52 protein-coding genes, 1 tRNA gene and 1 pseudogene (1 of these 54 running past the window's edge) are annotated in these 57,671 nt (G+C 51.5%); 30 read left to right on the top strand and 24 right to left on the bottom strand.

All coding sequences use genetic code 11. The features are described 5' to 3' along the window. On the bottom strand, positions 1–108 hold the start of the coding sequence (locus AAA857_RS04080) for a helix-hairpin-helix domain-containing protein (protein WP_338173394.1). It extends 366 nt beyond the left edge of the window; the window shows 108 of its 474 coding nt (coding positions 1–108); the start codon lies at positions 106–108; its stop codon lies off the left edge, out of view. Positions 109–213: 105 nt separating this feature from the next. Here AAA857_RS04080 and AAA857_RS04075 point away from each other — a divergent pair, with 105 nt between their 5' ends. Both AAA857_RS04075 and AAA857_RS04070 read left to right on the top strand, forming a co-directional pair. Then, positions 214–1,104 carry a hypothetical protein gene (locus AAA857_RS04075; protein WP_338173392.1) on the top strand — a complete coding sequence of 297 codons (891 nt, stop codon included), beginning with the start codon at positions 214–216 and terminating at the stop codon, positions 1,102–1,104. 56 nt (positions 1,105–1,160) lie between these two features. Next, on the top strand, positions 1,161–1,358 hold the full coding sequence (locus AAA857_RS04070; protein ID WP_338173390.1) for a hypothetical protein: 198 nt from the start codon (positions 1,161–1,163) through the stop codon (positions 1,356–1,358). Between the two features lie 5 nt (positions 1,359–1,363). Here the strand turns inward: AAA857_RS04070 and AAA857_RS04065 are convergent, their stop codons facing one another. Both AAA857_RS04065 and AAA857_RS04060 read right to left on the bottom strand, forming a co-directional pair. Then, positions 1,364–1,720, bottom strand: coding sequence for a hypothetical protein (locus AAA857_RS04065; protein ID WP_338173388.1), 357 nt, complete (start codon positions 1,718–1,720; stop codon positions 1,364–1,366). A gap of 98 nt (positions 1,721–1,818) precedes the next feature. Continuing rightward, the gene (locus AAA857_RS04060) at positions 1,819–3,111 is read right to left on the bottom strand and encodes a hypothetical protein (RefSeq protein ID WP_338173386.1); all 1,293 of its coding nucleotides are present in this window, start codon (positions 3,109–3,111) and stop codon (positions 1,819–1,821) included. 122 nt (positions 3,112–3,233) lie between these two features. Between AAA857_RS04060 and AAA857_RS04055 the strand changes: the two genes are divergently transcribed. From AAA857_RS04055 to AAA857_RS04045, 3 genes are read left to right on the top strand one after another with little or no spacing between them, the layout of a single operon-like run. Continuing rightward, positions 3,234–5,009: an RsmB/NOP family class I SAM-dependent RNA methyltransferase gene (locus tag AAA857_RS04055; protein WP_338173385.1), complete on the top strand. Its 1,776-nt coding sequence runs from the start codon at positions 3,234–3,236 to the stop codon at positions 5,007–5,009. A gap of 3 nt (positions 5,010–5,012) precedes the next feature. Beyond that, positions 5,013–6,185 (top strand): hypothetical protein, encoded by a 1,173-nt coding sequence (locus tag AAA857_RS04050; protein WP_338173383.1) that lies wholly within the window; start codon positions 5,013–5,015, stop codon positions 6,183–6,185. Next, positions 6,185–6,664, top strand: coding sequence for an Lrp/AsnC family transcriptional regulator (locus tag AAA857_RS04045; protein ID WP_338173380.1), 480 nt, complete (start codon positions 6,185–6,187; stop codon positions 6,662–6,664). The genes AAA857_RS04050 and AAA857_RS04045 overlap by 1 nt, the downstream gene beginning before the upstream one ends. On the opposite strand, the gene AAA857_RS04040 is transcribed toward AAA857_RS04045, so the two are convergent. Continuing rightward, a complete protein-coding gene (locus tag AAA857_RS04040; RefSeq protein WP_338173378.1) occupies positions 6,637–7,128 on the bottom strand; it encodes a hypothetical protein in 492 nt (163 codons plus the stop codon). The genes AAA857_RS04045 and AAA857_RS04040 overlap by 28 nt on opposite strands. Continuing rightward, entirely contained in the window at positions 7,128–7,448 is a 321-nt protein-coding gene (locus AAA857_RS04035) for a DUF167 domain-containing protein (RefSeq protein WP_338173376.1), read from the bottom strand. The genes AAA857_RS04040 and AAA857_RS04035 overlap by 1 nt, the downstream gene beginning before the upstream one ends. A gap of 213 nt (positions 7,449–7,661) precedes the next feature. On the opposite strand from AAA857_RS04035, the gene AAA857_RS04030 reads away from it, so the two are divergent. The 7 genes from AAA857_RS04030 (at position 7,662) to AAA857_RS04000 (ending at position 15,914) form a co-directional block, all read left to right on the top strand. Beyond that, positions 7,662–8,657, top strand: a complete 996-nt coding sequence (locus tag AAA857_RS04030) for a hypothetical protein (protein WP_338173374.1) — start codon at positions 7,662–7,664, stop codon at positions 8,655–8,657. Continuing rightward, positions 8,657–10,990, top strand: a complete 2,334-nt coding sequence (locus tag AAA857_RS04025) for a cbb3-type cytochrome c oxidase subunit I (RefSeq protein ID WP_338173372.1) — start codon at positions 8,657–8,659, stop codon at positions 10,988–10,990. Before AAA857_RS04030 ends, AAA857_RS04025 begins: the two co-directional genes overlap by 1 nt. Continuing rightward, entirely contained in the window at positions 10,987–12,333 is a 1,347-nt protein-coding gene (locus tag AAA857_RS04020) for a heme-copper oxidase subunit III (RefSeq protein ID WP_338173370.1), read from the top strand. Before AAA857_RS04025 ends, AAA857_RS04020 begins: the two co-directional genes overlap by 4 nt. Positions 12,334–12,342: 9 nt before the next feature. Beyond that, positions 12,343–12,717 carry a cytochrome C oxidase subunit IV family protein gene (locus tag AAA857_RS04015; RefSeq protein ID WP_338173367.1) on the top strand — a complete coding sequence of 125 codons (375 nt, stop codon included), beginning with the start codon at positions 12,343–12,345 and terminating at the stop codon, positions 12,715–12,717. A gap of 12 nt (positions 12,718–12,729) precedes the next feature. Then, entirely contained in the window at positions 12,730–14,289 is a 1,560-nt protein-coding gene (locus AAA857_RS04010; protein ID WP_338173365.1) for an SCO family protein, read from the top strand. 1 nt (position 14,290) lies between these two features. Beyond that, positions 14,291–14,376: transfer RNA gene (locus AAA857_RS04005), tRNA-Ser, on the top strand. A 77-nt stretch (positions 14,377–14,453) separates the two neighbouring features. Further along, entirely contained in the window at positions 14,454–15,914 is a 1,461-nt protein-coding gene (locus tag AAA857_RS04000; protein ID WP_338173363.1) for a hypothetical protein, read from the top strand. On the opposite strand, the gene AAA857_RS03995 is transcribed toward AAA857_RS04000, so the two are convergent. Then, positions 15,915–16,973, bottom strand: coding sequence for a diacylglycerol kinase family protein (locus tag AAA857_RS03995; RefSeq protein WP_338173361.1), 1,059 nt, complete (start codon positions 16,971–16,973; stop codon positions 15,915–15,917). A 198-nt stretch (positions 16,974–17,171) separates the two neighbouring features. Here AAA857_RS03995 and ribD point away from each other — a divergent pair, with 198 nt between their 5' ends. Continuing rightward, positions 17,172–18,209 carry a bifunctional diaminohydroxyphosphoribosylaminopyrimidine deaminase/5-amino-6-(5-phosphoribosylamino)uracil reductase RibD gene (gene ribD / locus AAA857_RS03990; RefSeq protein WP_338173359.1) on the top strand — a complete coding sequence of 346 codons (1,038 nt, stop codon included), beginning with the start codon at positions 17,172–17,174 and terminating at the stop codon, positions 18,207–18,209. On the opposite strand, the gene AAA857_RS03985 is transcribed toward ribD, so the two are convergent. Continuing rightward, entirely contained in the window at positions 18,195–19,013 is an 819-nt protein-coding gene (locus AAA857_RS03985; protein WP_338173357.1) for a hypothetical protein, read from the bottom strand. The two genes, ribD and AAA857_RS03985, sit on opposite strands and share 15 nt — an antisense overlap. 37 nt (positions 19,014–19,050) lie before the next feature. Then, complete coding sequence (locus tag AAA857_RS03980; RefSeq protein ID WP_338173356.1) at positions 19,051–19,473, bottom strand: hypothetical protein; 423 nt, start codon at positions 19,471–19,473, stop codon at positions 19,051–19,053. 142 nt (positions 19,474–19,615) lie between these two features. Between AAA857_RS03980 and AAA857_RS03975 the strand changes: the two genes are divergently transcribed. Continuing rightward, on the top strand, positions 19,616–20,080 hold the full coding sequence (locus AAA857_RS03975) for a CBS domain-containing protein (RefSeq protein WP_338173354.1): 465 nt from the start codon (positions 19,616–19,618) through the stop codon (positions 20,078–20,080). Here AAA857_RS03975 and AAA857_RS03970 read toward each other — a convergent pair whose 3' ends face one another. The 3 genes from AAA857_RS03970 to AAA857_RS03960 all read right to left on the bottom strand — a co-directional run bounded on the left by AAA857_RS03970 (position 20,081) and on the right by AAA857_RS03960 (position 24,201). After that, positions 20,081–21,202 carry a DUF373 family protein gene (locus tag AAA857_RS03970; protein WP_338173351.1) on the bottom strand — a complete coding sequence of 374 codons (1,122 nt, stop codon included), beginning with the start codon at positions 21,200–21,202 and terminating at the stop codon, positions 20,081–20,083. Positions 21,203–21,312: 110 nt separating this feature from the next. After that, the gene (locus AAA857_RS03965) at positions 21,313–22,908 is read right to left on the bottom strand and encodes a 1-acyl-sn-glycerol-3-phosphate acyltransferase (RefSeq protein WP_338173349.1); all 1,596 of its coding nucleotides are present in this window, start codon (positions 22,906–22,908) and stop codon (positions 21,313–21,315) included. A 51-nt stretch (positions 22,909–22,959) separates the two neighbouring features. Next, the gene (locus AAA857_RS03960) at positions 22,960–24,201 is read right to left on the bottom strand and encodes a hypothetical protein (protein WP_338173347.1); all 1,242 of its coding nucleotides are present in this window, start codon (positions 24,199–24,201) and stop codon (positions 22,960–22,962) included. Between the two features lie 78 nt (positions 24,202–24,279). Between AAA857_RS03960 and AAA857_RS03955 the strand changes: the two genes are divergently transcribed. Beyond that, complete coding sequence (locus tag AAA857_RS03955) at positions 24,280–25,017, top strand: hypothetical protein (protein ID WP_338173346.1); 738 nt, start codon at positions 24,280–24,282, stop codon at positions 25,015–25,017. A 73-nt stretch (positions 25,018–25,090) separates the two neighbouring features. After that, a complete protein-coding gene (locus AAA857_RS03950) occupies positions 25,091–25,708 on the top strand; it encodes a hypothetical protein (RefSeq protein ID WP_338173344.1) in 618 nt (205 codons plus the stop codon). Between the two features lies 1 nt (position 25,709). On the opposite strand, the gene AAA857_RS03945 is transcribed toward AAA857_RS03950, so the two are convergent. Next, positions 25,710–29,825 carry a hypothetical protein gene (locus tag AAA857_RS03945; RefSeq protein WP_338173343.1) on the bottom strand — a complete coding sequence of 1,372 codons (4,116 nt, stop codon included), beginning with the start codon at positions 29,823–29,825 and terminating at the stop codon, positions 25,710–25,712. 122 nt (positions 29,826–29,947) lie between these two features. Between AAA857_RS03945 and pyrE the strand changes: the two genes are divergently transcribed. The 8 genes from pyrE (at position 29,948) to AAA857_RS03905 (ending at position 35,549) form a co-directional block, all read left to right on the top strand. After that, positions 29,948–30,547 carry an orotate phosphoribosyltransferase gene (gene pyrE / locus AAA857_RS03940; protein ID WP_338173341.1) on the top strand — a complete coding sequence of 200 codons (600 nt, stop codon included), beginning with the start codon at positions 29,948–29,950 and terminating at the stop codon, positions 30,545–30,547. 9 nt (positions 30,548–30,556) lie between these two features. Further along, the gene (locus AAA857_RS03935; RefSeq protein WP_338173339.1) at positions 30,557–31,480 is read left to right on the top strand and encodes a hypothetical protein; all 924 of its coding nucleotides are present in this window, start codon (positions 30,557–30,559) and stop codon (positions 31,478–31,480) included. Positions 31,481–31,499: 19 nt separating this feature from the next. Beyond that, the gene (locus tag AAA857_RS03930) at positions 31,500–31,850 is read left to right on the top strand and encodes a hypothetical protein (RefSeq protein WP_338173337.1); all 351 of its coding nucleotides are present in this window, start codon (positions 31,500–31,502) and stop codon (positions 31,848–31,850) included. A gap of 127 nt (positions 31,851–31,977) precedes the next feature. Further along, positions 31,978–32,448: a 30S ribosomal protein S13 gene (locus AAA857_RS03925; RefSeq protein WP_338173335.1), complete on the top strand. Its 471-nt coding sequence runs from the start codon at positions 31,978–31,980 to the stop codon at positions 32,446–32,448. Positions 32,449–32,461: 13 nt separating this feature from the next. Beyond that, the gene (locus AAA857_RS03920) at positions 32,462–33,106 is read left to right on the top strand and encodes a 30S ribosomal protein S4 (protein ID WP_338173333.1); all 645 of its coding nucleotides are present in this window, start codon (positions 32,462–32,464) and stop codon (positions 33,104–33,106) included. Continuing rightward, on the top strand, positions 33,106–33,489 hold the full coding sequence (gene rpsK, locus AAA857_RS03915; RefSeq protein WP_338173331.1) for a 30S ribosomal protein S11: 384 nt from the start codon (positions 33,106–33,108) through the stop codon (positions 33,487–33,489). Before AAA857_RS03920 ends, rpsK begins: the two co-directional genes overlap by 1 nt. Before the next feature lie 18 nt (positions 33,490–33,507). Beyond that, complete coding sequence (locus tag AAA857_RS03910; protein WP_338173329.1) at positions 33,508–34,440, top strand: DNA-directed RNA polymerase subunit D; 933 nt, start codon at positions 33,508–33,510, stop codon at positions 34,438–34,440. 59 nt (positions 34,441–34,499) lie between these two features. Then, the gene (locus AAA857_RS03905) at positions 34,500–35,549 is read left to right on the top strand and encodes a hypothetical protein (protein WP_338173327.1); all 1,050 of its coding nucleotides are present in this window, start codon (positions 34,500–34,502) and stop codon (positions 35,547–35,549) included. Here the strand turns inward: AAA857_RS03905 and AAA857_RS03900 are convergent. Then, positions 35,512–36,546 carry a TPD domain-containing protein gene (locus tag AAA857_RS03900; protein WP_338173325.1) on the bottom strand — a complete coding sequence of 345 codons (1,035 nt, stop codon included), beginning with the start codon at positions 36,544–36,546 and terminating at the stop codon, positions 35,512–35,514. The genes AAA857_RS03905 and AAA857_RS03900 overlap by 38 nt on opposite strands. Before the next feature lie 74 nt (positions 36,547–36,620). On the opposite strand from AAA857_RS03900, the gene AAA857_RS03895 reads away from it, so the two are divergent. Then, entirely contained in the window at positions 36,621–39,317 is a 2,697-nt protein-coding gene (locus AAA857_RS03895) for a thrombospondin type 3 repeat-containing protein (RefSeq protein ID WP_338173323.1), read from the top strand. On the opposite strand, the gene leuS is transcribed toward AAA857_RS03895, so the two are convergent. From leuS to AAA857_RS03880, 3 genes are all read right to left on the bottom strand, one after another. Beyond that, on the bottom strand, positions 39,318–42,143 hold the full coding sequence (gene leuS / locus AAA857_RS03890; protein ID WP_338173321.1) for a leucine--tRNA ligase: 2,826 nt from the start codon (positions 42,141–42,143) through the stop codon (positions 39,318–39,320). 118 nt (positions 42,144–42,261) lie between these two features. Then, a complete protein-coding gene (locus AAA857_RS03885; protein ID WP_338173319.1) occupies positions 42,262–44,826 on the bottom strand; it encodes an ArsR family transcriptional regulator in 2,565 nt (854 codons plus the stop codon). Between the two features lie 55 nt (positions 44,827–44,881). Continuing rightward, a complete protein-coding gene (locus AAA857_RS03880; RefSeq protein ID WP_338173317.1) occupies positions 44,882–48,355 on the bottom strand; it encodes a hypothetical protein in 3,474 nt (1,157 codons plus the stop codon). A gap of 107 nt (positions 48,356–48,462) precedes the next feature. Here AAA857_RS03880 and AAA857_RS03875 point away from each other — a divergent pair, with 107 nt between their 5' ends. Next, positions 48,463–50,013 (top strand): AAA family ATPase, encoded by a 1,551-nt coding sequence (locus AAA857_RS03875; protein WP_338173315.1) that lies wholly within the window; start codon positions 48,463–48,465, stop codon positions 50,011–50,013. Here AAA857_RS03875 and trxA read toward each other — a convergent pair whose 3' ends face one another. After that, positions 50,014–50,343, bottom strand: coding sequence for a thioredoxin (gene trxA / locus AAA857_RS03870; RefSeq protein ID WP_338173313.1), 330 nt, complete (start codon positions 50,341–50,343; stop codon positions 50,014–50,016). A gap of 116 nt (positions 50,344–50,459) precedes the next feature. On the opposite strand from trxA, the gene rpe reads away from it, so the two are divergent. Together rpe and AAA857_RS03860 are read left to right on the top strand one after the other, a co-directional pair. Beyond that, positions 50,460–51,131 (top strand): ribulose-phosphate 3-epimerase, encoded by a 672-nt coding sequence (rpe, locus tag AAA857_RS03865; RefSeq protein WP_338173311.1) that lies wholly within the window; start codon positions 50,460–50,462, stop codon positions 51,129–51,131. Beyond that, positions 51,115–52,245 (top strand): glycosyltransferase, encoded by a 1,131-nt coding sequence (locus AAA857_RS03860; protein ID WP_338173309.1) that lies wholly within the window; start codon positions 51,115–51,117, stop codon positions 52,243–52,245. The genes rpe and AAA857_RS03860 overlap by 17 nt, the downstream gene beginning before the upstream one ends. Here the strand turns inward: AAA857_RS03860 and AAA857_RS03855 are convergent. The 7 genes and pseudogenes from AAA857_RS03855 to AAA857_RS03825 all read right to left on the bottom strand — a co-directional run bounded on the left by AAA857_RS03855 (position 52,196) and on the right by AAA857_RS03825 (position 56,116). Then, complete coding sequence (locus AAA857_RS03855; protein WP_338173307.1) at positions 52,196–53,653, bottom strand: oligosaccharide flippase family protein; 1,458 nt, start codon at positions 53,651–53,653, stop codon at positions 52,196–52,198. The two genes, AAA857_RS03860 and AAA857_RS03855, sit on opposite strands and share 50 nt — an antisense overlap. A gap of 56 nt (positions 53,654–53,709) precedes the next feature. Further along, positions 53,710–53,964, bottom strand: a complete 255-nt coding sequence (locus tag AAA857_RS03850; RefSeq protein WP_338173305.1) for a hypothetical protein — start codon at positions 53,962–53,964, stop codon at positions 53,710–53,712. Positions 53,965–54,023: 59 nt separating this feature from the next. Beyond that, positions 54,024–54,344 carry a glutaredoxin domain-containing protein gene (locus tag AAA857_RS03845; RefSeq protein WP_338173303.1) on the bottom strand — a complete coding sequence of 107 codons (321 nt, stop codon included), beginning with the start codon at positions 54,342–54,344 and terminating at the stop codon, positions 54,024–54,026. Positions 54,345–54,349: 5 nt separating this feature from the next. Beyond that, the gene (locus tag AAA857_RS03840) at positions 54,350–54,667 is read right to left on the bottom strand and encodes a BolA family protein (RefSeq protein WP_338173301.1); all 318 of its coding nucleotides are present in this window, start codon (positions 54,665–54,667) and stop codon (positions 54,350–54,352) included. Positions 54,668–54,769: 102 nt separating this feature from the next. Then, positions 54,770–55,195 carry a UDP-glucose/GDP-mannose dehydrogenase family protein gene (locus AAA857_RS03835; protein WP_338173298.1) on the bottom strand — a complete coding sequence of 142 codons (426 nt, stop codon included), beginning with the start codon at positions 55,193–55,195 and terminating at the stop codon, positions 54,770–54,772. A gap of 29 nt (positions 55,196–55,224) precedes the next feature. After that, on the bottom strand, positions 55,225–55,437 hold the full coding sequence (locus tag AAA857_RS03830) for a hypothetical protein (protein WP_338173296.1): 213 nt from the start codon (positions 55,435–55,437) through the stop codon (positions 55,225–55,227). Continuing rightward, a pseudogene (locus tag AAA857_RS03825) lies at positions 55,398–56,116 on the bottom strand (NAD(P)-binding domain-containing protein). The gene AAA857_RS03830 and the pseudogene AAA857_RS03825 overlap by 40 nt, the downstream one beginning before the upstream one ends. Positions 56,117–56,255: 139 nt before the next feature. Between AAA857_RS03825 and AAA857_RS03820 the strand changes: the two are divergent. Both AAA857_RS03820 and AAA857_RS03815 read left to right on the top strand, forming a co-directional pair. Further along, positions 56,256–57,116: an ABC transporter permease gene (locus AAA857_RS03820; RefSeq protein ID WP_338173294.1), complete on the top strand. Its 861-nt coding sequence runs from the start codon at positions 56,256–56,258 to the stop codon at positions 57,114–57,116. Further along, a partial coding sequence (locus AAA857_RS03815) for an ABC transporter ATP-binding protein (RefSeq protein WP_338173293.1) occupies positions 57,113–57,671 on the top strand: 559 nt, incomplete at its 3' end. The genes AAA857_RS03820 and AAA857_RS03815, both read left to right, overlap by 4 nt.

Here is a 57,671-nt window from a genome sequence, read left to right as displayed (position 1 = left end):
TTTGGCTATTGAATCAATTTTTGCTGATGCTAATTTCTTGGCTGTTGCTGCTCCGACTCCAGGGAGCGAAGTCAAATCTTTGGGGGATGAAGGGGCTTTGGCTGCCATTATACCACTGCTCTACTCTTCCTTGACGCCGGACTTCAACCTTCCTCCTGTTGCGGCTGAACCACAAAGCGGTTTCTTCATGGCAATGAACCTCTTGGTTTGGGCATGGCGGAGACAACATTAGATCCCGCCAAGAGCGTCCTCATCGCCCAAGTCAAGCAGGCTGAAGCAAGCCATCGAATGGACGTGAGTAGCGCACTGCTCCGCAGTAAACACTTCAACGCGCCCCACAAGGTCGTGTATCTTGGAAACATAGCCACGACCTTGCTTGCACAATTACCTCATCCAGAAACTCCGGAAATGATAGAATCTCCCGGGTTTAACGAACAACGATGGATACTTGCCACTCGAAGTGGAGACATCACGGTACGCATTGCTTCACGGAGTTATTGGGCCTTTGGTTTGTTCAATTCCGGCTATCTCAACGTCATCACACTTACCGGCCCGGTGCGTGAACGGGCAAGAATCGTGTTTGACACCATGAGTGCTCTGAGCCACAAGGCGTGGGAATTTTCACACCCCAGAAGTGCTCAGAAATGGCTCTCTCGTCATGGTGAAGGTCAAACCAACAAAGAAAACGAACGCCAATGGTTGGGTCACAGAAGCAGAGCAAAAGCGGATTTGCAAGAGCAAATCGATCGCCTCAAGCAGCGTTGTGATGTTGTCCTTGGTCAGATTGAAGGCAAGAGCTTGGATGCTCTTCGCACCCACATCGAACATGAATTCCACATGGCTAAAGAAGCCCTACACGATGAAAATGCGCCCGGATTAGAACGAGCTCTTGCTCGAGTTGAAGCCGAATTGATTGCGATGGACCCCCGCGCATCCCCGATAGCCATTGATGCTCCTGCCGAAATTCTAGGGTCCCCGGATGATATTTTGGATGTCGATGAACCATCTCCCATGGATAAAATGGGGCGCATTGTTCCGGTTGAGCCCTCTTTAGAAGAGGTCCCCTTTGTGGATTTGACCTCCCCTCAACATGAAGAGGAATGAGTGAGATCGCCGCGTCGCGTTGATAAGGGGGAGGTTTCTCGCCACAAACGGTCGCCATGGCAACGAAGAAAAAGAAGAACGACGGCAGCGGTATTCAACAAGCTGCTGGATTGATTCGTTATTTCGACGAAGAATCGGAAGACTCGTGGAAGATTTCTCCCGCCCAAGTCTATCTTGCCTGCATCGGTCTTGGTGGATTCTTTTACCTCGTCAATCAAGGTGTCGTCCAAGCCATTTGGGCCATCTTTTCTTGATTCGCTCAAAGGGGCTGAATCATAACCACACGCTGTTCTAATTCAGCCATGCGTTTTGCAACTTCCAAAGCAACGTGAAGGTTTTCTGTTACTCCGAGCGTTTGTTCGCCGTGCTCATCTGCAACAACCAAACGGTGTGTAAGTTGATTCAAGGTGGATTGATCGATTCGCTCAAAAATCCAATGTTCGTTTTCAATACGGACCAGTGCAGGAACCTCTACCAAGGGACCCATACCCTTACCGGTTCGTTGTGCACGAGTGGTCAGCGATTGCAAATCTCGTATGGGCTTCCATACCCGATGTCGCAACGGCATTCTCACTTTTTTGTTCGTTTCTACTCCTGATCGAAAGGCTCGTGCCATGAGGGTCCCATCCCTAAAGTCCGAAGACTTGTACCGAATCGCTTCTTGTTGCCCTAATAAGAAGCGCGATGGATGCAGCGGCCCGCGAGCGGTTTTACTCACGGGTTCTGATGAGACCAGCGGTTCATTCCAAGCGTCATAAAGAGAGCATTTGCAATAAGTAGTGCACCAAACAGAATCACCAACGTCGCATAGGAGGCAGCAAACATCAATCCCAGAACAACGGGCAGCCCCAGAAATGCTGTCCAGCCGAGAAGGGGTTTGTGAAACAGCTCAAAGGGATGTTCTTCTAAAATCCAAGGCAAATTAAGGGTGAGGATGCCTGCGGCAAAAACCAAAGGAATCAGCAGCCAAAATGAAACTGAGAACAAGGAGCCTACTGGAACGCACAGATACAGAGTAAAACGAAGCCACCACAATTCAGGTCGATGGGCCGAATCGTAGCCCATGGTCGGAAGAAGCATGCTCAATGCACCTGCTAACGCGACAAAGGATGTTAGCCGCAAACTGACCAAAATGACTTGCGTCCCGGTTCCAAACAAGGCCACGTGATGAACAGAACCAACGCACACGAGAAAAGACAACGCCACTACGCTTCCATATCCCCAAGTCATCGAAATACTCTGCCCGTCCCCTTGACCCAATCCCGACTCCATCCAAGCAGCAGGAGCATGAACACAACAAATGAGAAGGCTGTAAACGAGAATCATCAACGCAACGGTCTGATTTGAATCATGCATCGGCCGGGCCCACCACTGTTCACTCAAAACCCCGGTTTGTGCTATGACGTAACAGGCAATAGGGAGGAGAATAAGCAATTTGAGAACGGCTCTTCGGAAGAGCAGTGAAGTTGAATCATTGGTCGTAAGAAGGGAAGTAGATGCTACGATTTCTCCCGACATGATGAGGAGAAGACAAAAGCAAACAATCGATGCTAGGCTCCACCATGATGCTAACGCAACCGTGGGTGAACTCGGTAATGAAGCGGGCTCGAAATAGCGTGAGTCCGGAAATAAAAGAACCACGCAAATCAGTATCCACCATCCACTGTGGCGCATCAACCCTTGCTGAACCGCTTGACGATGTTCATCCCCAACACCCCTTAGGCTGGGCAAGTTTGGGCTCAAAAGGGAGAAGACCATGAGGGACAAAAGTGCTCCTTCTATCGCACCTTGTCCCGTAAACATCAGCGTCAATTGGTCTGCTCTCGTAGATGCTGGAGTCAAGATTGTTGCTACTTCAAGGTGGCTAAAGTCCAGAGAAAATATTGCATTTGCCCTGTAAAGGATCAATCCACCGACCATGGCGGGCGGAGCCCACTTGTAGACAAGTCCCAATACACCTCGTTCTTCGCACCAAGGCAGAAGGCTGGGGGCAAAACACCAGAGCATACACCCCCCGAACATGAGAGGCAAATACCAAGGTGCCACGTCTCCGAGCATGTGTTCCAACAGAAGCCGGCACTCTTTGTACGTGGCGGAAGGCCCAAAGAGAAGAGGCCGGAGGGATAAGCGTGCGTGGACCGACCGACAACGAGGAAGAAAGACGGGTGCAAGCTGCAACCTGCGCTTTGACTTCCATGGTCAAACATTTGGGGGTTGACCCTGAACCATGGATGGCCTCCGCTCTAGCACCTCTTCCTGAAACCCTCCGAATCTCAGTCCATCGTTCCGACCGTGAGTGGACGCTTGAACAAGTGAAGCAACTTGGGGGTAAACCTCTTTCATGGATGCCTAATGAATCAGGCTGGGTGATGCCTTTTGCTCGGGGAAGGGCCCCCGAGGGTGTCGCGCAACGGATGATGGCTCTGTTGCATGAAACCGGTCGCATCACCCGACAAGAAGCCGCCAGTATGCTTCCTGTTCGACTGCTGGACCTGACGCAGGAAACGCTCGCCTTGGACCTCTGTGCTGCACCAGGTTCCAAAGCAACGCAACTGGCTGAAGGGCTGCATCCGAATGGGGTTGTTGTAGCCAATGAGCCTGTATCTGGGCGACTTAACATGCTGGTTAGCAACCGGAGCCGATTGAGTTTGGCCAACATGGTCATCACGCAACATGATGGACGTCACCTCGGTCGAATTCCGCCTCCAGGGTTTGATGCAGTGGTGGCAGATGTCCCATGTACTGGAACTGCGACAACTCGAAAAAACCGTGACGTATGGTGGAATTGGACGCCGAGAGAAGGGCGCCGAATGTTCAAGATGCAACTTGAAATCGCCATGCGTGGAGCTGCTTTGCTCGCCCCTGGTGGAAGTTTGGTCTACTCTACGTGCAGTATCGACCCGATTGAAAATGAAGCGGTGGTTGCCGAAATTCTCCGAAGATGCCCATATTTGGAACTGGTCCCGATTGACGATGAACTCCTACCGGGCCTCATCCTCCATCCCGGAATGAATCAATGGCCTTGTTTTGACGAAGAAGGCAAGCCAACAGAAGCGGGGGGAGGCCGTGACGGCCTACCGTTCCTTGACGCCACCCACCTTTGCCCAGACGACCGCATTGAACAACTTGAAGAAAGCGAGGTTGCTTTTGAGCAGCATTTGAAAGAGGTGTTGCCCGGTTGCAGAAGGTTGTGGCACATGGATAACGACACGGGAGGTTTCTTCCTCGCCTTGTTACGGCATCGCCCAGAAGCATCTCCCGAAGGCATTGCTCAAACCTTCCGTTCGAGAAGACAATTGCGCAATGATGCGGGGTGGGAGCCCAAAGTCAGAAACGCCCCCCCTCATGACAAAAATACCGTTGTCCGGGCGGACGAAGAAGTCCAAAATGAGGTGTTTTCAGCCTATGGAATGGACGATTCTCCCTATTCTGTATGGCAGCGTGGTAAACGAATGAACATCGCCCCTCCAATGGTAGCACAGCGACTCTATGACAGAGAATGCCCCAACAACAAAGGGGAACTGTGGCCAAAGGGAACCTTCCACCCGTTACGGGCCGTTCATGTCGGTATGCCGGCGTTTACATTGAAGAAAAATTCTTGGCGCACCCGCCAGGAAGCGCTGTACCTTTTGAGCGATGTCATCACGAAGAATACGATGGATGTCGACCTTGAAACCTTTACTCGGCTTTTGCGGGGCTGGGCGCCAATGGTTGCCGATTTTGAAGAAGAAATGGGGTGTAAGGAACTCCCAATGGGCGCCTTTTTACTGACAACAAGTCTCGGCTCAAGAACCGAGATGATCTCGGTATGGGTTGGTGCTCGAGTGACACTCATGGTCGATCTTTCAGAACAAAACCTCCTGCGGAAAAAACTTGACCTTCCGTGGCGAGATGAGGAGGAATAAGTCATGAAAACGAAGACTTCCGTACTTGTAATGACGGCGCTCATCTGTCTTCTTTCACCGTTGGGCTGGGCTCAAACACCGCTTGTGGTTCATGCATCATCACCGATCAGCACAACAGAATACAGCACAATAGAGGAAGTATTTGTCACCGAAAATTCGCCGAACTACGCACCAAGCCAGGATGAAGACACCGTTCGGTGGGTCTGGTGGTCCTGGAGCGAAACGACCGGTTCGGATTGGCCTGACGATGATGCAATGTACCGGGCAGACCAACTTGGTTTGAACCTCTCAACCCTCGATGAGCCTCAAGTCTACCGCCATGCTGTTGATTCGGAGGAGGCGGTGTCGCTTGCTGGCGATGTTGAAATCATGGCAGGAGATGTTGGCTACTGGTTTGTTCAGTTCCATTTGGAAATTACTCCGATCGTCGAACTCTCCAACGATACGCTCCTCTACATCGTCCTCACCGAAGACGTCAGCGAAGACCATCACGGCCGTCGAGGTGTTGATATCGTTCATGAAATGCGGCCTGAAGTTGGGTTTTCTCTCCAAGCAAACAACGTAACGGAGACGACGTTCTCTCTTTCATCGGACCACTTGGCTGCGGCTGGAGTTGACCTGCGACAGATCTCAACGGGCTGGCGCTACAGCCTCATGATGTTCAACGGAACACAAGCCAATGACTCCTCGATGCGCATACTCACGCTCGCTTCCGGACCCTTACCTTCCCCGTATCAACACACGAGTGCTGGAGGGCAGTGGACGCCGATTATTTTGATAGCGGTTGCCTTTGTTATTTGCAGTGCAGTGGTTGCTAATTCAAGAAAGCGCGAAGAAGGAATCCCTCGAATTAAAGCCGTTTGGTCTGCTTCATCGCCAACAACACTCATGATCAAACTCGAAGCGGGTACGTTGGCGTTCCGCACACAGGATTGGACCGTTGAATCCCCATGGAAGTTCAAAGGACGCCCTCCTAAACCATCGCTTCAGCCTACGGAACAAAAAGAATTCACCGTTCAATTTTCCCAACACCACCCAGAAGATTGTCGATTTGAAGTCGGTTTAGAGGTTGATGAAATGGGAGCATGGAGACAACATGTCTGGCTTCCAGCTCCTTCCACGGCAACCTTGACCGGGGGAAGTGTTGAAGACGACAGCACGGTTGCTCTTGATTGATGACCATGGATTTGGACGAGACCGACCGGCGCTTACTCTCCTTGCTCAACGACGATGCACGCCAAAGTCAACGGCAACTGGCACGCCAACTTGGCGTCGCTCAAGGAACCGTAACAAATCGCATCAAGCGCTTGGAAGAGGCCGGTGTTATCTCGGGGTACTCCGCTGTCCTCAATCCTGAACAGATCGGCTGGTCCATGACCATTATGGCTGGCCTGCGCATTGTCAAAGGAAGCATGATCGACGTCCAGCAGAAAATCGCTGCTGACCCACGCGTTTTTGCTGTTTATGACGTGACTGGAGACTGGGATTCAATGGTTCTTGCTCGGGTCAAAGACCGCGAAGATTTGGACAACCTAGCAAAAACCGTTTTCACGCTTGAGGGGGTCGCCCGTTCCTTTACCCATGTTGTCCTCAATACGGTCAAGGAAGATCCGCTCCCACAACCTGCTCAACCGGATGAAACCTCATCCAACTGATCGATGAGAGGCCCCAAAACATCCACTAAGCCCGACATTCCCTCAACGGTCTTTGTTTCGGGTTTCAAGCATCGAAGGAGCGTCTTGTACAGAGATTCATCAAAGGCTACGTCCAAGGATTCAAGGTTACGACGGCATGTATTCTGAAGTCGCCCTCCAGTCCGGTCCCAATCCATCAATACAATGATGGTCGGCCCGTTGTCATCCTCATGCCTTCTTCCGTAGGTATCGACCAAATACACCAGTACATCGTCCACGCTCCATCCGCGGTTGAGCAGTTCTATTGGGCCAGTGAACCCGAGACGAGACAATGTTCTGCGGTCACGTAATCCTTCAACGAGAATGGCACAGTCGTGAGTTCGATTGCGCTCACGAGCCTCAGCTAGCGCTCGAGCGGCATCCCACCAGCGCTGTTCGGCATTTGCAGAACCCCGGCGAAGACCATGATAGGAATCGTCGCTCATCATCCGTCCTCCAAAACCTCGTTCAATCGCACCAACAGGTCATCAAGGGCAATCGATTCAAGCCGCAACCGTTTCTTGCGCGAACGATGGCCTGTTACCACCGTCACATCAGCAGCCTTCAGACGAAACTGTTGAGCGACGACATGAACGACGGCTCGATTCGCTTGCCCCTGTCTTGCCTCTGCCTTCACAGCGATGACCAAACGTGAGCGCCACTGGTTAAACCCAGTGACTCCCTGCTTTGATGCCCCAGGCTGAATTTCAACCTCCATCAATAGAGCCCCGTCCAGGGTCTGGGTCAGGCACGTCCCGACGTCCATAACGACTCATTTTCCGGCCGGCTTTTTATTGTCTCCCGGCAGCGTGAAGCCGCCCCTTCTTGTTGTGACACTTTTATCGTGTTTCATATCAAAAAATACGCGAAACGGAAGGCTGGAGAGCCTCGCGAGGGAGATGGAAAGAAGGGGTGCTTCTAGCCCCCTGCAACAAATGCTTAAGGAGGGGCTACGCGGCGGTAGAATCAAGGTGATTCCATGGTCGCGGAAGATACGGTATTCTCTGTTCTCTATGATAAATTCATGTTTTGGTCTATTCTCGTCGGAGTTCTAACCTTCGGATGGATGTTCCTCGCCATGCTGCGATACCGCGAAGGCGTTGAGCCAGATACAACTGATATCGACCATATTGAGGTGGGCTCGTTCCCTGTTGACCGGCACAACACTCCCATGGAAGTGATGTTTTATCTGGCCCCAACCCTCATCGTTCTGTGGCTCATCGTTCTCGCTGTATCGTCAAATGCTGCGGTGTGGGTCATCCCCGATGACGATGATGCACACAACATGAAAATCACTGGAAAGCAGTGGTTCTGGGACTTTGAATATGAAGACGAACTTACTTGGGAAGACGACGAGGCACTTACCTCCATCAATGTAGACTGGCCAACGCTCGGCAATTTGTATGTTAATGCCAGTGGCTCAGAAGCAACGAACGTGACGGTCACCGTTGAAGGGGTCGCCACTGAATTTGCTCTTGACCAACTTACCTCCTCCTTGGAAGTAACGCCAGGAGACGGCGTTGATTACTTCAATCCATCATCTTACTCCTTTATCGAAGTCAGCGATGTTGATGGCCAAGTGCTTCACACTTGGATGCACATCCCAGAAGACCACAAGTTCTCTTCAGCGGCAAATGAACCGATGATTCTACCCTGCGACCAAAACACGGTATTCAACATGAAATCAGAACCAAGCGATGAATCTAACCCGAACTATGTCGGTGTCCAGCATTCGTTTTGGCTTCCTGAATGGGGCGTCAAAGAAGACCTGGTCCCCGGACATGCAGAGGGTACATGGATGACCGTTATGCCCGACGACCCTGGAATGTTTCCGATCAAATGTGCTGAGTACTGCGGTAATCAGCACGCCTACATGACCGGCCAAGTCAAAATTGTCGCCATGGAGGGAACGGACTGTTCCACAGACACCGGCGTAAAGAAGACCGGAGATTCAAGCGATGGAGGTGATTATTGATGCGCACACGAGTTTCAATCATATTGGGAGTCCTTCTCCTTGCTCTGGTTGCAACACCTCAATTTACAGCCATTCCTTCTGGAATCGGTTCTGCTGGTGACCAAGGATGTTCCTGTCACGGCGGAGTGTCCCCCGACACAAGCGTCGTTGTCGATGGACTTCCAGAAGTATACAATGCAAGTGAAACTTACACGTTCACCGTGACCGTCATCAACGATGTCATGGAACTCTACGATGACGGTGGCGAGGACTGGAACGGTCGGGCTGGAGGCTACCGAATTTTGACAACCCACGGAAATGTCGTTGCTATTCCAAACACACTCGGACAGGACATGGATGGCGGCCTCACGCACACTACTGAAGCAAATACAGTTCGCTCTTGGACGTTTGAATGGACCGCTCCTGCAGCTGACGATGAAAACGTTGAGATGACCGTTTACGGGAACGCTGTGAACGGTGGCGCTGGTTCTGGTGGAGACTACTGGAACCAAGCACTCATCTCCATCCCTGGAGTCAACGCTGGTGCACTTGCGCCAAGTGCAAGCGCCTTGGTGATTTTCATTACCGCCATCGGACTTGCTGTCGGCCTCATCTTTGTTGGAATTCTTTGGATCTTTTACCGACGTTCTCCGGACACGTTCACCATGCAACAGTTCTGGGATTTCCTCAAGCCTTGGTTGACCACAACGGACCACAAAGAAGTCGGAGTCATGTACTTCTTGTTCGGATTCTTCTTCTTCCTGGTCGGAGGGTTGCTTGCTCTGCTGTTCCGAATCCAGCTTGCTTTGCCTGAGAACGATTTCCTCACCTACGACGAATACAATTCGTACTTTACACTCCACGGAACAACCATGATTTTCCTAGCCGCCATGCCAATGATTGCTGGATTCATGAACTATGTCCTCCCTCTTCAAATCGGGGCAAAGGACTTGGCGTTCCCAAGAATCAACGCCATGGGACTTTGGCTCCTCGTCTTTTCAACACCGCTCATCTTTACGGGGATTTGGTCTGGACAAGCTGCTGATATCACATGGGTCATGTACCCGCCTTACTCTTCACTCACGGAGGCGAACATGGGTGCTGAACTTGCGAATTACGGCTCGAACGCAGGAACAACGGCGTTTATTTCGGGCATTCTCATGCTTGGTGCTTCATCGACCCTCGGTGGCGTGAACTTCATTACGACCGTATTTACCATGCGTGCGAAGGGCGTTACATGGATGAAAATGCCACTCTTCTCGTGGTCGGTCTTCATCAGCGTGTTCATGCTCTACATGTCGCTTCCAGCCTTCATCATCGGAGTCGCTTTCTTGCTCTTTGACCACACCATCGGAACCACATTCTTCGTCGCAGGTGGAGACCCGCTGCTCTTCCAACACTTGTTCTGGTTCTTCGGCCACCCTGAAGTATACGTTGTGATTGTACCTGCCTTCGGAATTGTTTCTGAAGTTCTCGCAACTTCCGCTCGCCGTTCGATCTTTGGCTACAAATCAATGGTCTTCGCCATGGCGGGAATTGGAATCGTCGGATTCGTCGTATGGGGCCACCACATGCTCACGTCCGGCATGGACCCGTTCTGGAGAGCCGTGTTCATGATTACGACCATGTTTGTTGCCATACCGACCGGAGCAAAAATCTTCAATTGGCTTGCTACCCTTTGGGGCGGCTCTTTGGTGATGAAAACCCACACGCTTTGGTCCCTGGGCTTCATCGTGACGTTCACGCTTGGTGGAATCTCTGGAATGTTCTTCCCTGTATCGGGTATGGACATCCACTTCCACGATTCATACTTCGTTGTGGCTCACTTCCACTACGTCTTCATCGGCGGAACGGTCTTCGGACTGTTTTCCGGACTTTACTATTGGTTCCCCAAAGTTACAGGTCGCAAGATGAACGAAACCCTAGGACTCTGGCATTTCCTCGTCGGATTTGCTTCCTATAACGCAGCGTTCTGGCCCATGCACGCACTCGGGATCATGGGCATGCCCCGACGAACCCACAGTTATACTGTCGAATCTGGATTTGCGGAGTACAACATGGCTGTGTCCACCTTTGCATTCATCTTTGGCCTGAGCCAAATCCTTCTCCTTTGGAACATCATCTACTCCTCTCGTCGAGGAGAACCTGTGGGCAAAGACCCGTGGGGCGGATGGTCACTCGAATGGTCCACTACCTCGCCACCACCTACACCGTCGTTCCACGAGGACCCCGTACAAGGTGACATGAACGAACGCTACGGCCATCACAAGCCCGATACTGGGAAACTCATTGACAAACTGCTGAAAGCCGAGCCGAAGAGTACGGTCGTCGGCAAGTTGGAGGGAGAAGAATGAGCAGCTCTGAAGCACACGTGGAGAACAGCATCTGGATGAGAGCCGTATTGATGGGTAGCACCTTCCTCATCATTGGTATCCTTGCCTTCGCAACCATGGGAGTTGGCATGGCCAACATTAGACATCATGACTATGAAGAAGCCGTCCACCATTATGAGGATGCAAAGCACGATTACGAAGAAGCGAAAGCAAACAATGCTTCGACTGAAGAAATCGCTGTGCTCAAAGCCGAAAAAGACGAGGCTCACCATCATGAAGTTGAAGCACACCTTTCCTATCTCACCTGGAGAACGGCCGGAATTACAATTTTCTTGATGTGTGTTACCTATGCCAGTTTCATTGGCCTTGGTGGCTTCGTTAATTCAATTCAACCTGACGAAGACGACAGCCATAGCAGTTCCAGCTATGGAGGGGACGACCATGAACATCATGGATCAGGCTCTCCAATCATTTTCGCACTCGGTATCATGTTGTTCTTGATGGGCTTCCCTGATTTCCAAGCAACGCTAAGCGACATGTTGTCTGGCAACGAGGCAGAACTCGGAGGACTTGGGCTCAGCATGCTCGGACTCCTCGTTATCGTCCTGGGTGTCTCAAACTGGTGGAGAGAAGACCTTCCGTTCATCGGAAATGGTGAACAGATTGCAACTTCTGCACCGTTTGAAGGACAACACATCCGAAAAGCAGGTTTGTGGGTCTTCATTATGTCCGAAATTATGGTGTTCGCCACCTTCTTTTCATCCTACCTCCGTATGCGTACGGAATGGTGTACTGGATGGCAGGTAGAGGCAGGAAACTGTGAACAAGTGGACATGTTAACCGCATCGGATTTCCTTCGACCAGACGGTGCAGAACTTGGAGGTTTGGGCGGCCAAGGTGACTTCATGACCCTCCTCCCAGGAGCGATCAACACCTTTGCACTCATCGTGTCTTCATACACCATCGTCCTTGCATTGAAAACGGCCAAGGATGCTAACTGGCAAGCTCCAACCGGCTTCATGGGCAAACTCATGCCAACCAAGAAAGCGGCAGTACGAAACTATCTCATCGCAACCCTCATGCTCGGTTCGATGTTTATCGTTCTGAAGTTGATTGAATGGAGCCATCTGGTTGCTGAAGGATTTACCATTGGAACCCAGGCAGGTAGCATCTTTTACATCTCTACCGGAGCCCACGGCCTTCACGTCTTCATCGGCCTTTTGGTCATGCTCTATCTTGTGTTTAAGGCGGACACTGTTGAGTTTAATGAGGACAATGCTCAGGGTATTGAATACTTTGGATTGTACTGGCACTTTGTCGATTTGGCGTGGGTTGTTATCTTCCCAGCCTTCTACTTGTATTGAGGTGAAAACATGGGAGAACACGAAACACACGGAATTATCGAAAACATCTTTGACGGATTGCTTGGAAAGGACATCTATTTTTGGAACTTCATTGTTCTGATGGTATTTACCCTGTTTGAAGTGGCTGCAGTCTTTTTCTCAGGCATCCCTCTCAAGGCAGTATGGGCCATCCTTATCGGTGTCGGAATCGTCAAAGGATACGGAATTTCAGCATATTTCATGCACTTGAAGGGCGACCCCCGAATTTATACGAGAACCGCATTGTTTCCAGTGGTATTTGTTTTGCTGATGCTTTGGGGAATTGGATTGTCCAACCCAGAAGGTGTCACCGGCCTACCTGCTTGGTGCACCCCTCTATCAGCGGATTATGCCACGAATCGCTGAGAGAGATTTACCATGAACGCAAAGCGAACTTTACTGGCCCTGCTCCTAACCTGCCTCTTGCTTATGCCGGCAGCCGCATACAAAGGAAGTCAACTCGCCCGAAGTCCAGTTGATGACTTCGTTCTCACCGACCAGATGGGTGATGAATTTTCATTCTATGACGATAGCAATGAAGTGACGGTCGTTGCCTTTATTTTCACCCGCTGTCCTGATGTTTGCCCAGTGATTACTCAACTTTTGAAGAGTGTTGATGGTGAACTTACAGACACGGAGAAGGGCGATGTTACGTTCATATCCATTACCGTCGACCCTCGGTACGACTCACCAGAACGCCTGAAAGCGTTTACTGACATCCATGGAGTAGAATGGCCTCACCTTACCGGAACAGCTGAAGAACTGGAACCGGTTTGGAAAACTTTTGGTGTCGTTGTCCAGGAGAGTGTTATCGATGCTCATGTAATGGATTACCACCCTGGTGAAGCATCCGTAACCGTCGTGAACACCAGCGGAAATGCTTCCACTCACATGTTCGGCCTTTCAGGTTGGACGCTAACTGAAACCCTAGCGAATCAACATCAAATTGAGATCAACGCATCAATGTCACAATACGGACATTATGTCACTGGAATCGGTGGCGAGGAAGCACCAGGGGATTCATGGTATTGGGAACTTAATGTTTGGAATCAATCAACCAACCTCTGGGCAGCCTCACAAGTTGGCATTGATGACATCGATGCGCTTCAAGAAAACCAACATATTGCTTGGATGCCCTCAAGCCTCAATCGCTCTAATCTCTCCTCACCACTCGTCGAAGGTGAAGCAAGTATGACCATTATGTGGAACAATGGAACAGAAGTTCAAACAAGTATTGACACCTTTGATGGATACCACATCACGAAAGGTGCACTCAACGATGCAGGCGTCAATGTTACGATCGCTGACTCATCATACGGCCACTACATGACATCTCTTGGCGATGAAGATGCTCCAGCAGATAGTTCTTGGTGGTGGAGCCTCTATGAATGGAACTCTACCAATGCGACCTGGGACACTTCCCCTGTTGGAATGGACGGTATTATGGAACCAAAGCATCTTGCTTGGGCTCCTTCAATTGTGAATGCGTCGGATATTCCAGCCCCAGTGAAGAATTCTACCGAAGAGGTATGCAGCGGCCACGGGTGGGAAATGGGTACTGGAGAAGGTCTTCACTGCATGTGTGATGACGGCTATACATGGGACGAAGGCGACAGAACTTCATGCGTGAAAGAGGTCAGTGAAGACTTCAATGTCGGCCACTCAACCATCACCTACATCATCAATGAGAACCGCCAACCGCTTGTCGTTTGGACGGGAGATAATTGGAAGGTTACCGACTTCACCGCCGACCTTAGAGAGGTTCTCGAAAAGGACGGTCTAGGCGACAGTGACCCCCTTGAAACACCCGGCATGACCTTTGTCTTGACCTCTCTAGCACTCGGCCTCGCCGTCGCTGTTCGGCTCCCAAAAGAGAACTCCGACTTGACAGTGAACAAGCGAAAGGGGAAAAAGAGGGAAACCTCCCGCCTCCAATAAAGCAGTCGTCGCATAGCCTGGTATTGCGCCGGATTTGAAATCCGGTGTCCCCGTGACTCGGGAGTTCAAATCTCTCCGACTGCGCCATTTTGCGTGTTTTAGATGCTGTTCAACCGTGAGGATTGAGGGAAGACTTCTCAAACTCCACGCCCCCTCCAAGGTCCATGCGCAGAGGTGCTCTCGTCCTGTTGTTCATCGCCAGCATGATGCTTGCTGGGTGCTTTGGCCCCTCAACATCAGCATGGGGAGATGGAGAAAATGCAGTCAGTGTCTCGTTTGCAAAGGACGACATTGATGTCGTTTCAACTCTTTCTGGAACGAAGACTACGGTTTCTGACATGCAAGCAGTTGGATGCAACCCCAGCGGCGATGAACCCGACCTAACCGTGGGAGAAGGGACTGAAATCTCCTTCACCGGATATCTGGCTGCTAGTGCATTCTATGACACACACGATCCGCTTTTGGGCGGTACTAAATTGAATTACGGCGTAACTACTGCAGTAGCAATTCAAGAGATGTCATTTGATGAGGCCGCAACCGTTGTCGATGGAGAAGGAGCACGGATTGACGTGAAGACATGGTCGAACCCCTTGTCTCCAGAAACAGGGGCTGGTAGTATTGACCTCGATGAAATCAACAGTGATTCTGAATCCCAATGGTTTGTATTGGGGCTGATTCCTGCCTCAGAAAACGTTCATGATGGTTTGACCGCCATGGGTGAATGGCACCAGCCTGTTACGGTCAGTGGATACATGGTTGATGCTAATGAATCCGGTGGAGGGTTTTACAGAGATAGTTTTGACCAATTCGTGAGGCCGGATTGTTCGATGGGCGTAGACAAAGCAATGAACCTTGACAGGTATTTCATCGTCGTTACGAGCGTTGAACTCGATGGTGCTACCGTTAGCATGAATGGAGAAGCAGATGACGAATGGGTTCAAGGAGACGTACCCTTCTTAGGGCGTGCTGGATTTATTTTGTTCTTCCTCGTTGTCGGCTTAGGTGGAGGCGTTGGAGCATTCATTGTTTCAAAAGGAATGGTTCTTAGTTCTGCAAAAGGAACGATGCGGACCCTGCTTGGTTCTGATGGGCTTGACAAGGTTGCCCAAGTCAAAGAAGATATCAAGTCGGCAAAGAAAGCAGGCATGGAATCTCCAGAAGAGCGCAAGAGCAGAATGGAAAAGGATCGCAAGAAGGAACAGAAAAAGGAGCAAAAGAACGACCCTCCCGCTTCAGTTCCAAAAGAAAAAGACTCTCTGGGCGGATTTGACCTTGACAGTGTGCTTGCCTCAACCGCCATACCCTCACGAGGTGCCAGTGGGCCACCGGAACGCAAGAGTTCGGTTGTCGTTACAGATGCAGCCCAGGAAATGGAACAAGTGAACCAGTACGCTGATGACTCCTCATCACTGCCTTCATCCTTTGGTGAACGAAGAACCTCTTCGGTAACATCCTCAACACCACCTTCATCCCGAGCTCCCCGGCAACAAGATGCTCCGGCGAAAAAGCCACCCGTCCGACGTAGAAAGGCCGTCAAAAAAGCACCTGCGGAGGTTGCTGAAGAGCCTGCACCCCGTGTCTTTGATGATGAGCCAGAGGATGACTTTTCTGACTTCTCGTTCTGATCATGGAATCATGACGTTGACAACCGAAGGCAGCACTTCCATCATAAGCGGTGTTGAACCAAGATTTTCTCCATCAATATTGATTGCAGTCGGCTGTTCTGTTGTTATTTCGAGGCGGTTAAAACGGTGATAATCCACCTGTGGATGAAAAACATGGCGCCCATCCTTCTTCAACATTCCAAAAGCCTTGAGTATGCCTCTTCGATGCATTTTCTTCAAAATACCAATGTCCATTTTTCCGTCATCAAGGGATGCTCCTGGCGCAAGGGGTAACTCAGAACCTCCTGTTTGACTGTTCTGAATCAAAAAGAGCGTGAAGTCATCGTCCATTTCCACACCGTCAAGCGTTAGTGTTGCATGACGGCGGCCGTTTGCCATGATGGCCATCAAGATGCCTAAATCGTACCGAATTGGTCCAAGCCATCGCATTTTTTCAGCCTTGATGTTGGAGTCGACTCCCAGGCCCCAAGTCACGAGGTTATGGCTGTAACGAACCATGCGCTCGCCTTCTGAACCAGGAAGCCCTTCAGTCAATTCGACACGGGCCAGGTCCAACGCCTGCTTTGTACCGTTGAGAATGGCGTTGACAGCAACGTCAGGATTGCTCAGTTTGAGGTCGTATGCGACGGAGTTGCCCGTACCGGCTGGAATGATCGCAAAGGATTCTTTTCGTGATGGTTCGGCCTGCATCCTGCCGGTTAGAATCTCTGAAAAGGTCCCATCTCCCCCAACTGAAACAATGAGGTCTCCAGATTTGACCGTGAGTTCAGAAGCAATGGTGACAAGATGCCCGCTGTACGCTGAGTAATGTGCCTCAACCTCGATGCCTTCGTCTCGGAGCAATGCGGCCACATGCTCAGAAACCTTTCTGCCGTTTCGTTTGCCAGAATACGGGTTGACGAGAAGGTGTACGCGTTTTGGCCGTGATGCTTTTTTGCCTTTTTTTGTGAACATTGGTGCGAAAACAGGTTTGTGGACTCCCTTTTTGATTCGGGATTCGGTGTCGCCCTCAAACTCAATGCGGTCCGGAGTTGGAAGTTTCTGAGGTTCGGAGCCCATGGTCCCTACACGGGCACTGGAGCCTTGAAGGATTCCCCGAATTTCCACATCGCGGCGTTAATTGTTTTGAATAGTACTTTATTCAGAGTGAATAATTATCTGCTTTACCTCATTTTTACACGGTTCTCACTCGTTCCGTCAAAACGACATTCGGAGTAACATGCAAGGTGTCTTGAACCAAAGCGGTGTGGTACGACCATGGGCAGAACCTGGACCGAGCAAGACCGTTTCTTCATGGAACGGGCTCTATTGGTCGCAGAACGTGGACGTGGCCAGGTGAGCCCCAACCCACTGGTAGGCTGTGTTTTGGTCAAAGATAGCAAGGTTATTGCCGAAGGATGGCACGACCATCTTGGAGGACTTCATGCCGAACAAATGGCGATTCATGATGCAGAAGCAAAAGGGCACTCTCCCAACGGAGCAGTTGCTTACGTTACCCTTGAGCCGTGCAACCATTTTGGGAGAACTCCCCCTTGTACGGAGGCACTCATGTGGGCTGGTGTCCAAGAAGTGATCATCGCTCACGAAGACCCTAACCCCACCGTCCGTGGAAAAGGACAACGCGTCCTTGAAGCAGCTGGAATTTCGACTTCAACGGGACTGATGGCCGAACATGCAGCAGAACAAATGCGCCCGTTCCTCCATTGGTGCAAGCATCGAAAACCCATTGTGACGGTCAAACTCGCCGTGGATGCAAACGGCTCTGTCGATGACCGTTCATTGAAGGCTGGACGCTTTACTTCACCGGGTTGTCTCGAAAAAGTTCACGAATTGCGTCAAGATTGCGATGCAATTTTGGTCGGAGTTGAAACCGTCATTCGTGACGACCCACTTCTCACCGTCCGAATCGGCCAACCAAAGCGACAACCGCTCAGAGTCGTCATCGACCCTAACGGGCGGTGCCCTCCGAACGCTCAACTTCTTACTGACGGAGGAGAGGCCATGTTGGTTCAGTCCTCTTTTGCAGGATTGCCATTGTTGCTCAATCGCTTGGGAGACCGAAACATTCAGCGCCTTCTCATCGAAGGGGGCCCAACGACCATTCACAGATTCTTAGACCAACGGTTGATCGATGAGTTTTATCTCGTACGATCAAAGCATGAACACGGTTCACCTGTTCCCTCTCGAATTACGGCAGATGTGCTCGAAAAGGCTGGACTCATGCCCACCCATGAAATGGTTTGGGGCGAAGAGAACGTCGAGCACTATACCAGAAGTACGTCAAAGAACGCTTAGAACATCATCCCAACGATGGGATGAGCCTTTTCTGAAGAGGTTGTCATGGAAGTCCCGTTGGTTCATATGAGCGCATCGCGAAAGCCTACCGCGGTGATTGTAGCACCCTTGTCGTGTATGAATCGGCACCATGAGTGCACTAAGATCAATCATTGGACCGGTCGGAGCGGGCATCGTCAGATCAACTCGCTCAACCACTCCATCCCATGTGATGTCACCTTTTGTTGGAGGTTCCAAATCAGGTTCTTCTGCGAGACGGATGCTCCCCTCCGCCAGTTTGACCGGTCGCCATGAACCGCGAACTCCATTTTCAAGCCAGGCAACAAGTGCCTTCATCTGCTCTACCGTAGCCATCCCAAGATGGGAATGCTCCCACCAACCTGGCGTTCGAGCAAGCGTCACATGGTGGACTCCGGGATAGGCTTCGCGCGTATCCAAGCCGTCTGCCCATGTTCTGCAGACATCTTCAATTCGAACAGGGAATACAGGCAGAGGGCCAATGTTGATGTCTTGAAGGCGATAAGGATTGGCGAGTTCACCCAGAAGCAAGATAGGGCGGCGTTGAGCCATTGGAGCCACATTTTGATCCTTCAGAAGGGTGTCAAGAGAGGTTTCTGCCGTTCCGTATCCTTCAAGATAAGCCGTGAGGCTTTTTCCGTCCAAGGTGGCGGTCAAATCTGGCGTATCAGCAGAGTTGAGGAGCGTGACAACTTCATTGGTGCTGCACAACAACGGTCGGTCGGGGAGTGCAATCGGGGAGTTCGCCGGAGAATAGGGCCAAAGACGAGGAGAACCATCACGCATGAGCATCCCTCCTGAGCATCCCACATCAAGGATGCGTTCATTCGGTGTAGGTTGCTTCGAACAAGCAGGCTGGACAGGTCACCTTAATCGGCCGGATGTCAGGTATCCCCAGTGCAACACCGCAAGCAGAACAGAGAATGGCTTGATTGATCTGTTCTCGCCGTTCGGCAGCCTCACGGCTTGGGTCATACTCGTATCGGAACTCTTGCCTGTTCACCATGGTTGGCCCCACGTTAGAGGGTGGGGCAGGGGGGGGCAGCGGGCTTGTTTTGTGAGAATTGTCCCACGCTGGCGCAGGTGTTGTAGGAGGGGGGGCTTGACCCGGACCGGAGGAAAGGGCACTCCGAATCGTGGCTTCGTCTGTTTGGTAAACACGAGTAAGGCGGTCAATTTCAAGCATCTGCTCATACCCCTCCATGGCTCGAAGAGCATTGATTTCTTCCAGTGGAACAACGCCCATAGCCTGTCCAATGCTTTCTTTAATTTATCACTTGAGGTGATGTGTTCATGCCTATATTGCAGTTATCCGGAAACCTCCTTCGGGGATGTGGAAAAATGGAAGGCTTCAAAAGGGGTAGGTTGCGGGACACGGCTGAGAGCCCATGGCCACCAAGACCCGAAGTCGAAAATCCACGCGCCGTTCAACTGGCGCCCAAGCTGCGAGAAATGTCACCTGTGGACAGACCATGCAGCATGCCCATTCCATGCTTGATTCCGACTCCATGGCTTTGGTATTGGAATCGTTAACCCACAACAATTGGGACCATATTTTCATTGTTGACGAGGAAGGTGCGCCGATGGGACGACTTCATGCTGTTGACTTGCTCAAATTAATCGCTCGCAAGACCGTTAACAGAGACATTGCTTGGATGCATTCCATTCCTGCTCAACAACTGCTGAATCACCCTCCATTGACCGTGAGAGAGGATACGCCACTGCTCAAGGCTGGAGCGTTGATGCTGACCCACGACCTCAACCAACTTGGAGTCGTTGACCGAGACGGAACATTGGTTGGAGTCGTCGGACACAACACACTTGCCAAAGTGATGCCGCGATTTATTCTGTGATCAAATTCCCCAATAACGGTCGGCTTGGGCTTGTTTTGCCTGGAGCGTTCGGACAACGGTCATCACCATCCAAAGCACAACAACCCAAATCAATGGAGTTGTCAAGTCGTCGAGAATCATGTTAACGCTGAATTCGTAAGAGCTCCCTTCGAGGACACGAATGGCGATGTCAAGGGCTGTATTCAGGAAGGAATAGACGACCATACCGAAGACGCTCAGAACAATGAGACTTCCAGAAAACGACCCGCGCTTCAGTCGGAGAAGCATGAATCCTGCTGTAGATGTAAGGAAGGCAATAATAATCCAAGCGAGTGATGAGTGGATCACGTTCAACCATACGACGGACGAGGCAGCTGAATTGACATCTTGCTGGCTGAATGCCCGCCATCCTTCTGCTACTGCAAAGATGGCGCTGAATAGAGTGGCCGTCCAAAGAAGCGAGGAAAACATGGCAGCGTCTGCGTTCTCACGCATTTCCTGAATAACACGGTTAACCGTGGATTCAATTCCTGCACCTTTGCTGAAGATGTACAATCCTAAGACCAAGGGGAGCGCACCGATGACAATTCCTCCAATCTCATTGGGTAGCATGATTCCGAGACCCAAAATCGCCATAACCGCACCGAGAGGAATCATGATTTTTGAACGCCATTTCGGGTCCTCAAGAGCCTTTACGATGTAATAGTAGGTTCCTTCAATACCCTTTGACTGCTTCACGATGATTTTCTGAATGTGGTCAATTCGGACTTGTGATTGGATAATGGGGAGAACGCTTTCATCCTCTGCACCGTCGGTGACAAGAATGGCTTCGTCCGGTTGAAACAGCGAGACAACTTCCTCGAGTTGTGCCGCGACGGCTCGGTCAGAGCGCATTCCAACTTTTTCATCACCGGTAAGGATCGCGATTTCAATTTCGTCTTCTTCTCCCTTGGCTTCAACCAAGGCGTCGTGCTGGGACAATGCTCCAAGAATCGCGTTGGTGTCGCTTTCTTCCGGGTCTGCAATCCCGAGTTTCAAAGCAGCGGTAAGGACTTGCCTTCGACCGACAACAGGGCCTCGAATCGAGGTTTTGATACCAAGGTCGTTGTCCCGGTCAACCGTCAACACAAGAGTTCTCGTCATCGCTTCACCTCCGCTCCTTGTTAGGCCACTGACGACCTTTCATTCAAAACCTTGTGCATTTGTGTCCGCGCTGTGTCCGTTTCTGTCGTCGTGTCGGGAGGCGGATACGGTCAGTTGACTGCTCTCACTTGCACCGATACTGCGTCGTCTTTTCCAGAAGGTGGGTCAGTCCAATCAGCGTCTCCCGGTAGAATGAGGCCAGCGCCTGTTTTGACTAACCTGGAGGCAAGCTCCCTCTGAACCTTTACCAATTCATCCCAGTTGGTGTCTTCATCTTTCCATATCTTCCATCGTTTCAAATCTCGAGAACCACGAACCAGACGCGCGTAGAGTTCCAAATGCAAGCGAGCCGACATTGGCCACCAAACCAAGAACAAGAGGAATACGCCAACCGCTGGCAGATACGTGACGTATTCAAGCAACCAATGGGACAGAAGAAGGGAATTAATCGGACTTGAACCGCTCAGGAGCGACCACGTCATCAATGCGGAAGCAACCATCCACCAAAGTGGAAAGAACACGATGGCAGAGAGAACTTTGATGGTCCCGATGACCGAGGTATCAATGTCTTGCTTTTTCATCGCCCAACTCAGTAGCCCGTTGCCCTTGTATGGGGGATAATTCCCGGCCACTGCGCTCCATGTCACAAGGCCGAACATCCACACAAGCGCCCACAACCAAACTGCAAAGGCCTTGACATAACCCGTAAGCGAGAGTGTTTCTGGGCGAGCATCAACGTCGTAAGGAGTGATGCCCCGCCGCGTTAATTCAGAGAAATGGGCTTCGCAGTCCTCAGCCAATTGTTTGGTTTCCTCAGGCTGGTGAGCCATCATGTATTCCCAGCCTGCGCGCAAGCGTCGGGCGCCCAGAACGGATTCAGCGTAGGTTGGTTTGACCAATTTACCGCCTGCAATCCGGTTTTTTTCAGCGTAAGCAAGACTTCGGCCCTTCCAAATCATGGTGCGCTCATTCCATGAGGTCTTCGACAAATTTGCACGTTGCAATTCAACGTCGATGGCCTTTGTGACGTCATCAATCCACATTCGATCCAAACGGTCCTGTTCAAAGGAATCGTCCACATCGGCCGGTATTGGATTCAAATCCATGACGCGTTCAATAACAACTGCAGCCCGTTCACGGAAGGTGTGAGATTCCGAATAGTGTAGACCAATTGGGACCAATTGTGGCTCCGGCAATCCCTTGTCTTGTGCTTCGCGGCGTGCATGAAGAAGAATCCGTGCTGCCCCAGAACGAATGCGTTTCACGCCCGATTCCGCATGGGTTGTTCCTTCGGGGAAAATCAACACCCGGCCACCATGGGCAAGTTGTACTGACATTTCAGAAAGCATGATGGCGTTTCTTGCTCTTGATGCTTGTTTGTCATTGGAATCTCTAGGCCGCTCAACCGGAACCACTCCCGAAGCCTTCAGTACGCGTCCAAGAAGGGGAATTTTGAACAGTGTGTGTTTGGCAATGGTCGTCAATTTACCCGGAAGGGCTGCAGTCATCAACATCGGATCAATGAGGCCACTTGGATGCCATGTGATGAACAGCAAGCCACCTTCTGGCGGGAGATTCTCGTCATCAACGATGTTGATTTCTCGGAACCAAATGTTGGTCAGAAACCGGTAGAACCGACGGACAATGCGATACGATAGCGGAACCTTTGCCTCTTGGCCCCCAGAGGGGTCTTGCAACCATCGCATGAAGGAGGGAAGTCTACCTTAGTTTTTAGCAACACCTCCGGCGCTGTGAATTCAATCGCCATCAGAGGGGGGGGCGTCTTCTGCGGAGTCATCCGACTGGGCTGATTCCTTTTGAACCGGTTCCGCTGGCTTAGAGGTGAGCCGTTTCCACCGCTGAGTGGCCCGAATATACTTGAGCGGGTGGTCCATCCAGGGTTGGTCACACGTTCGATTGTCTCCAGGGAGTACGGGGCAGTTGTGGTTGATCTTCAGTTTCCCGCACCCAGCAGGAGTGTATTCGTGCTGGTAAACGTGCTCTACTTGATAGGAAGTTGTTGCTTCACTGAAATCCGGAGCACCTCTGAAAAAGCCTACACAGGCCTCTTGAGGAAGAGCCAAAGTCGCCGCCATTGACGCCAAAAAGAGGCGCCCAAAGTGGTTGACGTTGACACCATTGGTGAGTTCTGCGATGATTTTTTGCATGCATGGAGGCCAATCGCTCTCTTCTGCTCCAACCAATGCAATGGCTTCACTGGCTTTATTGGCCATTAAATTTCGAACGATACCGACCGGTTCAGCGAGGCGAACGGCCAAATCTGTCGTGACCTCCGCCATTTTTTCTAGCGCTTCTTGTTCAATGCCTCTTTTGATGCGCTCTCGCAGCAACCGTGCGAGTTTGGCCGACGACGTGTATTGCCGTTCATTATGGAGGGTGACCCAGCCGTCTTTGAGGTCAACGTTGGGGAGGCGCCAGCGATCACCGGTGATTTTAGGACATATTTCGATAAAATCGGGGAGCCCTATTTTCCAAAGGGAGGAATTGCCCTGGCGCAATTGCCGCATGCTCATTGAGGAAGAGGCGAGAGCCACCGAGCCTGTGTTTTGTGAGGCACGTACCGCTTCCGAAATGTAGGTCTCTGCAAGGATGGGGAGATTGATGTCATCTTGGATTAAAAGTTGCTCCGCCCGTGCTGCTTCTGCTTGAGCCCACCTTGCAATCAAGCGTTCATCTTCACTTGCGCAGACGACGAGGCGTGCATAATAGAACGAAAATGCCTCAATAAGCCGGCCTTCTTCAGTGTGGATGTCCCCTCCAACGACCTGAACACCTTCCTTGGATTGTACTGAATCAATCAGTCTAATACGAGCTCGTTGTCGAGCTTTTTCCATCCACGGGCCGTCGAGCAATTCGTTGAGATCAATTGAATGCCGCTGCGCCATATCACGAATCCATTGAGCTGCTTGTGGAAGGAACGGGTAGCGGGCAAACGTAACTTCATCCGTCAAAACTGGGGGTACAGTAGGGACGGGCATGGTCCTACCTCAGCGGCCACGGATTATGAAGTTCAATGTTGGAGATGGTTTCTTGTGGCCGTGACGATTGGAGGCGCCATGGATGAATCACTTCTCACTCAAGTGATTGCCATTCAAAACGATGTACGTGCCGCCTTTGGTTGGTCGTACGAGGACGATGTTCAAAGCGCCAAGGAACTTCAAAAACTGTTCCAATCGGCAACACCGTTTGGTGTTGCGCATTGGTCCAAAGAAGCGCGCCAGCACACCCTTCATCGCATTCAGGGTGAATTGCGCAAGGCTCAGCATGTTGTTTTGGTTGGGGCGGCTGCGGCCAAAAGCGACCTGATGCAGAACTGGCCTGATGGAACCCTATACATCGCTGCCGACGGGGCCGTAGGAGCATTTCCCGAAAGCATCAGTCCTCTTTGTGTCGTTACCGACCTGGACGGTGCAGAACATTTGGACCGAGCGGCATCCGACGGTGCGACCTTGGTGGTCCATGCCCACGGTGACAATCAACATCGGTGGGAGAAACTCATGCCTCAGTGGGCTGAACACGGGCAACCTCAGTTGGTGTTAACCCATCAAACCAATGAATCCTACGACGGCATGCACAATCCAGGAGGGTTTACCGACGGTGACCGCGCAGCCTGCTTGCTTCACTGGTTAGGCATTGACCTGAATAAAGTAGAATTAATCGGGTTTACAACCGGTCGAGTTGGTCCGTGGTCTGGAAGTACCGACGAAGAACAAAAAATGAGAAAACTGAATTGGATGAGGACAATCTTAGAATGCTTAAATGACGGCTTTAGCCGTTTTATCGGTGTCAAATAGGCTCCTTTGAACAAGCGTTCCTTTTCTTGCCCCAGAACATAAACCTATGAAGGTGAAGAATGGTTCACTGGCTATGACGAAGCGGAATCCGTGGGTAAATCCAGTCATGTGGTTCGTCGCAGTTCTCGTCGTTAACAGCCTGTGGTCTGCGGTCGCTTCGCAAGAAGCTCCCAACGAAGTCAACTCCCCCTCACAAACTCAAACCTACCGAGAAGTCGTCGTTGCCCCCGTAGCCGATCTTGACAGAGCCTTGCCCGCGAGGATGGCGGTCACCTTCACCGCCGGCAGTACTGATTCAGGAGAAATTGGGTATTCGATTCTCCTCAACAATCAGACGGAAATAACTTCGTGGAACGGTGATTTAGGCGAAGAAGTCCCTCAATGGAACGGTGAACTATCACCCGGCACCTACACCATCGAAACGGTCACAGATGAAGGGATCGTAGCCCAACAAGAACTCTACATCAAACCCTTTGCAGCATATCAACTGGAAGGGCACATCCTTCTCAGTTTGCTTCTCGTTGGCTTTGCTTTTGCAGAACAAGGCGTAAGAGCCCTGGCAGGTCGGCTCCAAAGCACCGGTAAACAGCAACCAGTTGAACGAACACCGTTCAAGCGCATTGCGAAAGGAATGCCCGAATTGGACCAGCTCCCAGAGCACGACTCCCCGTGGAGAGAACCGCTCCGCTGAATCAAAGGAAATCGGACAACGACAATTGTTTTGCTCGGTCGTTATTGAACAACGAATCGACGCTATCAGCGAGCCACTCAACGTTTTGCCTGGTGTAGGTGTCTACGCCATAATGGTCCATAACGAAACGAGTGACCTTGATGTATTTACGAACTGCACCTTCTGAAACGGTCAAGGCAAGATTGCCTCCACATAAATCCCCTTCCGACTTGGCTACACCAACGCTTGAGAGTCCTCTGCCCTTTGCCTTCTCCGGCTGAATGCACTTCCCTGAAAGAGGCATTCTACGATACGAATGAGCGCATTTCAAGCAACGAACCTTTTGGCGACCGTATGCATTCAAATTACCTCGTAAATCGGGGAGGAAGTGAGAACGTACCACGCTTGAGGCAACCGTTCTGACATCAACACCACGAAGGCGATGACCAAGAGCAAGTTGACCGTTCATTTTGTCGATCATGGTTTCCAGAGTCTTGTATGCTGAAAGTGCTGGGCCTTCATCGATGGAATGACAGTCATGCGTGTAACCGTACCCCCGAACTGCCGCAATACTTCCAAGACGACGTTCTACGAAATCCATTCGGTGAGCGATGGTTTTTGGATGGGGTTGATTGAGCGTTGTTTCATAGAAATCTCGTTCATAGAACCACCCTGAATCAACGTTCAAGGCCTCTTTGTCAACTTCTGTGGGGTTGAGGCGAGTCGTCAACACCAATGGGGCATCCATTTGACCACCACGGTTTGCAGGAAGGATTTCTCTGCTGAAGTTCAACAGACCGTCCATCAAGAGCATAATGGCGTCTTCATCACCATCGCAGTTTCTTCGCTTGGCTGCGTGGAAGAGCGGGTGAGCATAACCGCCTGAACAATCCGCCCATCCGATGATACGAGAAAGAACACCTCCGCTGGTGTGGGGTGCAAGAGCGCAGATGAGATGACCAACCAAGTCATCGGGCTTCGTCACGTTGTAATACGGTTCAGTCTTGTAGTACCTTACCAGCAATTCATCGATGTAACGGGCGGTGCGAACAAAGAAGTCACCTGCATTCTTTGCTACGATGAAATCTTGTGGGAAGATTTCCAACACCTGTTCATCGTCTTGCAGGGGCTCTCCGAGATAATCATGCGTGTATCCAAGGTTGTGGAGTTTTTTCCAAGGAACCTCAATTTCCCGTGGGCGGAAATGCGTGACTGGCACGTCGCTCATGTCGTACCGGACCGTTCCATCTCTGAACACAGGCAGATCATGCTTTGCTCTGAGGATGCCTTTTTCGATGGCTTCTGGAGTTTGATCCCGACTGCTGAGCTTTTTCATACACTTCACTTGATTCGGTAGACGATCAATGCCAAGGCGAATGCGTGCATCCTCCACCATCGTATCAATTCGAACCGTTTGAACTTCTCCTCGGCGGCGTGAATTGGCTTTAGCAGACGTCATTTTCGTAGAACCTTCACAAGCCTCACCTGGGCGTCCCTCGCCAAAATCATCTTTTGAACGGTGGTGGCATCGCAAAAATGGCGATTCCTTTCCACATTTACTGCATACCCGTCGACCAAGTTGAATGCGAATTGAACTTTTGTCAATAGCATGGCTGAGAAGGCGTTGATTGCCCCCGTTGAGTTCGATCGGGAACAGCGCATTTGTTCTGGGATTCATGACACGAGGCGCCGCTTTTTCTGGACGGCCCATCCGACAACCCACGCGAACAGGAGCGCTGTGCTCCCACCTGAATTCCGACAGCATACGCACCAGTGGAAGAATTCCATCGACGGCGTGATCGTCTTCCAACCGCTGCGCTGAGAGGTAAGCCTGTTTGTCCTTCGGACCTTCATCGGGGATCGATGCCGCGGCTTCGCGTCCGACTTTATCGGTTTCAGCAATTCCCAGGCCGCGTTGACGCGCCCCGGTTTCGGAAGCAATGCGAATGGTCGCTCGCTCTTTTTCCAATTGAGACAGCCGCTCCCGCTCTTCGTCGAGAATGACCTTGGCTTCTTTCAGTTGATTCAGGCGGTCGTACGCCACCTTGTGGCCGTCCTTCAATCGTAACGGTTGATCCCCTTCAATACCGAAGCCAAAGCCTTCCAGGGCTGCGGGCCAGCCAGCAGTAATGACCAAATCATCCCCGTCATGATGATGAGGAAGTCCCAAAATCATGGCTGTAGCCTTGGCCATGCCGTGTTGGATAAGAGCCCAGCCCTCAGGAACAGATGAATGGAAGACCGAGGGTTCAGGCCGCAGTGGAAGGCCGGGTGGTGATGCTTGGTCCAATTCCGGAGTTGTCTCGGGTTGCAATTCCTCTAATTTGTTCGCATCCCACCCGCGAACACCACCTGCAATTCGGAGTTGTTGAACGTGAGGCATGGGGAAGGTCTGAACGTCATCAGCCAACGGTTGAACCGAATGAGAAACCACGCCGATTGGCTCAATCACAGCCTCAGCAAACATGGTCAAAACCGGCGGAAGCCACTCAAGGGGAAGGTCGAGGAACCAAGGGTTGTGAGGAGGGGGTAGCGATGTTGCAAAGCGGCGAGATATGGTTTTAGCAGCCTCCCAATCAACCGTAGTATTACGCAGTTTTTGATGCCATCTTCGTCGGACATGATACTGAGCGTCTCCGTCTTCAGCCTCCGATGGATGAATGCCTGGGCACCCTTCGGGCCAATCGCTTCGGTTACCGCCTAAAATTGAAACAAAGGCCTCGACATCATCGGAATGGGTCAGTCCTTCAATCAAATCACTGGCCCACCAATCGGTACAATACCCGGCTGGAACCAAATTTTTGTTGTTCTCCATGAATTCTCCATATCCAATAACAAGTTCCCCATTGTCCCAAATTTGCTTGACCTTGCCCCGGACACGAGCGAAACTTGGTGCATCATCAAATCGTGCAAAGCGACCGTCATCAAGGACGACCCAAGGTCCGTCGGTTTCGTCGGATGGAGTGATGGCGCATGCCTTTCCAGGTCGTTCGATTTTCATTTGCGTCCCGATGGTGATGAAATCGTCCAAGGCCAACATTGAGGCGGGGTTGGTTGAGGCAGCGGCCAAACCCGACGGGCGAGCACGCCCGTATCGGAGTCGGAACCCACCGGCTTGTAACGGGCCGCCAAATACTGGACGCCCAGCAATGATGTCCTTCATGAATTTTGTAATGGGTGGGACTTTTCTGGACTTGAACACCTCACCTTCTTCGGTTTGCTTTTCCTTTCCACGGGAGGCGAATTTGGAAATGAAATCCCACCCGGGCACGTTAAGGCGCTCGGTGTGCTTCTGAATTTTGGGAGCCTTGAGGCACATTCCTTCTCCGATCACAAGCAAGACACCCCCGCGTATTCTGGCTTCGTCAATGTTACGAACTCGCCCGTATCCAGCGCATTCGATGCGTTCGGTTGATTCGCCGTTGATCATCACCGGACAAGCGCGTACAATTTCGTCAATCTCGTTGGGCGATGGGCGGTATTGGAGGTTCCCTCGGTAGAGCCCAAACTCTTCTTTCACTCGCTCTACTTCTGGGTCGGTTGGCTGATAATGGCCCACGTTAAGTTCCCGGCGAATCATGTCAGCAATCAGCACAGCGAGTGCTTGTGCAGTCCCTCCTGCGGCCCGAATAGGCCCTGCGAAATGGACGGACACAAATTGCGAACCGTCGACGTTGTTGAGAAGTCGAACCTCGCTAATACCCTCCAATGGAGCGACCAAAACCGCTTCGGTAAGAATCGCAAGTCCTACCCTTAACCCCACGTCGATGGCTGTCTGTAAATCATAACCCTGCTCTCGAAACCCTCTTGCAACGGACTGCGCCATCATGATGGAGGTGGTTTCACGGTCATGCTCATCGAGCATGACTCTGATGTCTTCTGCGACTTCATACCCTTGGAGGTGTTCAACCAGAAGTTTCTCGGTTCGTCCAGCAAGGTCTGCTGCGCGGGGAATCTCAACGTGGTCGCGGTAATCATACCCCAAAGAACGGACGCTTTCTGCGATTTGATAGGCGTCGTCAGCGCGTTCGTCCATCCATTGATGGTAAACTTCCATTTCATGCTCTAAACGAGGGATATCGAGGCCGAGCAATGGATTATGCTCGGTCGTTTTTCCGTCGTTCTTCGCCTCCGCCATCGTCGCTCATTTTCTCTTATTGGCGACCCTTTATCATCAACACGGTGTACTTTGAAGGAGCATGTCGTGGATGAAAAATCGAGGTAAGGAAAGTTCATGGCGTGAAGTCCTAACCCTTCATCATGGCCGTTCACGAAAGCGTTCTCGCTCACCCTCAGTGGAACCGACTTGCTGCATTGGTTCACGACCTGGCATTCCTTGACGGCGGCAGTGATGATGCGTTTACACTCGCCAGCGGAAGGAACTCACGCTGGTTTTTTGATACCAAGCCAGTGATGATGCACCCGGAAGCTGCCGGCATCCTCGGGGCCCTCCTCAACGTGCGGATGAAATCCCTTGAAGCTGACTTTGTGGGTGGATTAGAACTCGGCGCAGTCCCGCTCACAGCAATTGTCATCACCTCACCTGATGCAACTCCTGCACTGCGTGGATTCATGGTCAGGAAGGAACCCAAAGGCCGAGGTGGGCGTAAGACCAACAACCCGCCTGGAATCGAAGGCTCTTCGTTGGACGGAGGCGGAAGGGTTGTCGTTGTTGAAGACGTCACAACCACCGGCGGTTCATCGATCAAGGCTGTTGAACGAATTCATGCCGATACAGAATGTCAAGTGGTCGCAGTCATCAGCATCGTGGACCGAGAAGAAGGAGCGGAGGAAGCGTTTGCCGAAGCCGGCATTCACTTCGAGAGTTTGCTAACCCGAAGTCACATCGCTACTTTGTGAGGATTTTGAATGCATACAGTTCTTGACCCGTCGCTCGTTGACGAGGAGGGGTTAACCGAACAAGCACAGGACAAAACCGCCCCTCGCGGGATGCGCTTCTATCATGCAAAGGACGGGAAACCGCTCTCAACGCCCTGGCAGGTGGCTACAGCCCGGTCCATGATGCTCAGCCAGTGCGACCTTGCAGAGGGCCTCATTGTGGATTGTGCCTGCGGTAGCGGCCTTCAACTTGCAGCACATGCATCCGTCCTCAGCAGACCTGCTGTTGGCATTGAACTCTCTCCACAGCGCGCTCAAGCCAGTGCAAAAAACCTACACATCGTCGCACGCCAACAAAAAGCAGAACAAAAGCGATGGTTCAGAGAAAGCAGAATCCTTTCAGGTGACGGAACCGATGCTTCGGGGGCTTTGTCTGCTTTGGAGGTGGATTCAAAGAACGCCGTAGCCTTGCTTCACCTCGACCCGGCTCGCCCTCGCAACAGTAGAACGCACGGGCTGGATGAAATGCAACCTCGCTTGGACGCAGTGTTTTCCGCTTGGGCTCCGTATTTTGCCGATCACCCCCGTGGGCCAGGACTGCTCTTGGACCTCTCGCCTCGTTTGACTTCAAGCCAGCGTAACGAGGTAGAAGGGTTGGTCGACAGCGTCTGGCCGAACATTGAACGCACGTGGGTTTGGACCTCTCGTGGGCGTGGTCGCGTGGACCGCCTGGCATTATGGCTCGGAGCAGCCTCCTCGAAGAACACCGCTCGTCGATTTGTTCGAATTCCACCCAAACTCGGAGACCGGCCGTTGATCCTTTCAACTTCGGGCAAGGACAACGGCGATTCTGCACTCCCGAAACAACTGATTCACCCCCCAAAAAGAGGCGAATACGTGAGTATTTTGGACGCGGCCCTGCTCGAAAGCGGTTTGGTTGGCGCTCTGGCTTGAGGAAGTGTCGAAGGAATCCATGAAAAGATGGGCCAGCGTAGAAGGGCGCCGCCCTCAGTTGCACCACGAACATCCCTTGCGTTTAGGAGATGAGCGCAATGGCTTGTTGGTCCAAGCAACGGGTCGGGTCGTAGAGTTGATTCGCGAACCGCTCTCCGATGATACCGTTGACGGATTGGTCAAAATCGCATTGGAGCATAACATGAAATCGCTGACCCTCCGCCTCAACTTGGACCCCGCTGACCAACCCAAATGGCAGGGCTCGCTTGACCGCCAATTGAGTCGGAGGCACGGGGAACGAGATGGTTTCGTAACCCAGCATCCGAACGGCGATGTCTTGCTGTTGTGCGTTTGTCATTCAGATTCGTGAACAACCCACCTCTCAAATCATACCTTTTGAGACTCAGTGGCGCGAATGTGACCATCGCGGTCTTCATATACGGGAGGCAAGTCGGAGGCCTGCTTGACACTATGTGTAAGCGTTGAGGTGAAAGAACATGGCACGACCAAAGGATGAGGAGCTAGGAGAAGACTTCTCGTATATCCTACGTATGGCAGATACCGATATGGACGGACTTAAGCCCCTGGCTACCGCCCTAACCTCAGTCAAGGGAGTCGGTCACCGAACCGCCACTCAGATCTGTAAGAACACAGGCTTTGACGCTCACCAACTCGCTGGCTTCCTTTCGGTTGAGCAACAAGAAGAACTACGCTTGGCCATTGAGAACTACGCTGAAAAGGCACCGTTGTGGATGCTTAACCGGCAACGTGACCTCGAGACCGGCGACGAAATTCACCTCACCGGCCAACAAGTTCGATTTACTCTCGAAGACGATGTTAACCGTCTTCGTACCATGAAGTGTTACCGTGGTGTACGCCACGCATCGGGCAACAAGGTCCGTGGACAGCGCGGACGTTCAAACGGCCGTGGTGGACTCACCCTTGGTGTGAGCCGAAAGAAGGCATGAGGAGGAATGATGTATGGGAGAGCCAAAGTTTTCACGACCTAAATTTGACACACCTTCCCACCCGTGGAAGGCTGGACGAATTGAAGAAGAACACGCTATCAAGGCCAATCATGGCCTCAAGAACATGCGTGAAATCTGGAAGGCAAAGTCCCAACTTCGCCGTCATCGACGCCAAGCTATGCGCTTGATCGGTACAGTGGACACAACCGAAGGCCACGGAAAGCGTGAGATGGATGACTTGCTTCATTCCCTTTACAAGAAAGGACTCATTGAATCCAATGCTAGCCTTGACGACATTCTGTCTCTTGGTACCGAAGAAATCCTTAGCCGACGACTCCAAGCTCAAGTGTATTACAAAGGTCTGGCATGCTCAATGAAGCAAGCTCGCCAACTCGTAACCCACGGACAAATCTGTGTTGGAGAGCAAAAGGTCTCCATTCCTTCGTACCCGGTTTCTCGTGACGAAGAAGGCGATTTGCGCTACCACCCATCCTCTCCTCTTAACAACCCAGAACACGCCATTCGCAAAGCCATTGAAGGCCGCCGTGAATCCGCAGAATACGAAGAGGATGAAGTTGACCCCGTCGCTACACCAGAATTTGCTGAAGAAGTTCAAGCAGCTGGTGAAGCCGCAAACGCAGAAGGAGGTGCTGAGTGATGTCCCGCAAAGCTATCGTCAACATCTTCAGTTCATACAACAACATTCTAATGACCGCTACCGACCTTACCGGAGCCGAGACCATCATCACCTGTAACGGTGGCGAAGTCGTCAAGGCAGGAAAGGACAAGGGTGGACAATTCGCAGCAACTCGCTCTGCAGAACGTCTTGCAGACGCACTTCGCGAGAAAGAATTTACAGAACTTATCGTCAAATACCGAGCCCCAGGAGGCAACCTCTCCAACAACACAGGGCCCGGTGCACAAGCGGCTATCCGAGCCTTGACCCGTGCTGGTATGACCATCTCTCGTATTGAGGATGTCACACCAATCGCTCACGACGGCACCAAGAAGAAAGGTGGACGTCGTGGACGCCGTGTCTGATGAAAACAGGTGATTACCATGAAGACAGAAATCGTAGAAGGCTGGCCTCGAGGTCATGAAATCCGAATCCTGCTCAGTGAAACTGATGCTGCACAAGTCAACGCTATTCGCCGTGCTCTCATTGCAGATGTGCCCAAACTAGCGATCACACGAGTCGACTTCTCACAAGGTGTTACTCAAGACAACAAAGGCGACGTCGTGGAATCCGTGAACGTTTTGCCCGATGAAGTTCTTGCACACCGACTGGCCATGATCCCCATCCCAACACATCCTGAAGAAGGCCTCGTCTTCCCTGAGGATTGTGAAAACTGCCGGGATGTCGTTGAAAAGGACAAGGGTTGCCCAATGTGTCAAGTTCTTTACACCCTTTCAGCACGTGGACCAGCCGCAGATTCTGATGAGCCTTACAAGACCGTTTATGCTGGAGACATTACCACCATTTCCGACCCTGTCTTTGACATCCTTCCAGAACACAAGCAAATTCCACTGACGCTCCTTGCAGCAGGACAATTCCTTGAATTCTATGCATTCGCAGTTCTCGGCCGAGGCCGAGACCATGCAAAATGGACCCCTGCAGCAGCGGTTGGTTTCCGACCACAGCAAGTTGCCGTCCTCAAGAAGCCAAAGAAGGCAAGCATTCTCTTTGACTTGGGACTCAAAACCTCCGACGGCTCCGCTATTGATGCAAAGTTGTTCGGCAAGGATAAGAAAATCACCAACATCAATCACGTTATTGACCTTGAGAAGGCACTTCACCAAGTTGGTCAAGGCACTGGCCGTGATGGCGACTTTGATGATGCTATCGTCATGGAGACCATTGACAACGCCTATGTGTTCTCGTACGAGACCGATGGAAGTTTGGACCCGGTCACCGCCTTCAACATGGCACTTAGTGAACTCAACCAACGCTTCGTCGACCTCGGTGAAGACTTGAAATCAGCATTGGCTTGAAGCCAATACTCACACAGCCTTCTTGACAGGTGGCTTCGTCTCCGTAACAGGGTGAGCCATTGATTGAACATCGCAGTGGAGGTCACATCACCCTCTTGTTTTCAATTGACAAGACGCCTCGTTTGCCCCGCTCACAAGGAAGTCTTGGGGCTGGCTTTACCATTCTCCATGGCGTCACTATCAAAGCACGTCTTGTGCAAAGTGAACACCCCTCCTCAGAACCTCAAGCCGGGAGTCAACCTGAAGGAAAACAACCTCATGCTGAAAACGCTCAAGTTCACCTGAGCATCACGGACGCAAGCGGCCGGGCTGTAGAGGACTCCAACCTGTATCTTGACTTGATTCAAGGGTGCAGAGAAGCGACTTTGCTACGACCTCATGAAGGTCTTGAAGCCGAAATCAGTATTGAATGCCCTCTCAGCCAGGGGTTTGGTATGTCCGCAGCTGGATTGATGGCGATGGGAAATGTTCTCCATCGGTTAACAGGCCGTGGGCGTTTGAATCAATATTACAAAATCGCTCACAGGATTGAGCGCCAGCACGGCTCAGGGCTTGGCGACGTACTGGGAGCCTCTGTTGGCGGTGTCGAATTACGATTGCAACCAGGAGCGCCTGGATGGCCAGGTCAGGCCGTAAGTTTCGCAGCAGATATTCCAGTGTTGCTTGTTTGGGATGGAGGAAGTGCGAAACACACGTCCGATTACATCGACAATCCAGAATGGCAGCGCTCCATAACCCAAGCAGGAATGTCATGCATGGAAACGCTGAGAGTTGGCGAATGGGGGAACGGAAGATGGAAGGATTTGCTTCAACAATCGCAACAATTTGCTCAACAATCCGGTATGATGGACGAGGCGGTCCGAGCAGAGCTGCACAGAAAGGTCGCCACCACTTTGGTTGAGATGGAACTTCAAGGCCGTCTTGCTGTTCGATTGTGCATGTTGGGGACGTCCGTAGCAGTCCTGCCCCGAACGTTGGAAGATGTGCCTGACACCGAAGAATATGAGCGGCTTGCAGCGCTTCTCCAAGAGGCTGGAAGGGGCGTATTGCTTACCGGTGTTGCCCCAATGACTACGACTCGTCAAAAGCAGAGAGATCAAGAGGACTAGCATCCAGCATTGTTACGCCAGGGATGTAGAGGTTTTCAGAAAATCCATGTCGGTAAACAATAGCACCGCTTCCCCACTCATCGATGTATCGAAGCATCTGCTTCTTGGTTTTCTTTCGTTGAAAGTCAACGTCACCGCCATAGAAGTGTTTTGCATCAATCCAGGCAACTGGCCGGCCATTGATAATGACATGATCTAGGAACAACAAGTCGGGAGTGCGAATGGGTCGGCCATGCTCAGCCATCTGTTCCGCAACCATCTCGGGTTGGCGTCGAATTCGAACTCCTTGAGCCTCAAACCAGTCAGCGAGGATGTCTTCAAACAAATCGGCTCTCACCTGAGTCTCTGATTGGTCTACATTTGAAACTCTGTCCGCTGCTTCTGCTGACTCAAACTCGTCTTGTTCTCGTTGCTTCATTGATGTGGGTGAACGAAGGCTTTCCTTGATCTTCTTTTTCGACCAGCCGTTGGCTTCCAGTACAACGCGAAAGACGTTCATGGGTGGGAAATCAAAATCCTTGGACAGTTCTACAATCGTGGTACCTTCCCTGTATTTTGCAGCCATTTTCTTGGCTTTGGACTTCAATTTACCGTGAGAATAAACCGTCTTTTGTTGAAGGAGAGCGGAGCGGAGTGAAAGTGCCTGGTCAAGGGACATGTTCTGCCCTTCAACAAAGACCGCAATCTCCTCCAATCGTTCGTCTTCAACCCATCCAAATTCCCCACGGCGCATAACCGCTCCAGCCACTTGTTCTTCTGATGCGAGCGGGACGGGGGACAACGTCCAATCAAAGGAGAATGTCCGAGGCTCTTCCATTTCAGTGGGAAATCCCATCGGGGATGGCTTGGATGAAAAGCGTTGATTTGCCTTCCCATCCATTGTTTTTACTTCGGAGAGATGCCGTTCTTCAAGTGCAGATTTACGGGTACTTCCGTATCTCTTTTTTTGGTTGGAACGGTGCGGTGACCGTCGATCCCGAGAACCTTGACGACCCATGAACCTCCATCAACGGCGACACTCCTTGAAACCTCGCCTGTCCTGATGTAAATACCGCAACGCGAGGGGTTCTTATGGAAGACGCTCCTGCTAAGATCATGCTCTTCCGTGCTCTAACGCCTCTTGTGGTGGCTTTTTTGCTCACCGTAAGCGCTATCCCCCCCGGAAATACGTCCGAAGAACCTGAACGTCTCGAGATGGAAGTTATCTTGAATTCTACCGGAAACAACAGCACTGCTGGATGGATGGTCGGTGCTGGAGGGGAAAGCATTGAACGGATTGGAGGCATGATCTCCCTCGAAAACGGTCAATTCTTGGTCACAGGTTCTTTTGAATCAAGCATTGAGTTCCATGGTGATGTCGAAGGCTATGCAAGCAATGACAGCGAATTTGGAGAAGATTTCTATCTCGCGTGGATCAACGAAAACGGTACTTGGAACAGAACCCTATCTGGAGGCAGTTCTGGCCTTGACGTGATCAGTCATTCAGCCATGCTCGCCGATGGAACGATTATCATTGCTGGAGTTTACTGCGGTTTAACCTATCAGGAAACCTGCAACATGACATTGGGCCAGTTGAATCCACTGCAAACCACCGAATCAAATCTGGGTGGTATTTTTGTCGCAGCTCTGAGCCAGGAGGGCGATTGGTTATGGGCAAGTTCAATCGCCAACGAACATGAGATTTTCGTGATGGACCTCATGGTAACACAAAGCAACCAAATCCATCTGGCAATCAATTACAGAGGCTCTGTTGAGGTGGAAAGTGGAACCATCGTTGGGGGAGAAATCGAACAAGCAGCTGTTGTTGTTCACGATTCTACCGGCCTGGTCATCGCACACCATTCGACCTTGTCCTCAGGTCCCATAGAATCCATTGGGTGCCTTTGTGAAGATGGCTTTGGTTCAACATATTTTGCATTGAATTTTGAACAATTCATTGCGTTCGATGATTTTGTAGCCTCCAATAACGGTTCAACGGACATCGTCGTCGCCCATTATGGAGTCGACGGATGGCTTTGGGCAAACAGCGCAGGCGGAGAAGGCGATGAAACATTGGCGGATTGTATTGGGTTGGCTAACGGTGGACTGCGAGTGGTAGGAGATTTTAATCAACAAATGATGTTTGACAACCTGTCTACATCGGTACCGCAATGGTATGATTTCTTCGACGCTACCATGAACGGTGATGGAGCGTGGACTTCCGCAGACTCGTTTGGAGGAAACGGTGCAGAACACGCAGTAGGATTGAAACTAACTCCTCAGGGAGATGCAATTATTCTTGGATCAATGACTGGAAGTTTTCAATTGGGAGACGATGTATTGGTTGACCAAGACGGTTACAACGATGGAGAACATTACGACATGTTTCTCGCACAAAGGTTAGCCAACGGTTCTTGGGACTGGGCTATTTCTGCAGGTGGTCCAGGAAACGACTTGGCCGTTGAACTGGCTTTCAACGCCGATGGCTCTCCCGTTGTCGGATTTATCTCCAATGCTGATGCTGTTATCATCACCCATGAATTTGACCAACGCAATTCCTACGACATGGGAGTTTGGATGTACGTTACTGACCTTGATGCCGATGGTGTTCTCGATGGAAAGGACAATTGCCCTAAATTAGCGAATACGGATCAGGCCAATTTTGACTTGGATGTCTTTGGTGACCTCTGTGATGATGACGATGATAACGATGGAAAACCGGACTTGGAAGACGATTGTGATTTGAGTTTTGTTGGTTGGTTCAGCAATTCAATTACCGACCACGATGACGATGGCTGCCGTGATGCAACAGAGGATTATGACGATGATGCTGATGGGATTTTTGATAGCAATGACCTCTGCCCCAGAGGTCCAGTTGGATGGGTTTCTACTCTTGAGAACGACGTTGAAAGCGATGGATGTTCAGATGAAGACCTCGACGAGGACGGATTTGTCGACCAATTGGACAACTGTCCAACTTTAGCAAATCCAACCCAAGCGGACCTTGATGGTGACGGAACAGGCGACCCGTGTGATGATGACAAAGACGGGGATGGAATCAGCATCCCTGCCGATACTTGCCCTAACGACCTCGAGCCATGGACCTCAACCCTCACCAACGATTACGACCGAGACGGATGCATGGACGCGACGATGGATGAGGACGATGACAATGACGGAGTCAAGGACCCCTTCGACGCTTGTTTACTGGGAGAAAAAGGATGGTTCCTTGGTGGCTCTACAGTCGACCATGATGAAGACGGCTGTCTCGATAGTACTGAGGACGATGATGACGATAACGATGGATTCAAAGACCCTATTGACCGATGCCCCAAGGGAATCATTGGACTATCAGGAACGGGCCAAGACGTGGACGGGGACGGGTGTATCGATTCCGTAGAGGACGATGATGATGACCAAGATGGAGTCCTCGATGTCCTCGATGGTTGTCCACTCACCAAAACCACCGAAACTGCAAACCTCAACGGATGCAGTCAGTACCAACTCGATGATGACGACGACGGAGTGAGTAATGCTTACGACTTCTGTCTTAATACTGGTTTAGGAAATGTGGTTGATGTTCGTGGATGTACCGTCGATTTAGATGGAGCATCGGGGGAAACCGACGGTAATGGAATCAGCTTGACAACGGTCATGTTCCTCCTTGCCGCAGCACTTGGTGGATGGGCGCTGGTCACAACCATGCGTCGGCCTGAACTTCCACCCCTACCGCCTAAGCGCCCCCAGGACATTGCAATCCCTTCCTCTAGGGACAATGAAAGCGAGTGATCAAGCGTAAACAATAGCGGGAGAAAGGGGCATCGCCGAGCCTGCTCGCTCGGTGTTGTCGTCCTCGCTCTCGCCTTCAACCACCACTACAGATTCCAGTCCCAAATCAGATGCAATGAATGCCGATGCTGCTTCAAGAACATTCTTTTCATCAAGTGAAGAGAGAATCACCTGACGTGATTCATCGTCCCACTTGAACACTTGAGGAAGCATTTTCTTTCCCCAGAAGCCGATCATTTCGCCTTTTCGCTCTCCTTGTGCCATCGCCATTTGAGCCAGAATCGGTACGAATTGCTTGGGGTGGCCCCCTTCAGAGATGAATTCAAGTGCGGAGCGGGCCATTTCCCTTTTCCACGATGGTGAAAGGACCACCGTTGCAGATTTTGCCGGGCCGCCCAAGTGGCGTTCTGCGATGTTCTGAACCTTCCGGGCTTGTTCCAAGAAATCACGGATGTATTGCTCGCCAGCGAGGATGAGATGTTCGTCGTCGCTTACGGGCACCGGTGATTGAAGGTGGCTGTTGGCTGCGAAGGATTCACTGCGTTGCAAGCCCGCCCACCACTCCTCAGCTATATGCGGAGTTGAGACTGAAATCATTTGAGCCCACTGCGGCAAAATTTCAGCAGCCACTTCAGAATTTCCTCCACCCCGACGAACGTACCAATTGATGTCCTTGATGATTTCATAATGGGAGAGTTCCACCGCACGGCGTAAATCGTAAGTGTCCATGGCATCAATAAATTCGTGAACTCGCTTCTTGAAACGTGCTACCAGCCAAGCGTCCATCGAACTTGCTTCACCCTTCCACTCACTAAGTTGCTCAGGCATGGCTTGCAGTTGGAGCATGACTCGATGATTGGCTTCCAGTGCAGCATCTGACCAATCCATTCCAGCGGTTGGGTTGGCTGCAAAGAGGATGAAGAGGCGGACCGTGTCTGCGCCATACAACTCAATCATGGCTTCTGGAGAGACGGTGTTACCGGTAGATTTGCTCATCTTGGCTGAACGCTCGGTCAATGGCTGATTGCAATGCGGGCACGGTGACCCCGCAAGGTCAACGGTATGCGTAACGCTGCACGAGGCGCAATAAGGAGCGGATTTGTTGACCATTCCTTGACAGAGCAATTCCTTGAACGGTTCGTCTACACTCGTCAGGCCAAGGTCTCGCAGCGCTTTGGTCATGAACCGGGCATAAATCAAGTGCATCTGAGCGTGTTCAATACCACCGCAGTAGAAATCAACCATCATCCATTGGTCGGCCAAAGATTTCTCAAAACAAACATCATCGTTGAGAGCATCGGTATAGCGCAGGAAATACCACGATGAATCCATGAATGTGTCCATTGTATCGGTCTCCCTACGAGCCTGAACTCCGCATGTTGGGCATGGCGCATGAATGAACGATTTTGATGTCTCAAGGGGGTTGCCCTGTCCGAAGACAACATCCCGTGGAAGTTCAACGGGAAGGTCTTGTTCCGGTACTGGAACGGCTCCACAAGCATCGCAGTGGATGATCGGAATTGGAGTTCCCCAGTATCGCTGACGGGAAACCAACCACGGGCGTATTTTCCAGTTGACCCTGCGAAGACCCATGTTCTTGGATTCGAGTGCCTCACATATTGCGTTACGAGCGTCTTGACCATACAACCCATCAAAGCCTTCTAAACCGGAGTTGACCATCCATCCATCGTCGACTTCAGCTGCGTCGATTGGAGCTTCGCTGTCTCCCCCTTCGTTCATCACCAAGACCCGCTTGATGGGAATCTCAAACACTTTGGCGAAATCGTGATCGCGTTCATCGTGGCCAGGAACGGCCATGACGGCGCCTGTTCCATAGGTGGCGATGACAAAATTACCAAACCAGATTGGAACCTCTTCTCCAGTCAAAGGATGGATTGCAAATCGGCCAGAAAAGACTCCTTTCTTTTTGTTCATGTTCTTGATTCGATCGAATTCAGACATGTTGACAACTTCGTCGTGAAGAATCTTCCAGTCCGCTTCATGTTCACTGCCCTCAACAAGTTGTTGTGAAAGAGGGTGTTCGGGGGCAAAAGTGACGAAGGTCGCTCCAAAAAGGGTATCAGGGCGTGTGGTAAAGACTTCAAACGTCAGGTCAGAATCAACCACTTGAAACGTGATGTCTGCACCTTCCGACCTGCCCAACCAATCGCGTTGAAGGGACTTCACGTGGTCTGGAAATTTGATCGAATCCAAACCGTCAAGCAATTCTTGTGCATACGAAGGCAGGTCGATGAACCATTGACTCATTCCCTTTTGCTCAACGGGACCATTGCATCGCCAGCATCGCCCGGCTTTGACCTGCTCATTAGCGAGAACCGTGTTGCATGATTCACACCAGTTCACCGGTGCGAATTCTCGTTTTGCAAGGCCGCTTTCAAAGAATTTTGTGAAAAACCATTGATTCCACTTGTAATAACGTGGGTCGTGACTCTTCAAGGTTCGGCTCCAGTCGTAGGAGAATCCCATTCGCTTAATTTGCTGCGTGATGGAAGCCATGTTTCGCTCGGTAATATCGTGAGGGTGGCCTCCTTCAGACATCGCTGCGTTTTCTGCTGGCATCCCGAAGGAATCGAAACCCATTGGGTAGAGAACCTCAAAGCCCATCATTCGCTTGTAACGAGCAACTGCATCACCTATCGAGTAATTTCTCACGTGACCCATATGCATTTTCCCGGATGGGTACGGATACATTTCCAGACAATAGAATTTTGGCTTTTCTCCTGTAATATCCGCCTTAAACAGGTCTGCATCGGCCCATTTCTTCTGCCAGGCGACTTCATCCACGGGAAGCATTTCACTTGACATTCGTGTTCACCGCCCACTGGACGATTTTGGCCAGCCGCCTTCACGCTATCAATTCCCCGCTCCTCAGATGCGAAAAGGACGGATTCAGATTGAGCCCTTCAAATGCGAATGCATTGAGTTAGTCTTGTGAGAAGTCGGTGCTGGTTTCCAGCAAGAAGATCGCTTCACGAGTGAGCTTGTAGCGGTTTTTGACTCCCATCTTACGGCGTTCAACCAAACCGTATTTTTGCAGTGTGCGAAGGTGGTGGGAGATCAATTGCTGACTTTTCTCAAGTCGTTTGGCGAGTTCTGCTTGTGTTGGGAATCCTCCTAACTGGCCGTCTTCATCCAAAAGGCTGAGGATTTTCCCTTGCAGACTGTTCGGGTCCGGTGAAAGAGGCGGGACGGGGAGGTCATCGTCGACCATGTTCGGATGAAGTTGGTTGGTGAAAGGATAAAACCGGACAAGGCGGCCGTCTTTTTTCCTCCAAACATTTTCTTCTGCCTCAAGGATTCGAAGGTGGTGGGTGATTTGGCCGTTGCTCATATCCAGTGCCGCCATGAGCGCACGGAAATGACACCCTGGGTTGGCTGTCAGGTACCCCATTAGCCGTCCTCGTTGATACCTTCCATCTGTGGTTTCATGCGTTTTACCGAGCAGACCGAGGAACCAAAGGCCCGCCAAGGTTGAGGGAATACGTAAACTTTCATTTGATGCAGCCACGATAAAGACCAACGAAAGAATGGATGTTGTTGCGACCACGCTCAACGCGGTGACCACTGGCGTAGGGGTTGTTTCAGAAGTGGGAACAATCGGTTTCGATTCATCAGAAGCCTCCTCGGCGTTGGACTGAGGGGTTTGTTCCATCACAACTTCAACAATGCCGACTGAAGGGGCATTAAAGTTCACACACGGTGGTGAAGAGGGTTCGGTGAGGACAAGATAGATCCCTTGAACTTCTGAAGTGGGCTGCCATGACCCCATTCCTCGTGCATGAGCCAACAGATATTGTTCATCGTTGGCCGTCAAGACCCAGCATGTACCTTGTTCGGTGAGGATGCCACTCCAGGTCCCTGTTAGTTCAAACGTCTCACTCAACTCAACTTCGTCCTGCACATCCAGTGAATCGTCCGTCATCGGCCAGGCAAACTGAAGGTTATGTACGATACGAGGGGAACTCTCAATGGTGATTTCGAGCGTATACATCCCATCGGGAAGTAAGGACATTCCATCTTGAATCATGGCCACAGAAACGGTCGTGAACGGTGTGTTTTCTGACCCTGAAGTTAACAGAAGTTTTCGTCCAGAATAATCGTTGCACAGGGTTTGGAGTTCGTGGGCAAGAACTTGGCTTTGGTCGTAGAACGTGAGTGTGTACGTACAAGGACTGACCATTCGTAAATACATATCTTCGTTATCATTTTGGATACCCAGGGCAACATCAATCGACGTTTCGTCGTTCGCTGTAATCGTGGGGATGAGGGTCAGGTCGGAGGTTGATTCGCATGGATTAGCAACCATGTCGGTGTAGTGAATTATTGTGCTCGTACTCAAGGCGTATTGCGGCACCTCAACGACCACGGTGAAGGTACCAGGGGACACAAGACATCCATTCGATTTGAAGAAGTTCCATTGCGGCAAAGGAAAGTTGAGTGGGCTATCGGGTGAAAGTTGCATTTCCAAATCAATTTCCACACACGGGTTTTCAATCCGACTGTCAAAGACGACCGTTCCAAAGTCATCAATAATCCACATTTCAGCCTTGCATGTCGAGGTGAATTCCAATGTTTGGTCAGCCTCGTTTGTGCTGGCCATGTCAAGTGACATTGCAAGTACTTCACCGTTGGAATAGTCGTTGAGTGTACGTCCTGCTCGATCGATAGAGAGAATCGCATCTACGCTCTGAAGGGGAACTTCGCTCCAAGAAACTGAGGTTGAATATTCAAATCCATCGCCAGGGGTCGAGAGGGTGAAATTGGATTCCGGTTGGGTTTCAACCAATACGTGCCCAATGAACAATTGCTCTCCAGGCATAATGAGGTCGACACCGGCAAAGCATTCCATTCCGATGGTTCGGAGGGCTCCAATTTCAACTTCCATGAAACAGGGAGCCACGGATGAGAGGTCAATACTTTGGGCGGTAGGGTTGTCGATGTTCACTGAGAAAACTGAAGGCCCTGTTGCATCGATGGTTCGTTGGTTCTTGGTTACCGTGAATACGACGTCCTCGGGGAGGGTAACCGGTGTTTGAATTCGGACGTTCTGAGTGTCGTTCAATCCAGTTGCAGGATGATATGCTTCTATGGTGTAAAAACCACTTGGAAGCCATTGGTTTTGTTCGTTTTTCATGTCCCATTCCAAGGTATTCATGGCTTTGGTTTCTCCAGCAAAGAGGTCAATTCCTCGAGAGAGGCCTCTGCATGCCTCGCCGCCATCATGAACTTGCTCACCGGCAGAAGAGTACACCTTCAGAACAACGTCGCATGAAGGGTCGTTGTCAAAGGAAACTGAAGAACCCGAGTTAACAAAGGCCGTTGATACAGACAACGGTTGTTCCGGGCTGTACCATGATTGGTCTACGGGTTCGCTCAGACTCGTTTGAAGGGAAAGGTCGGTTGCGTCCGCTGAAGAAAGGCCAACGAGAAGGGAGGCAAGTAGAAGCCCTACCAAAAGAGATACGCGGCCTGTCGCCCTCTCGCCCATGCGATGTGAGTGATGCTCATCCCTTGAAAGGTCAGCGGTACATTCTATGTGTATCTCAAAGCACATCGTCAAGACTGAGCATGGTCGGAATCGCTGCTTCTTGTGCTGCTTCTTGCTGCATCTCGTATCGCTTCCACTCTGGAATTTCATCGCCTTCCCAGCCCAATGCGCGTGCTTCAGCATAATTCCCTTCTGTAAGGTAATGCTGAACCCAGGCTTGCCTGCGTTCTTCTTCTTCACCAAACGCATCATGAACCATCTGCTCTTCTCGTTTTGATTGAACGGCCTTTCGCTTTCCTGCGGTCTTGGCAAGTTGAGCTACAAAGATGAGGGCGAGCAAAAAGACAATCGCTCCACCCATCAATGTCAAGGTGTCCAAGTTACCGGAAAGAAGCGATTCAGAATCATCATCGCCAGTATTGGTAATGCTCGGATCGCTCTTGATGCCGCAGGTGACGATGCTGCGAGCGCCTTCAAAGATTTCAGGGTCCCAAACACACGGGTCGTTCAAATCAGATACTCCATCCTTATCGGAATCAATGCAACCGAAGACATCGATGGTTGATGTTCCTGGCTCTTTTGCGCACTCATCGGGTTGGAAGGCAGCGATTGGAGTCGCATTCTCTTCACTTCCGGAAGGAGTGTAAAATGTGTTATCTCCGAAGCCATCACCATCAAAGTCATTCCACTGCGAGACTTGAAGCGGGAAGTTGTCAACGCGGTTGAAACTGCTGAGGTTGTCGCCCCACCCGTCTCCGTCAACATCTGACCATTGACTCGCAATGTCGGGGAATGCATCTCCACTTTGATTTCGAAGAATGAGGAATGCACCGGGGTTGTCTTGGTCGGCAACCGTCTCGTTAACAAAGGAGTAATTGTCACCATAGCCATCACCGTCAGTGTCAATGTATTGGGATGCATCGTTTGGGAATGCGTCATCAACGTCTGCATAACCGTCACCGTCTGCATCTGGGCATCCTTGGCGAGCCTTCTCATACGAACTTCCTGCAACATCTACACAGTCATCACCGCTGGGTACGTTGACGTTATCGCCGTAGCCATCACCGTCGGTATCGGCCCACTGGAACGGGTCGTCTGGGAAAGCGTCTATTGGGTCGGTATACCCATCAAGGTCGGTATCGGGGCATCCTCGAGTGATTTCAAGATTGGATTCACCGTACTCTAAGGGGCAAACGTCACCGTTGGTTCCGTCGGTATTGTCGCCGTAGCCGTCGCCATCCTCGTCCGACCATTGGGTTGCGTCGTTCCAGAAAGCATCGCCGTTGTTTCCTCCGGGATTGTCACCATAACCATCTCCGTCGCTGTCCTTCCACTGACTGGTGTCGTCAGGGAAAATGTCTGCATTGGTTCCGTTCGGGTTGTCCCCGCGGTTATCACCATCACGGTCAGCCCATTGCGTTGCGTCATCAGGGAACGGGTCTCCCGCATTGGAATAGCCATCGCCATCTCGGTCAGGGCAACCTATTCGGTCGACGGTTGAGGTGCCGGGGTCTGAAGGGCAATCGTCGGAATCGTTTCCGGTTGCATTGCTACCGAATCCATCGTTGTCTTCGTCACACCACTGCGTGATATCGTTGGGGAATGCGTCTGCACCATAGCAATCGGATTTAGCAGGCCATCCGGGAGTAGGATCAGAATATCCGTCTCCATCGGTGTCTAAACAGCCAAGGCGGTCGTAAATTGAGTCGCCCCAAGTGTAGGGGCAGCCGTCTGGCCGGTCGCTGTTTGGATTGTCTCCGACCCAATCGCCATCGCTGTCAAGGTGTTGGGACCGTTCAAGTGGGAATGCGTCCGGTTGGTTGGCACTTTGAAGCAAGAGTCCTGGCCAGAAACTTGGGCGTTGCGTTTCCCATGAAATGTTATCGTAATTGTCTCCGTATCCATCGCCGTCTGTATCGTTCCATTGCGTGGCTTCATTCGGGAATGCGTCTCCGGATTGATTGAGATGGAGTTGGTATTCATTGAGTTCAAAGTAGTAATTGTCTCCGTATCCGTCACTGTCACTATCGGCCCACTGCTTGACGTCCGTAGGTGCCCAATCGCCGACATCGGACCAGCCATCACCGTCTCCGTCAGGGCAGCCAAAGCGATCCTGGCTTGATGTTCCAGGTATGATTGGACAAGCATCAGGCTCGTTGGCCGGAGCGGGGTTATCGCCGTATCCATCGTTGTCGGTATCGTTCCACTGCGTTCCATCGTCTGGGAAAGCATCGACAACACCGTCACCTTGATCGGTGGTGTTGTATCCATCATTATCAGCGTCAATGTCTGCGAACCAATAGTAGACACCCTCATCGTTTCGGGAATGGGTGGTCACAATGTCAGTCCCATCGCTTGACCAACTCAAACCGGAGACTGAACCACAATTGTTTCCTCCACCAGAACCGGTACATCCACCTGGGCGCGGCGCGTTGAACGTGTCAATTAACAATCCGACGTCGCTTGAGAATACCTTGATCGATGCTCCATCACCTTGGTAGTAAGAGTGGCCGTTAGCAACTTGTCTGCCGTCGGGTGAAAAGTCTGCGGCAAGGCAAGAGGTCGTGGTACTTTTCTGCCAGATACGAGACCAGGATGCTCCCGTGTATTCGTACATGTCAAAGCTCGCACCTGAGCCTTCCCAGCCACCGCACATCGAGATAAAATTGCCGTCAGGCGACCAGTCAATATCGTTGATAGAACCCGGGGGGTCGGTAATGGAGTGGACTGTAGTTCTCGAGGTGATGTTGACGATGTAATAGTCGCCGTTTCCGGCCACTGCAAGCAACTCTCCATCCGGTGAAAAGGAAGACGCATAGAACCTGTCTTCACCGTTTGGATTTATTCCGTTTCCAACTTGAGCTCCATCCAAGACTTTGATGAGTTTGACTTCGCCGTTGGTGCCACCGTTGCCTGAGCGGCCAATCGAAACCGCAACGAGACTGCTGTCCGGTGAGAATTCAACGTCGTTGACGTAATCGCCACCGCCGACATCCACGCTGATTCCACCGTGGACTGAAGTGAAGTTTGAATCGTGATAGATGTTGATGGTATCGTCATCCAATCCAACAGCGATGTAGAGCCCATCTGGCGAATAAGCCACTGAGGTAATTTCGCCTCCTGAGGAGTGGGCAGCAACCGAACGGACGTTGGTCCAAGTGCTTGAGTTCCACTTGCGAAGGTTGCCGTTTTCGTCGCCAGTAACGAGGAACTCCCCTGTTGGATCGTGGTCTACGTCATTGTAATCATCGCTCGAAGAGGTTGTGAACTCATTTTGGTAGTTCGGGTTATCGGTGGTCCAGCCGTCGTTAATATCCGAGGAACCGTCTCCATCATAGTCTGGACATCCATCCCTGTCGGTGGAGGAAGTTCCGTATGAAAACGGGCAGTCGTCAGCGGTGTTGTCATAACCGTCTCCGTCAGAATCTGCAGCAAATGCAATCGGTGCGAACAGGGACATCACGAAGAAAAGGGTGAGAAAAAGAGCCCTTTTTTTCTTATGAGATGTATCGGTCCAAACGGAGGCCATGATTGCGGGTGTAATTTCATCATAAAGGGTTTGTTGTCTTTATGTTCAAACAAAAACCACCGGGATAATGCAGAAAGTCTTGAACAAGGGGGCGCCTACCCTCATTTATGGGCGGAGACATACCCAAGGTCAATGTCGCTGCTCAAGACCGCGTGCTTTTGCACTTGTTGAATCAGCATCATTGGGCCGACCGATACGTAGTACCCCATGCCATGACGCGCCCCGGGATTGCCGAAGCGTGTGCACAACATCCTCCAAACGTGAGCAGAACCATGCGTAATTTACTCAAAGATGGAATGGTTGAGGAACACACCCGCTCCATTCAAGGCGAAGAACGAAGGCAGAAGACGTGGCAGTTAACCGAAGACGGAAAGGTATTGGGAGAAGAGCGGCATGAGGTCTTGAATCAGACAAAGATACTCGTTCGTAATGTTGACGGGGAACTCTTGGAACTCAAAGCAGAAGAAGCAGGCTCGCACCTTCAAACCGAATTGACGCTCCTTCAAATCCTTCTCCACGCTCAACACGAAGGCGTGCTGACCTACGGCGATATACGGTTTGGAAACATCCGCCGAACGGAGGACGATGTGTTTCCTGCACCCGGGCGGTTGATGCCGCTGGTTGGCGTTCACGCAACCTATGCTACGGCTCCGCCCGTGACGCGTCCTGTTTACGGGCGTGACATTGAGTTGAAATCATTGCACACTTGGTTTGATGACCGTAGGCCTTGTATGGTGGTCCACGGAATCGCAGGGATTGGTAAATCGACTCTCGTGGCTCATTGGCTTGAACAACACATGGAGCAACATCAGAACCTTTCAGTGTGCTGGTACCCTTGTCAACCGTGGGACCAAGCCTTAGGACTTGCAACAAGCTTGCTCCATCGCTTTGGGATTGATGAATCGCATGACCCTTACCGCCTCATCGAAACTTTACCCCTCACGCCGGGGGCGGAAATGGACGTTGATGCTTGGCGGCGTCGCCTGCTTGCCTACCTGACAGACGCAAGTACGATTCGGGAGCGGTTCAAGGACAGGGCGGGCGGGCCACCGCCGTACTGGCTCATCGTTTTGGACGATATTCACCATGTCTCTAAGGAGGCGAACCATCTGCTGGGGGCGTTGCTTCAAATCGCGCAAAAAGCCCCGCTCCGAATGGTGTTCATTTCACGAACGACACTGGATGTATACGACCGGCGCGACGTTCATATTCGTGACAACGTCCGTGAATTGGCGCTTGCGGGCCTTTCTCTTGAGGCCACTGAAGCATGGATTTCAGCGTTGGACGGTGAACATAATACTCCAATTCCAGACGTTCATGCTGCTACTGGAGGTCATCCTCTGGCCCTTGAATTGTTGGAGATTTATGGCCAACCAACCCATCAAGATTGGTTGAGGTTCCTCGACGAGGAAATTCTTGCACGGCTACCTGAGTCTGAATTGGAATTGCTGTCCACTCTTGCCGTAGCGGACGCTCCTGTCAAATGGGAATTGCTTGCAGACAGCACCGGTTGGAACGGCGCCCCCCCAGAGAATTTGCTGCAGCATGGATTGCTTCTTGAATTGGAACAGGGCATGTGGCTGCACGAAGCCCTCAAAGAACGATTGCTACGCGATGTCGGAGAAAACAAAACTGCTCGAAAGGCTAAGCTTCGTTGATCAGAAGTTGTCTGCCGTCATGAGTTCATCGATCCACTTAAGCAGAGCAGACTTGGGCATAGCGCCGGTTTTTTGTCCGACAATGGTTCCGTTTCGGTACATAAAGAGCGCTGGGATACTTCGTACTCCGAGTCGGCCGGCTGTGCCGGAATTGGAATCTGTGTCAACCTTTGCGATGAGGATGTCTCGCTCTTGAGAAACTGCTTCAAGAACTGGGGCGATGGCCTTGCACGGACTGCACCAGGGGGCCCAAAAGTCAACAATGACCCACTCGTTATCGTTCACTGCTGCTTCATATTCACTATCGGTAACGTTCCTTACTTCACCCATTCACTCACCAAAACGCCCTTGAGAAGACCCATTATGAGTCTTTGGACTGTTCCGGATGGACGGGAAGGGAGCAAGCCTCATGAGACACGACCTCTTGGATTGCACCAAGGGATACCATGATCATTGCACCGAGTGTACTCACGGCCAACTTATCGGCCCTTGCTGGAGATTGTCGCGAAGCCCTGGATGCAGGTCTTAATTGGCTCCATCTCGACGTCATGGACGGGAACTTCGTCCCCAACCTCACCTTCGGCCCACCGGTCATTCGCTCCTTACGAAAGGCACTTGGGCCCGATGCGATTTTTGATGCCCACTTGATGATCGAGAACGCTGAAGAATCGTATCAGCAATACATTGACGCCGGATGCAATCACCTTTCCATACACGTAGAAGCGGTCACACATTTGCACCGAGCCGTCACAGCCATCCGAGAAGCAGGCGCTACTGTTGGAGTTGTTCTCAATCCGGGAACCCCTGTGGAGGCCGCTCTGGAAGTGCTCGACGAACTTGACTTGGTGCTCATCATGAGCGTTAACCCGGGGTTTGGAGGCCAGTCGTTTATTCCGAGTGTAGAGAAGAAAATCCGTATTCTTTCTGAAGCCATCAAGGTCCAAGTTGCTGCAGGAGGGCGCCCCGTCCAAATCCAAGTTGACGGTGGTGTAAAAGCACACAACATCGCTATGCTCCGTGAATGGGGCGTAACCAACTGCGTCGTAGGTTCGGGCCTCTTCAATCAGAATGCAAACGTGGCGGACAATCTCGCCATCATCCATGAAGCACTGCAATGACGGAGGGGTCAACATCAAGTTGCTTGTCGTGACCCTGCTCTATCCCCTGCCTACAAACGTGAGCAGGGGCGTCTTTGTTGAAGACCATGTCAAACTTCTTCGAGAGGCCGGCCACGAAGTGCGTGTCATCAATCCACTGCCGTGGATGCCTAAATTCGCAGAAGCGCGGCGCTCAACGCATGCTGGAGTCTCAAGGGCTCCACGTACGTGGATACGAAATGACCAGTCCATTTTCGCCCCGCGCTTTTTTGCACTGCCAGAACACCCCTATCCCTCACTGACCCGCGGGAGCCTGGGCCGGAAAGCCAAGAGCGTTGAGCGCTTTTTAGGAAATTGGCGCCCTGATGCGATTGTTTGTCACACTTTATGGCCGGCAGGCGTCCTTGCTGAACGGTTGGCTGAGCGTTGGAATGTTCCTTGGACGGGCGTGGTTCACGGTTACGACTTTGATGTTGGATTACATGACAAAAGTATTGGAAAGCAGGTTCGACGCGCCGTGGCTCATTGTGATGCTCTCGTCTGTGTAACCAAGCGTCTCGCTGATACAGCAGCCAATCTTGAACGCCCGCCACGAGAACTACGAACCGTACCTTGTTCGACCGAAATTGGTCGGGATTGGGCTCGAGATTTGCGTTCCTGGCGAGGGCGATGGCGCAAGGATTCGTTGGATATTCTCTTTCCAGCCGACCCGCGCCGCCCTGAGAAGCAGCACCTGCTTGCTCTAGAAACTGGAGAAGAAATGGAGCACCGTGGGTGGGTTGTTGGCGTCACGCACCTCAAACAACAACCGCGTGACATCGTTCATGACCGCATGCTGGTCGCTGACGTGACGCTCATCACTTCTAAGAGAGAAGCCGGACCGCTGGTTGCCAGAGAATCCCTCCTCTGCGGAACTCCTGTTGTCAGCGTAGATGTTGGAGAAGTCGCCACGTATCTGCCCGAAGCATGGGTGTGTGACGCCACGCCTTCGGCACTTGCTGACGGTATTGAGGCTGCACTTCGTGACGGATGGACAAAAGAAGCGACCGTTAAGGAAACGCTCGCCTTTGCTTCAAACAAAACGGTCATCCAAGCGTGGAACGCATTGCTTTCAACCCTGGTGGAGCGAACATAAACAACGGTAAACCGAAAATCCACCAGTACGTGTGGGTCACAAAACCTATGACGGCAAACGTGGTACAAAGGAGCATGAGCAACCAATCGTCGCGGCGCTGAGTGACCTGCTTCATGGACCCGCTCATTGCCCACGAAAACAAGAGAAGGAAGAACGCGGTCATACTGCTTGCAAGAGCAGCGCCGTAAAGGCGTTGAGACGCACTCGATGGTACGGTAAGAATGAACAATCCTCCTAGAACAACGGCAACCGCCAAGACCAAGACGATGAATTGAGTGAAACGCCAAGGGTTTGGTCCCGCCATCACCGCGGTGTAGGTTGGTGTTGCCATCAATGTCATTGCCCATCCAAACAGGAGCACATAGAACAGGTCTACAGCTGATGCCCCATAAGTGGAATCAAAGTATTCTGATGGGAAAGCGATTGGAGCGAACACGGCTACCAAAAATGCTCCTCCGTAAAGACCGAACGGGAGCAATCCAAACGACATATCAAGCGCTTTTTCCATTTCACGGCGATGTTGAAGTTCATCGTCTCTGGATGCTCCAAGTACGGGAAGTAACGCTGCCCTCATCGCTGCGGGAACAACCAACCCCGCCAGCCAAGCCAACTGCGCAACATGGAAGACCGCAGCGACCTCGCTTCCCTGACTGTATGCGATCATAAACTTCTCAATTCGTACAACATAGGGAAGAACGCCGAGGGTGATTGCAAAGGGCAGGGCTGCATACAAGAGCACCTTATTCGAGGTCCACGAAGCGTTCAGGCGACTCCAATCCATTGCACCTGTGTTTCTCGGTGCTCTTAGGATGACCAGTACGAGTGCAAGGAGCCACCCGACCACAGCGCCAGCAAGGAAGACCGACGTATAGGCAACGACCGACGTGCTCCCCTGGTAGAAGAGGGTCGCGTAACCAAGAGTGGTCACCAAACGCTCTCCAACTTTCGAAGCCGCCTCAAGCCGCGCCTCTCCCAACACCCTCAATCCACTTCTCGGGGCGTAAGAGGCAACGTGGGCCAATGCGATCAGTCCGGCCAGTATCAGCACTGATGGAGGGGGGTTGAGCTGAATCCAGTGTTGTGGGTGAACAACCAGAGCGACGACCACAAAAGGGATGCTCATCAGCAATTGCAAACGGTAAATTCTCCAAACTGCTGCTCGAACCAATTCCGGCGCACGGCTACCGTCCCTAGCAAGAAGCGTGGGCAGGCCTAAATCAATGACAAGAAACAGCGATGCAAACAAGTCGATGGCAAGGACCATCCAACCGTAATGCTCAGCAAGCAAAGCGTGAGTGAGAACGATCTGTCCGATGAAAGCAAGAGCGACCGCAACCAGGTCGGCTCCAACAAGCCATCCCGCATCTCGCCCGCTTGATGGACGACGGGGGGGTGATGCAGCGCCCATGTTCGCTGCTGGAGTTCGCCGCTTTCAAGCCCTGCGTACATTTTTGTGAGCGGTTGTCATTCCTCTACCTTCCACTCCCAAATGCTGACTTGTCCTTTTTCTCCCTCTGTCCGGCCCATCTGATGTATAAACGGTGACTTTCGTAGAGCGCGTTGAAGAATGTGGGCACGAATCTCGCGCCCATCCTGATTGAGTGCAGCGATGATTTCAGAGGTTGAGGCTGGTCCATTTCGCCTTAACCAACCAACAATCCAATTTGCCTGTTCGCGGTTGGCATTTCGCTCTTCGCTCCAGCGAGACGGCCGAACCATGGGTGAACCTCACGCCAAGCGCTGATGAATCTTTGTAGAGTACAAGGGTTCGTTAGAACTCAAGCTGTGCGGCCTTCGTCGTACATCTGACGAAGACTTCCGTCCTGAAGCATCTCCATAGCGATGTCTGACCCGCCAATGAGTTCTCCGTTAACGAAGATTTGAGGCATGGTAGGGAAGTCTGACCAAGCACATACCGAAGGTATTGCCGTTGGGTGGCTGAGCACATTGAGCGAAGCGAAATCTTCGCCAAGTTGCTGCAATACTTGTGCGGCACGGTTTGAAAAACCGCATTGTGGCTCATTTGGGTTTCCTTTCATGAACAATACAATTGAATGTTCATCGACGAGTGCTTGCAATTCTTCAGGTGTCCAGTTCATGTTTCTCAATCCTTGTTCTTTTGGAGGCGTCGTATGTGTACCCCTTGGCCTCCACCGTGGGGGTCAAACGCTGTATCCCCTGCAGTTTCTGCTTGGGCTGGCGTCATGCACTTGAGGTCAAGTGCGTGAATGGGGTGGGGGATGTGTTCTTTCATGACTGCAAGAACTTGCTTTTGACGTTGAAGGGGGCGCATTCCGTCAAACGAAGGAGAGATAATTCGAACATGAAAGTGGTCACCGGAGCGGTGCAGGTCAATGACTTCAACGATGGCGTCTGGGACTGCTTTGAGCACTTCTGCTTCAATCCATTCCGTCCCGACCATGTCCACGCCTCAACCCCCCGTGGCGTCGCCTCTTCTTTGAATCTGCGCATACGAATTCTTCTGTTTCAACCCGTAAGTTGCCTCTGTTATGAGGTTCCTGTCTCAAAGTGGCCGTCCGACTGCGTAAACTTCCCAACCTTGTGCTCCAACGGCTTCAAGGTCAAGCACGCGCCTTCCATCGTACAAGATTGCAGTGTTCATATTCGAAGCCAAAGCGCTCCAATCAAGTTCAACACACACTTTGTGGGCCGTGACAAGAACGGCGAGATTGAAGCCTTTTGCATCGTTGATATCTCCAATGTACTCGACTGAATCGGGAAGGCTCTCCTCGCTGAGGTGGGGGTCAAACACGCCGACCTGAATGCCTCGGTTTTGAAGTGCTTCAGCCAACGGCTCAGCAGGCGTTTCACGCGGGTCGCCCACTTCGGCCTTGTACGACCATCCGAGGAACAGGACTTTTGTGCTCTCTGCAGACAACCCTGCTTTCCATAGGATGTCAATCAGGACTTGAGCAACGTGGTTCGGCATCGAGCGGTTGACGGCTCGTGCTGCGGTAATCAGCCTGCAGGAACACCGACATCGGCTGCTCGTTGAATCATGTAGTACGGGTCAACGGGAATGCAGTGCCCTCCGACGCCAACACCAGGCGTGTATCGGTGGAAGTTCCACTTGGTCGCTGCTGCAGAAAGCACGTCTTCGACATCGACATCCAAAGCAGGGAAAATTCGGGCTAATTCGTTGACAAGGGCGATGTTGATGTCGCGCTGCACGTTTTCGATGACTTTTGCAGCTTCAGCCACTTCGAGTTTGCCGACGTAACGGACGTCTTCGTGGTCAACTTTGAATACAATTGAACGAGCATCTCGCCAATTTCTGGGTTTGAACAGCCGATGACGCGAGCGACTTGACGGACGCCGTGGCGCGCATCGCCTGGATTGAACCGTTCAGGGCAGTAGGCGATTTCGAGATCCTCTCCAATGACAAGACCCAATTCTTCAACGATTGGCAACCATGTTTGTGCGGTGACACCGGGATAAACTGTTGATTCGAGCACAACAATGGTGTTCGAGCCTTTTGGAATTGCTTCGAAGACTGCCCTTCCGGCTGCTTCAACGTAGGACAAATCGGGTTTGAGGTCGTGGGTAATTGGTGTTGGAACGGTCACCAGAACAACATCGCAGTGGGGTACGGCTTCAGCAGTTGAGTGGTAATGTTCCAACGTTCTGTGCCGGGTGCAGGCACAATATCGTCCACGTCGGGGTCACCGGTGGGGTTTTCTCCAGCACGAACCATGTCGACTGTGCGTTGTGAAACATCCACGCCCCATACTTCGAAACCTGCGTCATGGAAGCCAATGGCAGTTGGAAGTCCGACATAACCGAGGCCGATGATGCAAACTGAGAGCGTACCATCGGAAGTTTTTGTCGCCAATGTGGCTGTAATGGCCATGGAGACTCCTACCGCACTCTAGCATTGAAGATAGCGGTTCGGCGGGTTCTGATTGCAGCGTTCACAAAGGAAGGTGAAACGAGAGGTCGCCTCTCTCAAATGTCGTCGCCTTTATGTGTGAACGGACAAACCCCGGAGCATGGATGCAAGCGAGAAGGGGCCTACGCTCGTTCCTTTATGGGGAAAGCGAAGCCTCCATCGCCTTCCGTTCATTGTTTTGACCGATCTATTTCGTTCCAGGCATCTTCTGAGTTTGCTCGTCAAACGAGACCTCAACGCACGCTATCGCCGGGCCTATCTCGGTTATGCGTGGGCAGTGCTTGAACCACTCCTTCTAGCCGTCGTATACACTTTCATTTTCACCATTCTAGTTGGTTCATCTGACCCGCTTTATCCAGTCAAAATTATTCTCGGCATCATCGGGTGGACGATGTTTGCGAGGTCACTTACCACTTCTACAAAATCGCTGAGCAGTTCCATCAATCTCTTTCAATTTGCACGCGTTCCGAAAACAGTCTTTGCAACAAGTGGGACGCTGACAAACGCCGTTCTTGCTGTCATTTCTCTCACCTGTCTGATTCCATTTTATTTCATTCACGACCTCCCGATAACCGCAAACCTTCTGATGCTCCCCGTTTGGTTATTACTGCTTTCCTTCACCGGATGGGGGATTGGATTGTTGTTAGCTCCGATTGCATGCAAAGTTCCTGATGTCCTCAACCTGATCAATTTCCTTGTTCGAGCAGGATTTTTCCTCTCCCCGGTCATGTGGACCTACGATATGTTCAACACTCGGTTTGGAGAAGGATGGCATGCGATTGTGGCCCACATGAACCCAACAGTCGTTCCCATCACGGGGATGCGAGATGCTGTTCTTGGAGAATCTTCAGCAATACCTGGCTACGGTTATGCGATGTGCTTGGGAATCGCACTTCTAGGCTATATCTTCGGCGCCATGGTCTTTGAGCGTAAAGCACACAGGGCGGTGGTGAATGTATGACGGTCGTCATGCGACTGGATGACATCACACTGGAATATCCAGTGCCTCGCCAATACCGGAAGGAAGATGTCCAACCTTCGGGTGTTCGCAACATTTCCTTGGAGGTCAACCAAGGGGAAGTTTTGGGTATCATCGGACGCAACGGTTCAGGCAAAAGCACGCTTCTGAAGATGATGGCTGGCGTTTTCCCCCCTGATTCAGGGACTATTGCCACGCGAGGAAGCGTCTCTCTTCTTGCAGGCGTTGGCGTAGGGTTTCACAAAGAATTGACGGGACGTGAGAACGCCTACCTCTACGGCGCCTTGATGGGACGAACGACGGAACAAATTGACGAACTGATTGAGGAAATCCAATCCTTTGCCGAGCTTGACCACCACTTCGACCGGCCAATTCGTACGTATTCTTCTGGAATGAAATCTAGGCTTGGCATCTCTGTCGCCACCGCGTTCAAACCCGACTTGCTCTTGATCGACGAAGTGCTGGGCGTTGGAGATGCTTCATTTCGAAAGAAGAGCGAAAAAAGAGTGAAAGATATGATTTCTGAATCTGGGACGG

It is taken from the genome of Candidatus Poseidonia alphae (assembly GCF_943787815.1).
Lineage (GTDB): Archaea > Thermoplasmatota > Poseidoniia > Poseidoniales > Poseidoniaceae > Poseidonia > Poseidonia alphae.
Note: the sequence above shows the minus strand (reverse complement) of the source record. Positions and strands in the feature narration are given on the sequence as shown.

Bases quoted from the DNA above. Each gene is read 5' to 3' on its own strand.
- AAA857_RS03920 (WP_338173333.1), top strand. From the start codon at position 32,462: ATGGGAGAGCCAAAGTTTTCACGACCTAAATTTGACACACCTTCCCAC.
- AAA857_RS03985 (WP_338173357.1), bottom strand. From the start codon at position 19,013: ATGCGTGATGGTTCTCCTCGTCTTTGGCCCTATTCTCCGGCGAACTCC.
- AAA857_RS03975 (WP_338173354.1), top strand. From the start codon at position 19,616: ATGGCCACCAAGACCCGAAGTCGAAAATCCACGCGCCGTTCAACTGGC.
- AAA857_RS03835 (WP_338173298.1), bottom strand. From the start codon at position 55,195: ATGCCGAACCACGTTGCTCAAGTCCTGATTGACATCCTATGGAAAGCA.
- AAA857_RS04030 (WP_338173374.1), top strand. From the start codon at position 7,662: ATGGTCGCGGAAGATACGGTATTCTCTGTTCTCTATGATAAATTCATG.
- AAA857_RS04060 (WP_338173386.1), bottom strand. From the start codon at position 3,111: ATGCTCTGGTGTTTTGCCCCCAGCCTTCTGCCTTGGTGCGAAGAACGA.
- AAA857_RS03950 (WP_338173344.1), top strand. From the start codon at position 25,091: ATGACGAAGCGGAATCCGTGGGTAAATCCAGTCATGTGGTTCGTCGCA.
- AAA857_RS03895 (WP_338173323.1), top strand. From the start codon at position 36,621: ATGGAAGACGCTCCTGCTAAGATCATGCTCTTCCGTGCTCTAACGCCT.
- trxA (WP_338173313.1), bottom strand. From the start codon at position 50,343: ATGGGTGAAGTAAGGAACGTTACCGATAGTGAATATGAAGCAGCAGTG.
- AAA857_RS03980 (WP_338173356.1), bottom strand. From the start codon at position 19,473: ATGGGCGTTGTTCCACTGGAAGAAATCAATGCTCTTCGAGCCATGGAG.
- AAA857_RS03925 (WP_338173335.1), top strand. From the start codon at position 31,978: ATGGCACGACCAAAGGATGAGGAGCTAGGAGAAGACTTCTCGTATATC.
- AAA857_RS04015 (WP_338173367.1), top strand. From the start codon at position 12,343: ATGGGAGAACACGAAACACACGGAATTATCGAAAACATCTTTGACGGA.
- AAA857_RS03855 (WP_338173307.1), bottom strand. From the start codon at position 53,653: ATGGGCGCTGCATCACCCCCCCGTCGTCCATCAAGCGGGCGAGATGCG.
- AAA857_RS03880 (WP_338173317.1), bottom strand. From the start codon at position 48,355: ATGGCCTCCGTTTGGACCGATACATCTCATAAGAAAAAAAGGGCTCTT.
- AAA857_RS04075 (WP_338173392.1), top strand. From the start codon at position 214: ATGGCGGAGACAACATTAGATCCCGCCAAGAGCGTCCTCATCGCCCAA.
- AAA857_RS03885 (WP_338173319.1), bottom strand. From the start codon at position 44,826: ATGGGCGAGAGGGCGACAGGCCGCGTATCTCTTTTGGTAGGGCTTCTA.
- AAA857_RS04020 (WP_338173370.1), top strand. From the start codon at position 10,987: ATGAGCAGCTCTGAAGCACACGTGGAGAACAGCATCTGGATGAGAGCC.
- AAA857_RS04040 (WP_338173378.1), bottom strand. From the start codon at position 7,128: ATGAGCGACGATTCCTATCATGGTCTTCGCCGGGGTTCTGCAAATGCC.
- AAA857_RS04050 (WP_338173383.1), top strand. From the start codon at position 5,013: ATGAAAACGAAGACTTCCGTACTTGTAATGACGGCGCTCATCTGTCTT.
- AAA857_RS03845 (WP_338173303.1), bottom strand. From the start codon at position 54,344: ATGAACTGGACACCTGAAGAATTGCAAGCACTCGTCGATGAACATTCA.
- AAA857_RS03995 (WP_338173361.1), bottom strand. From the start codon at position 16,973: ATGGGCTCCGAACCTCAGAAACTTCCAACTCCGGACCGCATTGAGTTT.
- AAA857_RS03840 (WP_338173301.1), bottom strand. From the start codon at position 54,667: ATGGTCGGGACGGAATGGATTGAAGCAGAAGTGCTCAAAGCAGTCCCA.
- AAA857_RS03965 (WP_338173349.1), bottom strand. From the start codon at position 22,908: ATGCGATGGTTGCAAGACCCCTCTGGGGGCCAAGAGGCAAAGGTTCCG.
- AAA857_RS04010 (WP_338173365.1), top strand. From the start codon at position 12,730: ATGAACGCAAAGCGAACTTTACTGGCCCTGCTCCTAACCTGCCTCTTG.
- rpsK (WP_338173331.1), top strand. From the start codon at position 33,106: ATGTCCCGCAAAGCTATCGTCAACATCTTCAGTTCATACAACAACATT.
- AAA857_RS04035 (WP_338173376.1), bottom strand. From the start codon at position 7,448: ATGGACGTCGGGACGTGCCTGACCCAGACCCTGGACGGGGCTCTATTG.
- AAA857_RS03955 (WP_338173346.1), top strand. From the start codon at position 24,280: ATGGATGAATCACTTCTCACTCAAGTGATTGCCATTCAAAACGATGTA.
- AAA857_RS03960 (WP_338173347.1), bottom strand. From the start codon at position 24,201: ATGCCCGTCCCTACTGTACCCCCAGTTTTGACGGATGAAGTTACGTTT.
- pyrE (WP_338173341.1), top strand. From the start codon at position 29,948: ATGGCCGTTCACGAAAGCGTTCTCGCTCACCCTCAGTGGAACCGACTT.
- leuS (WP_338173321.1), bottom strand. From the start codon at position 42,143: ATGTCAAGTGAAATGCTTCCCGTGGATGAAGTCGCCTGGCAGAAGAAA.
- AAA857_RS04025 (WP_338173372.1), top strand. From the start codon at position 8,657: ATGCGCACACGAGTTTCAATCATATTGGGAGTCCTTCTCCTTGCTCTG.
- AAA857_RS03910 (WP_338173329.1), top strand. From the start codon at position 33,508: ATGAAGACAGAAATCGTAGAAGGCTGGCCTCGAGGTCATGAAATCCGA.
- AAA857_RS04045 (WP_338173380.1), top strand. From the start codon at position 6,185: ATGACCATGGATTTGGACGAGACCGACCGGCGCTTACTCTCCTTGCTC.
- AAA857_RS03860 (WP_338173309.1), top strand. From the start codon at position 51,115: ATGAAGCACTGCAATGACGGAGGGGTCAACATCAAGTTGCTTGTCGTG.
- AAA857_RS03930 (WP_338173337.1), top strand. From the start codon at position 31,500: ATGAAAAGATGGGCCAGCGTAGAAGGGCGCCGCCCTCAGTTGCACCAC.
- AAA857_RS03945 (WP_338173343.1), bottom strand. From the start codon at position 29,825: ATGGCGGAGGCGAAGAACGACGGAAAAACGACCGAGCATAATCCATTG.
- AAA857_RS03820 (WP_338173294.1), top strand. From the start codon at position 56,256: ATGGATGCAAGCGAGAAGGGGCCTACGCTCGTTCCTTTATGGGGAAAG.
- AAA857_RS03900 (WP_338173325.1), bottom strand. From the start codon at position 36,546: ATGGGTCGTCAAGGTTCTCGGGATCGACGGTCACCGCACCGTTCCAAC.
- AAA857_RS04000 (WP_338173363.1), top strand. From the start codon at position 14,454: ATGCGCAGAGGTGCTCTCGTCCTGTTGTTCATCGCCAGCATGATGCTT.
- AAA857_RS03850 (WP_338173305.1), bottom strand. From the start codon at position 53,964: ATGGTTCGGCCGTCTCGCTGGAGCGAAGAGCGAAATGCCAACCGCGAA.
- AAA857_RS03875 (WP_338173315.1), top strand. From the start codon at position 48,463: ATGGGCGGAGACATACCCAAGGTCAATGTCGCTGCTCAAGACCGCGTG.
- AAA857_RS04070 (WP_338173390.1), top strand. From the start codon at position 1,161: ATGGCAACGAAGAAAAAGAAGAACGACGGCAGCGGTATTCAACAAGCT.
- ribD (WP_338173359.1), top strand. From the start codon at position 17,172: ATGGGCAGAACCTGGACCGAGCAAGACCGTTTCTTCATGGAACGGGCT.
- AAA857_RS03935 (WP_338173339.1), top strand. From the start codon at position 30,557: ATGCATACAGTTCTTGACCCGTCGCTCGTTGACGAGGAGGGGTTAACC.
- AAA857_RS04065 (WP_338173388.1), bottom strand. From the start codon at position 1,720: ATGGCACGAGCCTTTCGATCAGGAGTAGAAACGAACAAAAAAGTGAGA.
- AAA857_RS03970 (WP_338173351.1), bottom strand. From the start codon at position 21,202: ATGACGAGAACTCTTGTGTTGACGGTTGACCGGGACAACGACCTTGGT.
- rpe (WP_338173311.1), top strand. From the start codon at position 50,460: ATGATCATTGCACCGAGTGTACTCACGGCCAACTTATCGGCCCTTGCT.